57 protein-coding genes (2 of these 57 running past the window's edge) are annotated in these 55,688 nt (G+C 70.7%); 27 read left to right on the forward strand and 30 right to left on the reverse strand.

The annotated features are described in order from the left end of the window. The 5 genes from GXW74_RS08320 to GXW74_RS08340 all read right to left on the reverse strand — a co-directional run. On the reverse strand, positions 1–10 hold the 5' end (the start) of the coding sequence (locus tag GXW74_RS08320) for an ABC transporter ATP-binding protein (RefSeq protein WP_211846013.1). The gene continues 749 nt to the left of window position 1, outside the view; 10 of the gene's 759 nt are visible here — the first part of the coding sequence; it begins with the start codon at positions 8–10; the stop codon falls past the left edge of the window. Further along, positions 7–882 (reverse strand): branched-chain amino acid ABC transporter permease, encoded by an 876-nt coding sequence (locus tag GXW74_RS08325; RefSeq protein ID WP_211846014.1) that lies wholly within the window; start codon positions 880–882, stop codon positions 7–9. The genes GXW74_RS08320 and GXW74_RS08325 overlap by 4 nt, the downstream gene beginning before the upstream one ends. Continuing rightward, positions 879–1,748 (reverse strand): branched-chain amino acid ABC transporter permease, encoded by an 870-nt coding sequence (locus GXW74_RS08330; protein WP_211846015.1) that lies wholly within the window; start codon positions 1,746–1,748, stop codon positions 879–881. Before GXW74_RS08330 ends, GXW74_RS08325 begins: the two co-directional genes overlap by 4 nt. Before the next feature lie 7 nt (positions 1,749–1,755). Further along, on the reverse strand, positions 1,756–2,883 hold the full coding sequence (locus tag GXW74_RS08335) for an ABC transporter substrate-binding protein (protein WP_211846016.1): 1,128 nt from the start codon (positions 2,881–2,883) through the stop codon (positions 1,756–1,758). Between the two features lie 63 nt (positions 2,884–2,946). Then, the gene (locus GXW74_RS08340) at positions 2,947–3,885 is read right to left on the reverse strand and encodes an SMP-30/gluconolactonase/LRE family protein (RefSeq protein ID WP_211846017.1); all 939 of its coding nucleotides are present in this window, start codon (positions 3,883–3,885) and stop codon (positions 2,947–2,949) included. A gap of 98 nt (positions 3,886–3,983) precedes the next feature. On the opposite strand from GXW74_RS08340, the gene GXW74_RS08345 reads away from it, so the two are divergent. Genes GXW74_RS08345 through GXW74_RS08355 form a run of 3 tightly spaced genes read left to right on the forward strand, consistent with a single transcriptional unit; the run spans position 3,984 to position 8,347 of the window. Further along, complete coding sequence (locus GXW74_RS08345; protein ID WP_211846018.1) at positions 3,984–5,627, forward strand: hydantoinase B/oxoprolinase family protein; 1,644 nt, start codon at positions 3,984–3,986, stop codon at positions 5,625–5,627. Next, positions 5,624–7,681, forward strand: coding sequence for a hydantoinase/oxoprolinase family protein (locus tag GXW74_RS08350; RefSeq protein ID WP_338148184.1), 2,058 nt, complete (start codon positions 5,624–5,626; stop codon positions 7,679–7,681). The genes GXW74_RS08345 and GXW74_RS08350 overlap by 4 nt, the downstream gene beginning before the upstream one ends. Before the next feature lie 3 nt (positions 7,682–7,684). Next, the gene (locus GXW74_RS08355) at positions 7,685–8,347 is read left to right on the forward strand and encodes a hypothetical protein (RefSeq protein ID WP_211846020.1); all 663 of its coding nucleotides are present in this window, start codon (positions 7,685–7,687) and stop codon (positions 8,345–8,347) included. 245 nt (positions 8,348–8,592) lie between these two features. Here the strand turns inward: GXW74_RS08355 and GXW74_RS08360 are convergent, their stop codons facing one another. The 3 genes from GXW74_RS08360 to GXW74_RS08370 form a co-directional block, all read right to left on the reverse strand. After that, positions 8,593–9,246, reverse strand: coding sequence for an HD domain-containing protein (locus tag GXW74_RS08360; protein ID WP_211846021.1), 654 nt, complete (start codon positions 9,244–9,246; stop codon positions 8,593–8,595). A 4-nt stretch (positions 9,247–9,250) separates the two neighbouring features. Next, positions 9,251–9,643 carry a hypothetical protein gene (locus tag GXW74_RS08365; RefSeq protein WP_211846022.1) on the reverse strand — a complete coding sequence of 131 codons (393 nt, stop codon included), beginning with the start codon at positions 9,641–9,643 and terminating at the stop codon, positions 9,251–9,253. A gap of 71 nt (positions 9,644–9,714) precedes the next feature. Beyond that, positions 9,715–10,437 carry a maleate cis-trans isomerase family protein gene (locus GXW74_RS08370; RefSeq protein WP_211846023.1) on the reverse strand — a complete coding sequence of 241 codons (723 nt, stop codon included), beginning with the start codon at positions 10,435–10,437 and terminating at the stop codon, positions 9,715–9,717. 85 nt (positions 10,438–10,522) lie between these two features. Here GXW74_RS08370 and GXW74_RS08375 point away from each other — a divergent pair, with 85 nt between their 5' ends. Continuing rightward, positions 10,523–11,383 (forward strand): AraC family transcriptional regulator, encoded by an 861-nt coding sequence (locus GXW74_RS08375; protein WP_211846024.1) that lies wholly within the window; start codon positions 10,523–10,525, stop codon positions 11,381–11,383. A gap of 282 nt (positions 11,384–11,665) precedes the next feature. On the opposite strand, the gene GXW74_RS08380 is transcribed toward GXW74_RS08375, so the two are convergent. The 7 genes from GXW74_RS08380 to GXW74_RS08410 all read right to left on the reverse strand — a co-directional run bounded on the left by GXW74_RS08380 (position 11,666) and on the right by GXW74_RS08410 (position 19,849). Then, on the reverse strand, positions 11,666–11,857 hold the full coding sequence (locus GXW74_RS08380) for a hypothetical protein (protein ID WP_211846025.1): 192 nt from the start codon (positions 11,855–11,857) through the stop codon (positions 11,666–11,668). A gap of 195 nt (positions 11,858–12,052) precedes the next feature. Next, positions 12,053–13,276: a 2-oxoglutarate dehydrogenase complex dihydrolipoyllysine-residue succinyltransferase gene (gene odhB / locus GXW74_RS08385; RefSeq protein ID WP_211846026.1), complete on the reverse strand. Its 1,224-nt coding sequence runs from the start codon at positions 13,274–13,276 to the stop codon at positions 12,053–12,055. 31 nt (positions 13,277–13,307) lie between these two features. Beyond that, entirely contained in the window at positions 13,308–16,172 is a 2,865-nt protein-coding gene (locus GXW74_RS08390; protein ID WP_211846027.1) for a 2-oxoglutarate dehydrogenase E1 component, read from the reverse strand. A 156-nt stretch (positions 16,173–16,328) separates the two neighbouring features. Continuing rightward, entirely contained in the window at positions 16,329–17,225 is an 897-nt protein-coding gene (gene sucD / locus GXW74_RS08395; RefSeq protein ID WP_211846028.1) for a succinate--CoA ligase subunit alpha, read from the reverse strand. Positions 17,226–17,228: 3 nt separating this feature from the next. Then, positions 17,229–18,422 (reverse strand): ADP-forming succinate--CoA ligase subunit beta, encoded by a 1,194-nt coding sequence (sucC, locus tag GXW74_RS08400; RefSeq protein WP_211846029.1) that lies wholly within the window; start codon positions 18,420–18,422, stop codon positions 17,229–17,231. Between the two features lie 62 nt (positions 18,423–18,484). Beyond that, positions 18,485–19,438 (reverse strand): malate dehydrogenase, encoded by a 954-nt coding sequence (gene mdh / locus GXW74_RS08405; protein ID WP_211846030.1) that lies wholly within the window; start codon positions 19,436–19,438, stop codon positions 18,485–18,487. A 108-nt stretch (positions 19,439–19,546) separates the two neighbouring features. Next, entirely contained in the window at positions 19,547–19,849 is a 303-nt protein-coding gene (locus GXW74_RS08410) for a hypothetical protein (protein ID WP_211846031.1), read from the reverse strand. A gap of 346 nt (positions 19,850–20,195) precedes the next feature. Between GXW74_RS08410 and GXW74_RS08415 the strand changes: the two genes are divergently transcribed. Continuing rightward, the gene (locus tag GXW74_RS08415) at positions 20,196–20,549 is read left to right on the forward strand and encodes a carboxymuconolactone decarboxylase family protein (RefSeq protein ID WP_211846032.1); all 354 of its coding nucleotides are present in this window, start codon (positions 20,196–20,198) and stop codon (positions 20,547–20,549) included. Positions 20,550–20,705: 156 nt separating this feature from the next. On the opposite strand, the gene zapE is transcribed toward GXW74_RS08415, so the two are convergent. Next, the gene (zapE, locus tag GXW74_RS08420) at positions 20,706–21,902 is read right to left on the reverse strand and encodes a cell division protein ZapE (RefSeq protein ID WP_211846033.1); all 1,197 of its coding nucleotides are present in this window, start codon (positions 21,900–21,902) and stop codon (positions 20,706–20,708) included. Between the two features lie 113 nt (positions 21,903–22,015). Here zapE and GXW74_RS08425 point away from each other — a divergent pair, with 113 nt between their 5' ends. Together GXW74_RS08425 and GXW74_RS08430 are read left to right on the forward strand one after the other, a co-directional pair. Further along, positions 22,016–23,662 carry a glycosyltransferase family 4 protein gene (locus tag GXW74_RS08425; RefSeq protein ID WP_211846034.1) on the forward strand — a complete coding sequence of 549 codons (1,647 nt, stop codon included), beginning with the start codon at positions 22,016–22,018 and terminating at the stop codon, positions 23,660–23,662. 44 nt (positions 23,663–23,706) lie between these two features. Beyond that, the gene (locus tag GXW74_RS08430; protein ID WP_211846035.1) at positions 23,707–24,474 is read left to right on the forward strand and encodes a sulfite exporter TauE/SafE family protein; all 768 of its coding nucleotides are present in this window, start codon (positions 23,707–23,709) and stop codon (positions 24,472–24,474) included. Here the strand turns inward: GXW74_RS08430 and GXW74_RS08435 are convergent. From GXW74_RS08435 to GXW74_RS08445, 3 genes are all read right to left on the reverse strand, one after another. Beyond that, complete coding sequence (locus GXW74_RS08435; protein WP_211846036.1) at positions 24,461–25,147, reverse strand: RraA family protein; 687 nt, start codon at positions 25,145–25,147, stop codon at positions 24,461–24,463. The two genes, GXW74_RS08430 and GXW74_RS08435, sit on opposite strands and share 14 nt — an antisense overlap. A 60-nt stretch (positions 25,148–25,207) precedes the next feature. After that, entirely contained in the window at positions 25,208–26,401 is a 1,194-nt protein-coding gene (locus GXW74_RS08440) for an MFS transporter (protein ID WP_211846037.1), read from the reverse strand. 82 nt (positions 26,402–26,483) lie between these two features. Then, positions 26,484–27,674, reverse strand: a complete 1,191-nt coding sequence (locus GXW74_RS08445) for an MFS transporter (protein WP_211846038.1) — start codon at positions 27,672–27,674, stop codon at positions 26,484–26,486. 170 nt (positions 27,675–27,844) lie between these two features. Here GXW74_RS08445 and atpH point away from each other — a divergent pair, with 170 nt between their 5' ends. The 11 genes from atpH (at position 27,845) to GXW74_RS08500 (ending at position 39,085) form a co-directional block, all read left to right on the forward strand. Then, the gene (gene atpH / locus GXW74_RS08450) at positions 27,845–28,447 is read left to right on the forward strand and encodes an ATP synthase F1 subunit delta (protein WP_338148185.1); all 603 of its coding nucleotides are present in this window, start codon (positions 27,845–27,847) and stop codon (positions 28,445–28,447) included. Positions 28,448–28,449: 2 nt separating this feature from the next. Next, positions 28,450–29,982, forward strand: a complete 1,533-nt coding sequence (gene atpA, locus GXW74_RS08455; protein ID WP_211846040.1) for a F0F1 ATP synthase subunit alpha — start codon at positions 28,450–28,452, stop codon at positions 29,980–29,982. A gap of 25 nt (positions 29,983–30,007) precedes the next feature. Then, entirely contained in the window at positions 30,008–30,892 is an 885-nt protein-coding gene (locus GXW74_RS08460) for a F0F1 ATP synthase subunit gamma (protein WP_211846041.1), read from the forward strand. Between the two features lie 13 nt (positions 30,893–30,905). Next, positions 30,906–32,333 carry a F0F1 ATP synthase subunit beta gene (gene atpD, locus GXW74_RS08465; RefSeq protein WP_211846042.1) on the forward strand — a complete coding sequence of 476 codons (1,428 nt, stop codon included), beginning with the start codon at positions 30,906–30,908 and terminating at the stop codon, positions 32,331–32,333. 193 nt (positions 32,334–32,526) lie between these two features. Continuing rightward, positions 32,527–32,937, forward strand: a complete 411-nt coding sequence (locus GXW74_RS08470) for a F0F1 ATP synthase subunit epsilon (protein ID WP_211846043.1) — start codon at positions 32,527–32,529, stop codon at positions 32,935–32,937. A 232-nt stretch (positions 32,938–33,169) separates the two neighbouring features. Next, positions 33,170–34,030, forward strand: coding sequence for a ferritin-like domain-containing protein (locus GXW74_RS08475; protein WP_211846044.1), 861 nt, complete (start codon positions 33,170–33,172; stop codon positions 34,028–34,030). Positions 34,031–34,574: 544 nt separating this feature from the next. Then, positions 34,575–35,705, forward strand: coding sequence for a type III PLP-dependent enzyme (locus GXW74_RS08480; protein WP_211846045.1), 1,131 nt, complete (start codon positions 34,575–34,577; stop codon positions 35,703–35,705). Between the two features lie 342 nt (positions 35,706–36,047). Next, on the forward strand, positions 36,048–36,518 hold the full coding sequence (locus tag GXW74_RS08485) for an Lrp/AsnC family transcriptional regulator (RefSeq protein ID WP_211846046.1): 471 nt from the start codon (positions 36,048–36,050) through the stop codon (positions 36,516–36,518). Between the two features lie 32 nt (positions 36,519–36,550). After that, positions 36,551–37,222 (forward strand): leucyl/phenylalanyl-tRNA--protein transferase, encoded by a 672-nt coding sequence (aat, locus tag GXW74_RS08490; protein WP_211846047.1) that lies wholly within the window; start codon positions 36,551–36,553, stop codon positions 37,220–37,222. Positions 37,223–37,769: 547 nt separating this feature from the next. After that, positions 37,770–38,219 carry a carboxymuconolactone decarboxylase family protein gene (locus GXW74_RS08495; RefSeq protein ID WP_211846048.1) on the forward strand — a complete coding sequence of 150 codons (450 nt, stop codon included), beginning with the start codon at positions 37,770–37,772 and terminating at the stop codon, positions 38,217–38,219. Next, positions 38,219–39,085 (forward strand): sigma-70 family RNA polymerase sigma factor, encoded by an 867-nt coding sequence (locus GXW74_RS08500; RefSeq protein WP_211846049.1) that lies wholly within the window; start codon positions 38,219–38,221, stop codon positions 39,083–39,085. Before GXW74_RS08495 ends, GXW74_RS08500 begins: the two co-directional genes overlap by 1 nt. 160 nt (positions 39,086–39,245) lie before the next feature. Here the strand turns inward: GXW74_RS08500 and GXW74_RS08505 are convergent, their stop codons facing one another. The 3 genes from GXW74_RS08505 to thiS all read right to left on the reverse strand — a co-directional run bounded on the left by GXW74_RS08505 (position 39,246) and on the right by thiS (position 41,370). Then, complete coding sequence (locus GXW74_RS08505; RefSeq protein ID WP_211846050.1) at positions 39,246–40,229, reverse strand: glycosyltransferase family 2 protein; 984 nt, start codon at positions 40,227–40,229, stop codon at positions 39,246–39,248. A 73-nt stretch (positions 40,230–40,302) separates the two neighbouring features. Continuing rightward, positions 40,303–41,100, reverse strand: coding sequence for a HisA/HisF-related TIM barrel protein (locus tag GXW74_RS08510; RefSeq protein WP_246523065.1), 798 nt, complete (start codon positions 41,098–41,100; stop codon positions 40,303–40,305). 3 nt (positions 41,101–41,103) lie between these two features. Further along, the gene (gene thiS, locus GXW74_RS28595) at positions 41,104–41,370 is read right to left on the reverse strand and encodes a sulfur carrier protein ThiS (protein WP_246523066.1); all 267 of its coding nucleotides are present in this window, start codon (positions 41,368–41,370) and stop codon (positions 41,104–41,106) included. Positions 41,371–41,445: 75 nt separating this feature from the next. Here thiS and aroQ point away from each other — a divergent pair, with 75 nt between their 5' ends. The 9 genes from aroQ (at position 41,446) to GXW74_RS08555 (ending at position 50,646) form a co-directional block, all read left to right on the forward strand. Continuing rightward, positions 41,446–41,898, forward strand: a complete 453-nt coding sequence (aroQ, locus tag GXW74_RS08515) for a type II 3-dehydroquinate dehydratase (RefSeq protein WP_211846051.1) — start codon at positions 41,446–41,448, stop codon at positions 41,896–41,898. Then, positions 41,895–42,353 (forward strand): acetyl-CoA carboxylase biotin carboxyl carrier protein, encoded by a 459-nt coding sequence (accB, locus tag GXW74_RS08520; protein WP_211846052.1) that lies wholly within the window; start codon positions 41,895–41,897, stop codon positions 42,351–42,353. Before aroQ ends, accB begins: the two co-directional genes overlap by 4 nt. A gap of 85 nt (positions 42,354–42,438) precedes the next feature. Continuing rightward, positions 42,439–43,785, forward strand: a complete 1,347-nt coding sequence (accC, locus tag GXW74_RS08525; RefSeq protein WP_211846053.1) for an acetyl-CoA carboxylase biotin carboxylase subunit — start codon at positions 42,439–42,441, stop codon at positions 43,783–43,785. A 339-nt stretch (positions 43,786–44,124) separates the two neighbouring features. Then, complete coding sequence (locus GXW74_RS08530; protein WP_246523068.1) at positions 44,125–45,666, forward strand: ABC transporter substrate-binding protein; 1,542 nt, start codon at positions 44,125–44,127, stop codon at positions 45,664–45,666. 16 nt (positions 45,667–45,682) lie between these two features. Then, positions 45,683–46,690 (forward strand): ABC transporter permease, encoded by a 1,008-nt coding sequence (locus GXW74_RS08535; protein ID WP_211846055.1) that lies wholly within the window; start codon positions 45,683–45,685, stop codon positions 46,688–46,690. Then, on the forward strand, positions 46,687–47,613 hold the full coding sequence (locus GXW74_RS08540) for an ABC transporter permease (RefSeq protein ID WP_211846056.1): 927 nt from the start codon (positions 46,687–46,689) through the stop codon (positions 47,611–47,613). The genes GXW74_RS08535 and GXW74_RS08540 overlap by 4 nt, the downstream gene beginning before the upstream one ends. A gap of 124 nt (positions 47,614–47,737) precedes the next feature. Then, positions 47,738–48,727 (forward strand): ABC transporter ATP-binding protein, encoded by a 990-nt coding sequence (locus tag GXW74_RS08545; RefSeq protein WP_211846057.1) that lies wholly within the window; start codon positions 47,738–47,740, stop codon positions 48,725–48,727. After that, positions 48,724–49,761: an ABC transporter ATP-binding protein gene (locus GXW74_RS08550; protein ID WP_272877247.1), complete on the forward strand. Its 1,038-nt coding sequence runs from the start codon at positions 48,724–48,726 to the stop codon at positions 49,759–49,761. Before GXW74_RS08545 ends, GXW74_RS08550 begins: the two co-directional genes overlap by 4 nt. Before the next feature lie 144 nt (positions 49,762–49,905). After that, positions 49,906–50,646, forward strand: a complete 741-nt coding sequence (locus GXW74_RS08555; protein ID WP_211846058.1) for an FkbM family methyltransferase — start codon at positions 49,906–49,908, stop codon at positions 50,644–50,646. Here GXW74_RS08555 and GXW74_RS08560 read toward each other — a convergent pair. From GXW74_RS08560 to GXW74_RS08595, 8 genes are all read right to left on the reverse strand, one after another. Next, on the reverse strand, positions 50,583–50,798 hold the full coding sequence (locus GXW74_RS08560) for a hypothetical protein (RefSeq protein ID WP_211846059.1): 216 nt from the start codon (positions 50,796–50,798) through the stop codon (positions 50,583–50,585). The two genes, GXW74_RS08555 and GXW74_RS08560, sit on opposite strands and share 64 nt — an antisense overlap. A gap of 225 nt (positions 50,799–51,023) precedes the next feature. Next, positions 51,024–51,794, reverse strand: coding sequence for an NAD kinase (locus tag GXW74_RS08565; RefSeq protein WP_211846060.1), 771 nt, complete (start codon positions 51,792–51,794; stop codon positions 51,024–51,026). Next, the gene (locus GXW74_RS08570; protein ID WP_246523070.1) at positions 51,791–52,645 is read right to left on the reverse strand and encodes a carbon-nitrogen hydrolase family protein; all 855 of its coding nucleotides are present in this window, start codon (positions 52,643–52,645) and stop codon (positions 51,791–51,793) included. Before GXW74_RS08570 ends, GXW74_RS08565 begins: the two co-directional genes overlap by 4 nt. Before the next feature lie 75 nt (positions 52,646–52,720). Next, a complete protein-coding gene (locus tag GXW74_RS08575; protein ID WP_211846062.1) occupies positions 52,721–53,224 on the reverse strand; it encodes a hypothetical protein in 504 nt (167 codons plus the stop codon). A 102-nt stretch (positions 53,225–53,326) separates the two neighbouring features. Continuing rightward, the gene (locus GXW74_RS08580; RefSeq protein WP_211846063.1) at positions 53,327–53,725 is read right to left on the reverse strand and encodes a hypothetical protein; all 399 of its coding nucleotides are present in this window, start codon (positions 53,723–53,725) and stop codon (positions 53,327–53,329) included. After that, positions 53,718–54,710, reverse strand: coding sequence for a GTP 3',8-cyclase MoaA (gene moaA / locus GXW74_RS08585; protein WP_246523101.1), 993 nt, complete (start codon positions 54,708–54,710; stop codon positions 53,718–53,720). The genes GXW74_RS08580 and moaA overlap by 8 nt, the downstream gene beginning before the upstream one ends. Before the next feature lie 132 nt (positions 54,711–54,842). Next, the gene (locus GXW74_RS08590) at positions 54,843–55,175 is read right to left on the reverse strand and encodes a GYD domain-containing protein (protein ID WP_211846065.1); all 333 of its coding nucleotides are present in this window, start codon (positions 55,173–55,175) and stop codon (positions 54,843–54,845) included. 85 nt (positions 55,176–55,260) lie between these two features. Then, a protein-coding gene (locus GXW74_RS08595; RefSeq protein WP_338148186.1) for a sulfite exporter TauE/SafE family protein crosses the window boundary here: on the reverse strand, positions 55,261–55,688 show its 3' portion. The gene runs 328 nt beyond the window's last position; only the last 428 of its 756 coding nucleotides appear in the window; its start codon lies beyond the right edge, outside the window; the stop codon is at positions 55,261–55,263.

Consider the following 55,688-nt stretch of genomic DNA (forward strand, 5'->3'; position numbering starts at 1 on the left):
CCTCGTTCATGCCGTGGCCCTCCCCTTGGAGAGGTCGCCGACCAACCCGGCGGGGCGGAAGATCATCAGCAGTGTCATGGCGAGGCCGTAGATGATCTGCTGCACCGCGCCGACCTCGGTCGGCGGGATGAAGGGCAGGAAGGCGAGTCCGGCAGGCAGCGACAGCAGCAGGATGGCGCCGAGCAGCGGCCCCCACAGCGTGCCGGTGCCGCCGATGATGACCATCGCCATGACCAGCACGGACTGGTCCATGGTGAAGCTCTCGACATTCACGAAGGACAGGTGCAGCGCGAAGAGCGCGCCGCCGATCCCCGCCCCGGCGCAGGCGAAGGCCACGGCGAGGGTCTTGACCGCGGCGACGTTCTTGCCGAGCGCCTCGGCCGCACTCTCCGCGTCACGGATGGATTGCAGCGAGCGACCGAAGGCACCGCGCTGGAGGCGGGCGGTCAGGAACAGGATCAGCGCCAGCGCGACGAGGGCCAGCGGCAGCACATTGACCTCGATGCCGGCGACGGTGGGGCGCGGGATGGCGACCAAACCGCCGATGCCTCCCGTGAGCGGCTTGGCCTCGGAGAACAGCGTCGTCGCCATCATCTGCAGGCCGAGCGAGGCGGCGACGAAGTATTCCCCCCGCACGCGCAGCGCCGGCAGGGCGAGGCAGAGCGACAGCCCGCCCGCCACGATGGCGGCGACCAGGCAGGCCAGCAACGCATCGGGCACCAGCAGCAGCGCCACCTGCGCCCCGGCATAGGCGCCGAGGCCGAAGAACACCGCATGCGCGACGGAGAAGATCCCGGCGAAGCCGACCACGAAGTTGAGCGTCGCGGCGAGGATTCCGAAGATGGCGACCAGCGTCGCCAGGTTGGCGGCATATGCGATCATCGAGCCTGGGCCACCCCGAAGATGCCGCTCGGGCGGAAGATGATGAAGGCGAAGAGCACGAGGAAGGACACGCCTTCGGCCCATTGCGTATCGACGAATTGCAGCGCGACGGATTCCGCGACGCCGAGCATCAGCCCGGCCAGGGCCGCGCCACGCAGCGAGCCGACGCCGCCGACGATGGTCGCGGCCATCGAGATCAGCATGACGTGGTGCCCCACCGCCTCGTTCAGGCCGGAGGTCATCGCCGTCAGCACCGCCGCCGGCGCCGCCATGGCCGAGCCGAGTGCGAAGGCCAGCATCGACAGCCGATTGGAGGACAGCCCGTAGGCCCGCAGCAGATCGGGGTTCTGCGCCAGGGCGCGCAGCGCCACGCCCGCATGCGTGCGCGTGAGGAAGGTCGATAGTGCTGCGAACAGCGCCACCGCGACGCCGACGGCGATCCAGAAGATCGGGGCGAGGAAGACGTCCGGCAGCACCTCATCCGCACGCGACAGCGGCGTGTCCACCGAGGCGAAGCCGCGGCCCGCAACCATGCCGACCAGGTTCTGCACCACCACCGCGACGCCGAAGGCGGCGACGAAGACGGTGAAGAATGAGCCTTCGTGCCGCTGGATCGGTCGATAGACCAGCCGTTCCATGGCCAGGCCGAAGAGCACGGCGACCAGGATTCCGGCCAGCGACCCCGCCCACCACGGCAGGCCCCCGTTCCAGGCGAAGAGGAACACGTAGCCTGCGAGCGTGAAGGATGTCCCGTGCGCGAAGTGGAAGATGCGGGTGGCGCCGAATATCAGCGCGAAGCCCGCGGCGGTCAGCGCATACAGGGCGCCGGTCTGGACGCCCTGCAGCAGGAGCTGGAGGAAGAGCACGCCTGGCTCAGCCGATCGGAACCACGCGCCCGCCGCGGATCTCGTTCACCTGGATGTCGGCGGACATGTTGCCCTGGTCGTCGAAACGGCCCTTGCCGCCGACCAGGTCGAATTCCCGCACGCGCAGCAGCGTCGCGCGCAGCGTGTCCCCGTTCACCGGCGCGTTCTCGCGTTCCAGCTCGCGCGCGAGCAGCGCGAAGAGCCGGGTCGCGTTGTAGTAGTTGGCGTTGTAGGTGCCCGGGTCGGCGCCGTGGCGCGCCTTGAAGTCGGTGGCGAAGCGGCGCGTCACCTCGCTGCCGCCGGTGTAGTCGAACTTCTGGCTGGTGAAGATCACGCCCTCGGCCTCCGGCAGGGCCGTGACGGAGGCGATGGACAGGGCCGAGTAGCCGACCAGCGGCTGCCGGATGCCGTTGTCGCGCAGCCCCTTGATGATCTGCGCCTGCTGCGCGCCGAAGGAGGCGATGTAGACCGCATCCGGCCGCGACTGGCGCACGCGCGCCGCGATCGGGCCGAACTGCTGCGCCGTGCGCGGGATGGAGAAGGTGCCGACGAGCTCGCCGCCCGCCTTGGGCAGTTCCGTCCGCAGCAGGCCCAGGATGGCGTCGCCCAGCGGGTCGTCCACGTAGACCAGCGCGATGCGCTTGAGGTTCCGCCGCATCAGGAAGGGAAGGAAGGCCTGCGTCTCCAGATGCGCGAGCGGGATGACGTTCCAGAAATAGGGCGAGAGGCCCGAGAGGTCCGGACCCACCGCGCCGCCGTTCACGGTCACGGTCTTGGCACGGTCGGCGACCGGCGCGACCGCCTTCGAGACCGAGGTGAACCCGACCAGCACGTAATGCGCCTTGTCGACGTTCACGAGCTTGGTCATGCCGATGACGCCCTGCTGCGGCAGGGCCTGGGTGTCCTCGGCCTGGATGCGCATCGGCCGGCGCAGCATGTTGTCGGCGCGCGCATGCTCGATGGCGAGCGCCGCGCCGTCGGTGAAGAGCTTGCCGTATTCGCCGTTCGGGCCGCTCATCGGAAAGAGCGTGCCGATCACGTAGGGGTCGGAGCCCTGCGCGAAGGACGGGCGGACGAAAGGCGCGGCGAGCGCCGTGCCGAGCAGGGCGCGGCGCGCGATCTGCGGACCGGTCATGAACGATACTCCCCAGGAGAGCTTGCTTGTTGGCGCGGAGGTTCCGCTCCGCGCCGCGGCCTGTCAACCGTGGGGCAGGCGCAGGCCCGGCTCGTCCCATTCCATCGCGACCAGCTTCCCCGTGGTCGAGAGGGTGATGTAGGCGGTGCGCATGTCCGGCCCGCCGAAGCAGATGTTGGTCGGCATGCGCTCGGGCATCTTCACCACGCGCAGGATCTCGCCTGCGGGCGAGACGGTGGTGATCTCGCCCGAGACGAGAGTGGCGACGACGATGTTGCCGGATGCGGCGATGGCGAGGCTGTCGAGGCGCCGGTAGCCCGGGAACTGGCACAGCATCCGCCCGCCGCTGACCGACGGCCAGGGTTCCTTCTTCAGCCTGCCCGGGCCTTCCACATCCCAGGCCCAGAGGCGGCCGGTCTCGGTCTCCGCGACATAGAGCGTCCTGCCGTCGGGGCTGATGCCGATGCCGTTGGCGCCGCCGAAGACCGGGAAGGCGGCCTCGACCACCTTCGATCCGTCCTCCGCCGCCCAGTAGACGCCGCCATGGTCGCGGTCGCGCGCGCGCACCTTGCCGAGGTCGCTGAACCAGAAGCCGCCCCGGCCGTCGAACATCAGGTCGTTCGGGCCGCGCAGCGGGCGACCGTCGCAGGCGCGGTAGAGGGTCTCGACGCCGCCGGTCGCGGGGTCCACGCGCTCGATCCGGCCGCCGGAATAGTCGGGGGACTGGCCGCTCGGGCGCAGCAGCCCCGGCTCCTCATGCCAGGAGAAGCCGCCGTTGTTGCAGACATAGAGCGTGCCCTTCGGCCCGAGCGCCAGGCCGTTCGGCGCGCCGGTCACGGTCGCGATGGTGGTCCTGGTCCCGTTCGGCGCCACGCGGGTGATGCGGCGCGACTCGAGCTCGACCAGCGCCACGGAGCCGTCCGGCATCGCCACCGGGCCTTCGGGGAAGCGCAGCCCTTCGGTGACGATGCGCAGGTCCGGCGCGGCGACGGTGACGGTCATGGCGGTTCCTTCCCTTGGGTGTTGCCGCGGATCATGGCCTGCGCCGGCCGGGCTGCGAAGCCTTGACGCGAACCCCGCCACCGCTGAGCGTTCGCGGCATGACGACACCCGATCCCGTGACGCTCTCCGTCCTCGACAACCGCTTCCGCGCCATCGTGGAGGAAATGGGGGAGGCGATGCTGCGCACGACCTATTCCCAGATCCTCAACTCCTCCCGCGACTTCTCGATCGCGCTGTGTGACGCGCAGGCGCGTCTGGTCGCGCAGGCGGACCATATTCCGGTCCATGTCGGCGCCATGCCCTACGCCGTGCAGGCGGTGCGGGACGCCTTCGGCGAGACGGTGCGGGAGGGTGACGTCTATCTGCTGAACGACCCCTATCACGGCGGGTCGCATCTGCCGGACCTGACGGCGATCGTGCCGGTCTTCTGCCAAGGGCGGCTGGTCTTCTGGTCCGTCGTGCGCGCGCACCACACCGACATCGGCGGCGCGACGCATGGCGGCTACAATCCGGGGGCGACGGAGATCTGGCAGGAAGGGCTTCGCATCCCGCCCATCCTGCTGGGCCGGGACCGCACGCCGCGCGAGGACCTGGTGCGCATGATCGCCACCAACACCCGCCTGCCGCGGGAAGTGCGCGGCGACCTGATGGCGATGATCGGCGCGGCGCATCTGGGCGAACGGCGGCTGCTGACGGTGCTGGCGAAGCACGGCGCGGAGGGCACGGTCGCGGCGGTGGACGCCATCCTCGCGCTGTCGGAGGCCCATGCGCGCCGCATCGTCGCCGGCTGGGCGGATGGGGAATGGCTGGGCGAGGCCTTCCTCGACGATGACGGCTTCGGCGGCACCGACATCGCGATCCGCGCGCGGGTGACCAAGCGCGGCGATTCGCTGACGGTGGACCTGTCGGAAAGCGATCCGCAGACGCCGGGCTTCGTCAATTCCTCCTACCCCAACATGGCGAGCGCGGTGCGCATGGCCTTCGCCTTCCTGCTCGACCCGGAGGTGGCGAAGAACGACGGCTGCTTCCGCCCGGTGGACATCGTGGCGAAGGAAGGCACGGTGGTCTGGGCGCGGGAGGGCGCGCCGGTGACCATGTGCACCTCCCACTGCTCGAACGAGATCGTCGAGGCGGTGGTCAAGGCGCTGGCGAATGCCTGCCCGGAGCGCGCCATGGGCGGCTGGGGCCGGCGCTTCCGCGTCGCCATCAAGGGGCGCGACGCGCGTCGGCCGGACCGCCCCTTCGTCTGGCACCTGTTCCATGCGCGGCCGGGCGGCGGCGGGTCATCCAAGGGCGATGGCTGGTCCACGGCGGGCGAATGGCATTCCGCCGGCGGCCTGAAGTTCGGCAGCGTCGAGATGGCCGAGGCGCGCTTTCCGCTGTTCTTCGCGAAGCATGAGTTCCGCCCCGGCAGCGCGGGCGACGGCACCTATCGCGGCGGCCTCGGCGGCGAGCTGGAACTGCGGCTGGAGACGGACGGCCCGGCGGTGGCCAACACCGCGGGTGACGGCGTGCGCTACGGCGCGGCGGGGATGCTCGGCGGGCGCGACGGCGCGCCGCACCACTACACGCTGAACCGCGCCGACGGGACCTCGCGCGACCTGCGGACGAAGGAGGTCGGCATCCCGCTGGCGCCGGGCGATGTGCTGCATGTCCGCGCCGGCGGTGGCGGCGGATGGGGACCGCCCGACAAGCGCGACCCGGCCGCGCGTGCGCGCGACGCGGCGGAGGGCCTGCTGTGAGCAGCTTCCGTATCGGCGTCGATGTCGGCGGCACCTTCACCGACGTGGTCTGCGTGGCGGCGGACGGCACCACCACGCTCGCCAAGTCCTCCTCCACCCCGGCCGACCAGAGCGAAGGCGTGGTCAACGGCCTCGGCGTGCTGGCGGAGCGTCTCGGGCTGACGCTGCCGGACCTGCTGGCGCGCACGGAACGCATCGTCCACGGCACCACCGTCGCGACCAACGCGCTGCTGGAACGCAAGGGCGCGCGCGTCGCCATGCTCACGACGGAAGGCCATCGCGACGTCATCGAGATGCGCGAGGGGCTGAAGCCCGAGCGCTACGACCTGCGCCTGCCGGCCGCACCGGCGCTGGTGCCGCGCCGCCTGCGCCTGCCGGTGCGCGAGCGCATCCGGCCCGATGGCCGCGTCGAGGTGGCACTCGACCGAACCTCGCTCGACGCCGCCATCGCGACGCTGAAGGCCGAGCAGGTCGAGGCGGTTGCGATCTGCTTCCTGCATTCCTGGCGCGACGACGCCCATGAACGCGCTGCCGCCGAAGCGGTGCGCGCCGCCCTGCCGGGGGTCTTCGTGACGACCTCCGCCGAGGTGCTGCCGCAGATCAAGGAATTCGAGCGCTTCTCGACCGCCTGCGTGAACGCCTATGTCGGGCCGGTGGTGTCGCGGTATCTCGCGCGGCTGCGCGGGCGGCTCGCCGATGCGGGGTTCGGCGGGCCGGTCTTCGTCATCCTCTCCCATGGCGGCGTGGCGCCGGTCGAGGAAGCGGCGCGGCTCGCCGCCGGCACCGCGCTGTCCGGCCCCGCCGGCGGCGTCGCGGCCGGCGTCGCGCTGGCGCAGCGCGGGCTCGGCGACGACCTCATCACCTTCGATGTCGGCGGCACCTCCACCGACATCGCGCTGGTGCAGGGTGGAGAGGCGGCGCTCGGCCGCGGCCGTACCGTGGCGGGGGAACGCATCGCGCTGGAGAGCCTCGACATCGTCACGCTCGGCGCCGGCGGCGGGTCGATCGGCCATGTCGGCGCCGGCGGCACGCTGCAGGTCGGGCCGCGCAGCGCCGGGGCGGTGCCCGGCCCGGTCGCCTACGGCCAGGGCGGCACGGAGCCGGCGGTGACCGACGCCAACCTGGTGCTCGGCTACCTCGACCCGGACAACTTCCTCGGCGGGGCGCGGAAGCTCGACCGCGACGGCGCGCGCGCGGCCTTCGAGCGGCTCGGCGCCTCGCTCGGCCTCGATGCGCTGGCGGCCGCGGAGGGCGTGCATCGCCTGGCGAATGTCCGCATGGCGGACGGCATCCGGGTCGCTACCGTGCGCCGCGGGGTGGATCCGCGCGACTTCACCCTGCTGTCCTTCGGCGGCGCCGCGGGCCTGCACGCCAGCGCGGTGGCGCGGGAACTCGGCATGCGCCGCGTCGCCGTGCCGGTCTTCGCCGCGGGGCTCTCCGCCTGGGGCATGCTGCACACCGACCTGCGCTACGAAATGGCGCGCAGCGAGCTCGGCACCGGCGGCGTGCCCGACGATGCCACCCTGCGCGGCATCTGGGCCGGGCTGGAGCAGGAAGGCCGCGCCCGCGTCGCCACCTGGTTCGGCGGCGAGGTCGAGACGAAGCGTGCCGCCGACATGCGTTACGGCGAGCAGGTCTTCGAGATCGCCGTGCCGCTCGAGGAGGTGGACTGGCAGGCCTCCGGCCTCGCCCGGCGTGTCACCGAGGCATTCCACGGCCGCCACGAATCCCTCTTTACCTACGCCCTGCGCGGAGAGGAGGTGGTGCTGGTCAATGCCCGCCTCGCGGTGATCGGCCGCCTGCCGCCCATGCCGGCACGGGATGCCGCGTCCGGCGGCGCCGCGGCCGGGCCCTTCGCGCATCGCCGCGCGCGGCTCGCCGGTGCCGAGGCGGAGTTGCCCGTCTACGACTTCGCGGCGCTTGCCCCGGGGCAGCAAGTCGCCGGCCCGGCCATCATCGAGAGCGACACCACCACGGTCCTGCTGCTGCCTGGCGATGTTGCGCGCATGGACGGCCGCGGCTGGCTGGTCGTCGTCCTGCCCGAGGAGACGTAACGCATGGCCGAGTGGAAGCCGCCCGCGGGCACCGGCCCGCGATGGATCCTGGCCTGCGTGGCCGGGCTCGCCGTGGGGCTTCCGCTCGCCACGCTGTGGGGGGTGACGCTCCGGCCGGACATGCTGCCGGGGACAAGCCGCGTCGGCCTGCTGATCATGGCGTTGCGCGCGCTGTCCGGCGCGATCCTGGGCGGTTGCCTCGGTCTGGCGCAGGCCTGGGCGCTGAGGCGGGTCCATCCGGACCTGCCGCCGTTGCGCTGGATCGGCGCGACGGCGGCGGCCGGCTATCTTGCCGCACTGATCGGCATGTCGGTCTACGGCGTGCTGATCGCGCGCTTCGACGGCTTCCAGACCTCCGTCTTCCTGGTGGCGGCACCGTTGGCAACGGGCCTGCTCGGCGGGCTCATTCACGGCCTTGCGCAGGGCCTCGTGCTCGACGGTGTGGTGCGGCGGTGGGTGCCCTGGGTGTGGTTGAACGTCCTCGGCTGGGTGCTGGCCGCAGGGATCTCCGGCCTGCGCTCGGTGCTCGGTCTGGCCGGGACGGAGCCGCTCGCCCTGGTCGGGGGCTCCGTGATCGTTGGCGCGCTGGAGGGGCTGGCGATCGGCCTGGTGACGGCCGGCGCCATCCGCCTCATGCCGGCGGGCCGCCCGGCCGAAGCGGCATGAGGATCCCCGTTTCGCGGGCGGCCGCCGCACCGCCCCTGCGCACGATGGCTCCGCGCCTCGCCGCCGACGGATCGGCGACGGGGCGCGGCGGCATCATACCAGCGGCACGAGCTCCTGACTCGTGCCGAGGCCGCGAATGCGGCCCGCCGGTGGTTCGGCGAAGCCAAGCAAACCGGAGGTTTGCGCCCGGCGTCCGAGGGCAGGAAAGGGCGGCTACCAGCGGTCGCGAATAGCGGCCGTTGGTATCATGCCGCCACGGACAGCGCCGCCAGCTCCGCCTTGAGATTGGCGCGCGCCTCGGCCTCGTAGATGGCGGACAGCCGCGTCCGGAACAGTCGCTCCGCCGCCGCGAAGCGTGCCAGCACCTGCCTGCGGCCGGCGCGCCACGCGGTCTCGCTCACCGCCGCGTATTCCCGCCGCAGCAGCGCGGTATTGCGCGCGAAGACCTCCGGCGCCTCGGCGAGCGGCGTCAGATCGAGGTCGAGCAGCCGGAGAACGCGGCAGTCGCTGCCCGCGTAGGCCAGGTGGTCGGCGGTGGCGCGGATCGCCTCCTGCACCCAGCCGGTGTCGCCCGGCACCAGCGCGGCGAGCAGGGCGGCGGAGCGTGCCTCGTTGTCCTTCGCCAGCGGATCGTAGACCGCGTCATGGAACAGGATGGCGAGCGCCATGTCCCGATCGCCGGGATCGCCGCCATGCATCAGGTGGCGCAGCCAGAGCAGCCCGACATGCGACGCATCGTGGTAGGCGCGGTGCGGTTCCTCGTAGCGCCGCCGCAGCTCCGTCGCGGCAGCGGCAGGCAGATCCGCGCGGGCGAGCAGCGCGCCGAAGCCGGCGCGGCCCTGCTCGCGGTCGAAGGCGAGGGCGCGGGCCGCTTCCGCCTGTCCGGTGCAGCCGGTCATGGTGCTACCCCGCCCGCCGGAATTCGGTGCGCCCGCCCGTATCCTCGAGCAGCAGCCGGTCCTCGCCCTGCAGGATGTAGCGATAGGTTTCGCCGCGCGGCATGCGGATGTCCGTGCAGCCGATCAGGCCGCAGGCGCGGCGCGGAGCCCAGTCCTCGATGGTCAGGCGCAGCCAGGGGCCGGAACCGGCCAGGGTCCAGTGGCCGGTGATCGTCATGTCCGCACCATGCGGGCCGCGGTCGCGGCGGGCGAAGGCGCCATCGGCCGAGAGGGTGATCTCGACCGACTGCCCGCCCTGCGACGCGCGCCAGGTGCCGGCAAGCGGGTTTGCCGCGGCGCCGGCGAGCGGGGCGGCGAGCAGCATCAGCGCGACGGCAAGGCGTCCTGCGGTGGCCATGGCATCCTCCGTTGTCGGAAGGCCTACGGCCGGAAGGTGCCTCCGGATGCGGCACGACGCGCTGAAGTGCTTCAGACCATCCCGAAGATGCGGCCGAGTGGGGCGAGCGGCGCGGTGGCGACGTCCGCCGCGCGCAGAACCGCTGCGACGCCCAGCGCGGCACTGTCCAGCACCGGGATGCCGAGGGCCGCTTCGAGCGGCGCCATGCAGGGCAGGCCGTGCAGGTTGGTGCTCCAGATCAGCACGGCATCCGGCGTGGCCTCGGCTGTCAGCGCGCGGGCGGCGGCGATGATGTCCTCCGGCGGCACGGCGGCGGCGGAGAGATTGTCCGGGCAGCCGAGGCCACGCAGGGCCGCGGTGGCAATGCCCTCGGCGGCGAGGCCGGCCATGTGCGCCGCGCCTTCCGTCGCCGTGCCCGGCAGGATCAGGCCGACACGGCGTGCGCCGAGGCGCTGCAGCGCCTCGACCGCGAACAGGGAAGTCGTGGTCGCCGGGCAACCGGCCGCGGCCGTGAGCGTCGCCGCAAGGTCACGGTCCCGCGCCAGGCCGAGCGCCGCCCCGCGGGTCCCGTTCCAGCACAGCGCGGCCATGTCGGCGTGGGCGAGCAGCCGCGCCGCTTCGGTGTAGGAAGCGGCATCGTAGGCGCCCGGTGGCTGGCCGCTGCCGTCGCGGGCATAGGGGATCCGGGCGAAGCAGGCGTCGATCCCGGGAAGGTGATGCAGGATCGCCAGGGTGGTGCGCTCCACCACGCGGTTGGAGGAAGGAAGGATGGTGCCGATGGCGATGCGGGTCATGCGCCGATCCTGGCGGCCCCCCGCAACTGCGCAAGCGCGATCAAGCCGGATCGCGGCATAGCGACACGGCATCGGAGGAGCCGGCATGGCGGCACGCGACAGGACGGGACCGGACTACGCCTCGCGCATCGCGCGCGCGATGGCGCTGATCGCCGCACGGCCGGACGATCCGCCGGGGCTGGAGGACCTCGCCGCCGCGGCGGCCTTCTCGCCCTTCCATTTCCACCGGGTCTATCGCGCCATCACGGGCGAGACCCCGGTCGAGACGGCGGCGCGCGCCAGGCTTCAGGAGGCGGCGATCGCGCTGCTGAAGGGCGGCGAGAAGGTGGCGCTGGTGGCACGGCGGGCGGGCTATGGCAGCCAGGCCGCCTTCACCCGCGCCTTCCGGGCGGCCTACGGCATCCCGCCGGCGGCCTATCGCGCCCGTGGCGGGCTCGGCTTTCCGGTGCGCAGCGATGATGAGGAGGAGAGGGCGATGTTCGAGGTGACGATCCGGGAAACCACGCCTTTGCGCCTGGCGGTGATCCGGCACGAGGGGGAGTACAAGCGCATAGGCGACGCCTTCGGGCGCCTGCAGGCCTGGGCGGCAGGACGCGGGCTGCTCGGGGCGGGCACGCGCGCCGTGGCGCTCTACCACGACGACCCGAGCAGCGTGCCGGCGGCGAAGCTGCGGTCCGACGCCGGGGTGACGGTCGGGCCCGAGGTGAAAGGCGAGGGCGAGGTGCGGGTGCTGGAGGTGCCGGGCTTCGCGCGCGTCGCGGCGCTGCGCTTCAAGGGACCCTATGCGGAGCTGGAGCGGGCCTATGACTGGCTCTACCGGGCCTGGTTGCCGGGGAGCGGGGAGGAACCGGCGGATGCGCCGGTGATGGAGGAGTACCTGAACGACTGCAAGGCATTGCCGCCGTCGGAATGGCTGACGGAGATCCTGGTGCCGCTGCGGGGATGAGGGGGCGTGGAGGGGCGCCGCTCCGCAGGCGCGAAGATTGTCGGTGAGGGGCGGAGGGGCCTTGCCCCTCCGTACCACCCCACCAAAGGCCGAAGGGCCTTTGGGAACCGTCACTTGACGCCGGGTGCGGCAGGTATCCCGGCACGGCAGCGTCGCGCGCGAAAGCGGATTTCGGCACCGTTCCCGACCGCAACGCGTGGTGCCAGGTCACGGTTTCCAAAGGCCCTTCGGCCTTTGGCGGGGTGAGGTCCGGAGAGGGGCGGCGCCCCTCTCCGGCATGCCTCACTTGCGCTGCGCCCCGAGATCCGCCTCCAGTTCCCGGATGCGTGCCTGCAGCGTCGTGCGCATCGACGCCGCCGCGTGCGGCTTCAGCCCGGCGAGGGTTTCCTTCAGCTCGCGGAGCAGCTTCTCCTTTTCCGTGCGGCTGCGCTGGATCGGGCGCGCGTCGGAAAACTGGCCTTCACGGCTGCGCATGGTTGTCCTCCTGCGTGTGACTGTGGCGCGGCACGCGCGGCGCGTGCCGGTGGAAACGCGAAGGCCGGTCACGTCGCAACGACATGACGCGGCCTCCGCGCTCGGCGCCGCGGGATCGCCCGCGACGCCCGGATGAACGGTGTGTGCCGCCCGGTGGACCGGGGGCACGCCCCCGTCCACGAGGCGGATGGCGGCTCAGATGTCGAGCATCAGCCGGCGGGGATCCTCGATGCTCTCCTTCACGCGCACGAGGAAGGAGACGGCTTCCTTACCGTCCACGATGCGGTGGTCGTAGGACAGCGCGATGTACATCATCGGCCGGACCTCGATCTTGCCGCCGACCACCATCGGGCGTTCCTGGATCTTGTGCATGCCGAGGATGCCCGACTGCGGCGGATTCAGGATCGGCGTGGACATCAGCGAGCCGTAGATGCCGCCATTGGTGATGGTGAAGGAGCCGCCGGCGAGTTCATCGAGCTTCAGCGCGCCGTCGCGGGCCTTCTTGCCGAAGGCGCCGATGGTCTTCTCGATCTCGGCGAAGGAGAGGGTATCGGCGTTGCGCACCACCGGCACGACCAGGCCCGACGGTCCGCCCACCGCGATGCCCATGTGCACGAAGTTCTTGTAGACGATCTCGTCGCCGTCGATCTCCGCGTTGACGGCCGGGAATTCCTTCAGCGCGGCGACGCAGGCCTTCACGAAGAAAGACATGAAGCCGAGCTTCACGCCGTGCTTCTTCTCGAAGACGTCCTTGTACTCGGTGCGCAGCGCCATCGCCGCGCCCATGTCCACCTCGTTGAAGGTGGTGAGCATGGCGGCGGTGTTCTGCGCCTCCTTCAGGCGGCGGGCGATGGTGGCGCGCAGCCGCGTCATCTTCACGCGCTCCTCGCCGGCCTCGAGCGCGCGCGCGGCCTTCGGCGCGGCGGCGGCCGGCGCGGCGGCGGGGCGGGCGAGGAAGTCGATCACGTCGCCCTTGGTGATGCGCCCGTCCTTGCCGGTGCCGGCGCCGATGGCGGCAGCCGACGCACCGCTCTCGGCCATCAGCTTCGCCGCGGCGGGCAGCGGCGCATGGGCGCCGGGCACGGCGACGGGGCCGGTCACGGCGCGCGGCGTCTCGACATGCGGCGTGGCGGGCGCCGGGGCAACCGGCTGCGGCGCCGGGGCCGGCTTCGCGGCGGCCGCGGCGCCGGCGGCGATGGAGCCGAGCACGGCACCGGGCGCCACCTCGGCGCCCTCGGCAGCGGCGATCGCCTCCAGCACGCCGGCGGAAGGCGCGTTGACCTCCACAGTCACCTTGTCGGTCTCGAGCTCCACCAGCGGCTCGTCGGCCGCGACGGCCTCGCCGGCCTTCTTGAGCCAGCGGGCGACGGTGGCGGAGGAAACGCTCTCGCCGAGGGTGGGAACCAGGATGTCGGTCATGTCTGCCGTCCGTTGTCTGCCCGGCGCGCCGTCACAGCCCGAGGGCCGCGCGCACCAGGGCTTCCTGCTGCTGCTGGTGGATCCTGGCGAGGCCCGTGGCCGGGCTCGCCGCTTCTTCGCGGCCCACGTAGTCGGGCCGCTTCGCCTTGATGTCGAGAGCCTTCAGCACCTTCTCGATGCGCCGGTCCATGAAGGTCCAGGCGCCCATGTTCTCGGGTTCCTCCTGGCACCACACCACGTCGGCGTTCTTGTAGGGCGCCAGCGCCTTGGCCAGGCTGTTGGCCGGGAAGGGGTACATCTGCTCGACGCGCACGATGGCGACGTCGTCGATGCCCTTGTCGCGGCGTTCCTGCAGCAGGTCGTAGTAGACCTTGCCGGTGCACAGCACGACGCGCTTCACCTTCTCCTCCGGCGCGATCGCGTCGATCTCGGGGATCACGTAGCGGAAGGCGCTGCCGGGGCCGAAATCGGCCAGGCTGCTGACCGCGAGCTTGTGCCGCAGCAGCGACTTCGGCGTCATCAGCACCATCGGCTTGCGGTAGTTCGCCTTGATCTGGCGGCGCAGCGCATGGAAGTAGTTGGCCGGCGTCGTGAAGTTGCAGACCCGCATGTTGCGCTCGGCGCAGAGCTGCAGGTAGCGCTCGAGCCGGGCGGAGGAATGCTCCGGCCCCTGGCCCTCGTAGCCGTGCGGCAGCAGCATCACCAGGCCCGACATGCGCAGCCACTTGGTCTCACCCGAGGCGATGAACTGGTCGATGATGACCTGCGCGCCGTTCGCGAAGTCGCCGAACTGGGCTTCCCACAGCACCAGCGTATGAGGGTCCGCGAGCGAATAGCCGTAGTCGTAGCCGAGCACGCCGAATTCGGCGAGCAGCGAGTTGAACGCCTCGAACTTCGGCTGGCCCTCGCGGATGTTGTTCAGTGGCACGTATTCGGCCTGGGTGACCTGGTCGATCAGGTAGGCGTGGCGGTGGCTGAAGGTGCCGCGCTGCACGTCCTCGCCCGACAGGCGGACGCGATGGCCTTCGAGCAGCAGCGTGCCGAAGGCCAGCGCCTCGCCGGTCGCCCAGTCGATGCCTTCGCCGGAGTCGATGGACTGCTTCTTGGCCTCGAGCTGGCGGGCGATCTTGGGGTTCACGCCGAAGCCCTCGGGCACGCGGGCGAGGGCGTTGCCGACCTCGCGCAGCGTATCGAGCGCGACGGCGGTCTCGTGGAGCTTCTCCACTTCCTCGCCCGCGGTGGCGGTCTTGAGGCCGGTCCAGTGGCCTTCCAGCCAGTCGGCCTTGTTCGGCTTGAAGGACTGGGCGGCCTGGTAGGCGTCCTCGAGCTGCGCGTTGAAGGCGTCGAGCATCGCCTTCGATGCCTCCGCCGTGAGGCTGCCCTCCCGCGCGAGCTTCTCCGCATAGAGCGTGCGCGTGGTGCGCATCTCCTTGATGCGGTTGTACATGATCGGCTGGGTGAAGGCCGGCTCGTCGCCTTCGTTGTGGCCGTGGCGGCGGTAGCAGACGATGTCGAGCACGATGTCGGCGCCGAACTGCATGCGATATTCCGCCGCCATCCTGGCGCAGAATACGACGGCCTCGGGGTCGTCGCCGTTCACGTGCAGGATCGGCGCCTGGATGCTCTTCGCCACGTCAGTGCAGTAGAGGCCCGAATAGGCATGCACCGGCACGGTGGTGAAGCCGATCTGGTTGTTGGTGATGATGTGGATGGTGCCGCCGGTGCGGTAGCCGATGAGCTGGCTCATCGCCAGCGTCTCATAGACCACGCCCTGGCCGGCGAAGGCGGCATCGCCATGCAGCAGGATGCCCATGACCGAGCGGCGCGACTTGGTGTCGCCCGCCATGTCCTGGCGCGCGCGCACCTTGCCGGCGACCACCGGGTTGACCGCTTCCAGGTGCGAAGGGTTGGGCTGCAGGGAGAGGTGGACCATCCGCCCGGCGATCTCGACATCGACCGAGGTGCCGAGGTGATACTTCACGTCGCCCGAGCCCTGCACGTCGTCGGGGTTCGCGCCGACGCCCTTGAACTCGGAGAAGACCTGCACGAAGGGCTTCTTGACGACGTTCACCAGCACGTTCAGCCGGCCGCGATGGGCCATGCCGATCGCGATCTCCTGCACACCGCCCTTCGCCGCCGTCTCGATGACGGCTTCCAGCGCCGGGATGGTCGATTCGCCGCCCTCCAGGCCGAAGCGCTTGGTGCCGACATACTTGCGCGCGCAGAAGGATTCGAAGCCTTCGGCCTCGGTGAGCTCCTGCAGGATCTGCTTCTTCGCCGCGGGGTCGAAGGCGCCGAGCCAGGGCGCGCCTTCGATGCGGCGCTGGATCCAGGCCTTCTGCTCCGGATCCTGGATGTGCATGAACTCGACGCCGATCGACCCGCAGTAGGATGCGCGGCAGATCGCGATGATCTCGCGCAGAGTCGCCGTTTCCTTCCCGAGCACCATGTCGAGGAAGATCGGCCGGTCGAGGTCGGCGTCGGTGAATCCGTAGGTCTTGGGATCGAGCTCCGGGTGCGGCTTGGGCTTGGTCAGGCCGAGCGGGTCGAGCTGTGCCTCCAGGTGCCCGCGCACGCGGTAGGAGCGGATGAGCATCAGCGCGCGCAGGCTGTCGAGCACGGCGCGACGCGTCGCTTCCGGGTCGGCCGCTGCGGCGCCCTTGGCGGGGGCCGGCTTCTCGGGCTCCGGGCCGAAGGCGCCGCGGACCCGAGGGGCCCAGGAAGCGCCGGTCGCGTCGGTCAGCACGGCGCGCGCTTCGTCGTTCAGCGCGGCGAAGAGCTCGGCCATGGAGGGATCGACGCTGTCGGGCTTCTCTGCCCAGCGGGCGTAGAGGTCCGCGAGATACGCGGCATTCGCGCCGGTCATCGCGGTTGCGAGGACGTCAACTCCGGCCATCGGTTCTCTCCGTGCCGGCGGGCGGCGCCGCCGGGGGTCACGTTCGGTTGCTACTTGCTGCGGGTCGCCGCCGCCCCTGCCTCAAGGGTGCGGCGGCGCCGCTTAACATAGGGCGCATGGCCCATTTGTGGCAGGGTTTTCACCCTGCAAGGCTGCTCAGCCCTTGAGGGCCTTCACCATGGTCGAACCCAGCGCCGCCGGGCTGTCCGCGACATGGATGCCGGCCGCGGCCATGGCCTCCATCTTGGCTGCCGCCGTGTCCTTGCCGCCCGAGATCACCGCGCCGGCATGGCCCATGCGGCGGCCCGGAGGGGCGGTCGCGCCGGCGATGAAACCCACCACCGGCTTGTTCGGCTTGCCCGGGCCGAAATTCTCGGCCTTCAGGTATTCGGCCGCGAGGATCTCGGACTGACCGCCGATCTCGCCGATCATGACGATCGACTTGGTCTCGTCGTCCTTGAGGAAGAGCTCGAGGACGTCGATGAAGTCCATCCCCTTCACCGGGTCGCCGCCGATGCCGACGCAGGTGGACTGGCCGAGGCCGGCTGCCGTGGTCTGCGCCACCGCCTCATAGGTCAGGGTGCCCGACCGCGAGACGACGCCGACCGAACCACGCTTGTGGATGTGGCCCGGCATGATGCCGATCTTGCAGGCCTCCGGCGTGATCACGCCCGGGCAGTTCGGCCCGACCAGGATCGACTTCGATCCCGACAGCGCACGCTTCACCTTCACCATGTCGAGCACCGGAATGCCCTCGGTGATGCAGATGATCAGCGGCAGCTCGGCGTCGATCGCTTCCAGGATCGCATCCGCCGCGAAGGGCGCGGGGACGTAGATCACCGAGGCATTCGCCTGGGTCTTCGCGACGCACTCGGCGACCGTGTCGAAGACCGGCAGGTTCAGTTCCGGGTGCATCGTGCCGCCCTTGCCGGGCGTCGTGCCGCCGACATAGGTCGAGCCGTAGGCGATGCCCTGGCTGGCGTGGAAGGTGCCCTGGGCGCCGGTGAAGCCCTGGGTCATGACGCGGGTGTTGGTATCGACCAGAACGGCCATGGCTCAGGCTCCCTTCACCGCGGCCACCACCTTCTGGGCGGCGTCGGCCAGGTTGTCGGCGGGGATGATGGCAAGGCCGGACTCGGCCAGGATCTTCTTGCCGAGATCCACGTTCGTGCCCTCGAGCCGCACCACCAGCGGCACCTTGAGGTGCAGCGTCTTGGTTGCCGCCACGATGCCTTCCGCGATCATGTCGCACTTGGCGATGCCGCCGAAGATGTTGACCAGGATGGCCTTCACATTGGCGTCGGAGGTGATGATGCGGAACGCCTCGGTCACGCGCGCGGCATTCGCGGTGCCGCCGACATCGAGGAAGTTCGCCGGCGAGGAGCCGTAGAGCTTGATGATGTCCATCGTCGCCATGGCGAGGCCGGCGCCGTTCACCATGCAGCCGATCTCGCCGTCGAGCGCGACGTAGTTCAGGTCGTTCTTGACCGCGTCGAGTTCCTTCGGATCCATCTCGCTGTCGTCGCGCAGCTCTTCCAGGTCCTTGTGGCGGAACAGCGCGCTGTCGTCGAAGGACACCTTGGCGTCGAGCGCGACGATCTCGCCCGCGCCGGTGACCACCAGCGGGTTGATCTCGACGATGCCGCAGTCGAGCTCGTTGAAGGCGCCGTAGAGCGCCGTCACGAACTTGGTGAAGGAGGCCACCTGCTTGCCCTGCAGGCCGAGCCCGAAGGCCAGCTTGCGGCAATGGAAGCCGGAAATGCCCGAGGCCGGATCGACCGCGACCTTGAGGATCTTCTCGGGGTGGTGCTCGGCGACCTCCTCGATCTCCATGCCGCCTTCGGTCGAGGCCATGATGGTCAGGCGCGAGGTCGCGCGATCGACCAGAAGGCCGAGGTAGAGCTCGCGCTTGATGTCGCAGCCGTCCTCGACATAGACGCGGGAGACGACCTTGCCGTGCTCGCCGGTCTGCTTGGTGACCAGCGTCTTGCCGATCATCGCCTCGGCGGCGGCCTTCACGTCCTCGATCGACTTGACGACGCGCACGCCGCCCTTGCCGTTCGGGTCTTCCTTGAAGCGCCCGGCGCCGCGGCCGCCGGCATGGATCTGCGATTTCACGACATAGACGGGGCCGGGAAGCTGCTTCGCCGCGGCCACCGCCTCGTCGGCGGTCCAGGCCACATGGCCGTCGAGCACCGCAACGCCATAGCGGCGCAGCAGTTCCTTCGCCTGGTATTCGTGGATGTTCATCCCGGGGGATCCCCTTGGCCTGACAGGAAAAGGGCCCGGCGTCGCCGCCGGGCCCGGGTGGGTCAGCCCACCAGCTTCTTGGAGGCGTCGATCAGTTCGCGGACGGCGCCGCAGGACTTGTCGAAGGCCGCCTTTTCCGCCGCGTTGAGCTCGATCTCGACGATCCGCTCCACGCCGCCGGCGCCGATCACCACCGGCACGCCGACATAGAGGCCGTCGATGCCGTACTGGCCGTCGAGCCAGGCGGCGCAGGGCAGCACGCGCTTCTTGTCCTTGAGGTAGGCCTCGGCCATCGCGATCGCCGAGGCCGCCGGGGCATAGAAGGCGGAGCCCTTCTCGAGCAGCTTCACGATCTCGCCGCCGCCATTGGCGGTGCGGGTCACGATCGCGTCGATCTTCTCCTGCGTGGTCCAGCCCATCTTCACGAGATCCGGCACCGGGATGCCGGCGACGGTGGAATAGCGGGTCAGCGGCACCATGGTGTCGCCATGGCCGCCCAGCACGAAGGCCGTCACGTCCTCGACCGAGACGTTGAATTCCTGCGCGAGGAACAGGCGGAAGCGGCTGGAATCCAGCACGCCCGCCATGCCGACCACCTTGTTCGCCGGCAGGCCCGACTTCTCGCGGAACACCCACACCATCGCGTCGAGCGGGTTGGTGATGACGATGACGAAGGCATTGGGGCAATGCGTCTTCACGCCCTCGGCCACCTGCGCGATCACGCCGGCGTTCTTGGAGACGAGGTCGTCTCGGCTCATGCCCGGCATGCGCGGGAAGCCGGCGGTGATGATGACGACGTCCGAGCCCGCGATGGCGGAGTAGTCGCCCGTGCCGACCATGTGGCTGTCGAAGCCGTCGACCGGCCCGGACTGCATGATGTCGAGCGCCTTGCCGGCGGCCACACCCGGGAAGACGTCGAACATGACGACGTCGCCGAGTTCCTTCAGGCCGATCAGGTGGGCGAGGGTGCCGCCGATGTTGCCGGCGCCGATCAGCGCGATCTTCTTGCGGGCCATGATGCGTCCTTGGTGCAGGTGCAGTGCGGAAAGCCGCCGCTACCTACTCCGCAGCCCGCGCTGCGGCAAGGCGGCCCGCCGGAAGGCGGCGATCCGACAAGGGGAGGGTCAGAGCGGCAGGCAGCGCACCACGTCGGAATGCCCGCGCGCCAGCGTCGCCATGGTGCCCACGGGGCAGGATTGCGCCTGCATGTTGGTCGCCGGCGCGAGGCCCGCCTGCCAGGAGACGGCGCGCGGGGCGCAGCGTGCGCCGCGGGTGCAGTCGGCCGTGGCCTGCTGGGACCGGCCGCCGCTGCGGCCGGCAACCTGGCGGCCGCTGGTGCGGGCGGCGACCTGGCGGCTGCCGCGCGACCCGCCCCGCGCGGCGGCCTGCCGCGTCGGCTGGGCAGCGCGGGCCTGGCGCTGGGGCACTTCCGACCTCCGCGTGGCGGCGGCGCGCGTGGTTTGAGGGGCGGCTGCCGTGCGGGTCTGCGCCTGGGCCTGCTGCGTCCGGCTCCGCGCATCCACGGGCGCGGTCCACGCCAAGGTTGCAAGGGCGATCAGGGCCATGGCCAGGATCCGCATGAGCCTACCTCTCGTTTCGTTGCGCGATATTTCATTAACTCTAACCCAGCAAGCCCCGTGCCGGGAAGCCCCGGATCGCCGGGGGAACCCGCCGCGGCAGCGGCCGGTGCCTGCGTTGACCTCCCTCAAAGCCTGCCGGCCAGGGCTGCGCTGTTCTTCAGCGACAACGCATGGAATGGATCCGGAGATCGTGATGCATCAGGACTGGCCCGCCCTCGCCACCGGACTCTCGGGGCCGCTGAAGGAACTGCGCGGTGGCGCGGCCGATGTGATGAAGGGTTTTTCCGCGGTCGCCCGCGCGGCGCTGGAGGCCAGGGCGCTCGACACCAAGACCAAGGAGCTCATCGCTCTCGGCATCTCGGTCGCGACGCGCTGCGCGCCCTGCATCGCCTACCACGCCGAGGCCGCCGTAAAGCTCGGCGCGACGCGAGAGGAGGTGATGGAGACCATGGGCATGGCGATCTACATGGGCGCCGGCCCTTCGGTGATGTACGCGGCCCAGGCGGTCGAGGCCTTCGACCAGTTCCGGGCGAAGGCGAGCGCCTGAGTTCTCGCAGCTCCAATGGCGGCCCGATGACCTGCACCGGGCCGGGAGCGCACGGCGCGGCCGTGTCGAGACCGCCGGTTGCCGCCGACGCGCCCTTGTCCGCCGCGAAGCCGCGGGCCGCGGATGCGGCCCGGGGCAGCATTCTCAAACGCTCTCTCAGGTGAGATGCGCGAGCGCCAGATAGTCCTGGCTCTGCATCTCGACCAGGCGCGAGGCGGTGCGCTCGAACATCGCAGCGTTCTCGCCCCGCTCGTAGAGGCGATCCGGGTGGTCCTCGGCGCTCGCCACCAGCTTGCAGCGGTGCTCGTAGAGCGCGTCGACCAGGGTGATGAAGCGGCGCGCCTTGTCGAAGTTCTCGGGGCCGAGGCGCGGGATGCCGTCCAGCACGATCGTGTGGAAATGCGTCGCGACGGCCAGGTAGTCGGCCGGGCCGAGCGGCCTGCCGCAGATCTCGTCGAACCCGAAGCGCGCCACGCCGCGGGCGGCCTGCGGCACCTCCATCGCGCGGCCAAGCAGGGTCAGCTTCGTCGGCGCGGCCGGCGTGTCGCCGGTCAGCTCCGCGAAGGCCGCGTCCAGCGCGCGTTCGGCGCGGCCATCGGGCGGCACGTGCCAGGTCGGCAGGCCGCGGATGCGCTCGCGCCGGTAGTCGCGCGCCGATTCGAGGACCAGCACCTCGATCCGCTTCTTGATGAGCTGGATGAAGGGCAGGAAGGCGTCGCGCCCCGGCTTGCCCCGGAACAGGTCGTCGGGCGCGGTGTTCGAGGTCGCGACGATCACCACGCCGCGGGCGAACAGCGCCTCGAACAGCCGGCCGAGGATCATCGCATCGGCGATGTCGTGCACCTGGAACTCGTCGAAGCAGAGCAGCGCCGCCTCGGAGACGATCGAATCGGCGAGCGGCGGGATGGGGTCCGCGGTGTCGCCGTGCTGCTTCTTCCATTCATGGATGCGCCGGTGCGCCTGCTGCATGAACTGGTGGAAGTGCAGGCGTCGCTTCCGGGAGACGTCTGCGCTGGCGAAGAAGAGGTCCATGAGCATGGACTTCCCGCGCCCGACCTCGCCGACCAGGTAGAGGCCGAGCGGGGCGCCGTTCGGCGCCTCGTCCACCGGCTTGCGGCGGAAGAAGCGGCCGAGGAAGCCGCCGGTCTCGGGCGGTTCGGCCTTGGGGTCGTAGCCGCGGGTGCGGCGCCAGAGGTCCTGCAGCTTCTCCGCTGCCAGTTCCTGCGCCGGGTCGGGGGCGATGCTGCCCGCCGCGATGCGGGCCCGCAGCGCGGGGAGCGGTCCCTCGGCAAGGGGGGCGCTCGACGACACCGCCGGCGCTTCCGCGGGCGGGCGATTTGCGGCGGAGTGCATGATCGGCCCGCATAACCCGATCGCGCCGGGCGGACAACCGCTGCCCCGGCGCGCTTTACAGCCGCCGGCCGGCACGCCAGCTTCCTCCACCTACCCGCCCGACCCGGATCGCCATGCGCCGTGCTGCCCTGCTCTACCACCCGGATGGGTTCACCACGGCGGGCGGGCCGATGCTCGGCCGGCGCGTCGCCGGGGAGGAGTTCCTGCGCGGCCTCCTCCGCCATGGCGACATTGCCGAGCTGCGCGCCCTGGTGCAGTCGCCGGAACATGGGGCCGCCTTTGCCCGCCATGTCGCCGAGCTCGCGCCCGGTCTCGCGGCGAGCGCCCACGGCTTCGATGCGCCGGACCGCTTCGACGGCGCCGGCACCATCTTCCTGCCCGGCGCGGGCATGGCGTCCTACGCCTGGTGGCGGCGACGCCATCGGCAGAATGCCTTCAGCCTCTGCGGCGTGACGCACACCACGGCGACCGACCGCACCATGGATGCGATCGGCGATCTGCTGGTCGCGCCGCTGCAGCCCTGGGATGCGCTGGTCTGCACCTCCCGTGCCGTGCAGGGCATGGTCCGCCGCCTGCTGGAGGAGCACGCCGCCTATCTGGGGCAGCGATTCGGCGCGACGGAGGTCGTCGGCCCCGCCTTGCCGATCATCCCGCTCGGCGTGGACACCGCGGCCTACGATCAGTCGGAAGGCGCACGCGCGCGCTGGCGCGAATCGCTCGGCATCGGCGTGGAGGAGGTCGCGGTCCTGGTCATGGGGCGGCTGAGCCTGGCGACGAAGTTCACGCCCGGGCCGATGTACCTCGCGCTCGAGGAGGCGGCGCGGGGCGCCGCGCAACGCGTGCACCTCATCCTCGCCGGCTATTTCGAGGCCCCGCGCGACCGGACCATCTTCCTCGAAGGCGCGGCGGCGCTCTGCCCCTCGGTCACCGTGCATCACGTCGACGCCACGGCCGATCCGGCGCGGCGCGAGATCTGGGCCGCGGCCGACCTCTTCACCCTGCCGATCGACAACATCCAGGAAACCTTCGGCCTCGCCCCGGTGGAGGCGATGGCGGCGGGGCTGCCGGTCGTGGTGACCGACTGGGACGGTTTCCGCGACACGGTCGGCCATGGCGTGCATGGCTTCCGCGTGCCGACGGTGATGGGCGGCTCCGGCGCCGACCTCGCCCTGCGCTACGCCGCCGGCATGGACGGCTACGGCAACTACCTGGTGGGCGCCTCGCTCGGCGTCGCGATGGACGTCCGCGCCGCAGCCGAGGCCTTCGCCACCCTGATCGGCAATGCGGAGCGCCGCCGCGCGATGGGCGCGGCAGCCCGCGCCCATGCCCGCGCCACCTATGACTGGGCGGCGGTCATCCCGCAGTACCTCCGGCTGTTCGACGCCCTGGCGAAGGTGCGCGCGGAGGGCGCCGAGCAGGCGCCGCCCCGGCCGGGGCGGGAGCCGGTGCCGCTGCGGCCCGACCCGCTGCGCGCCTTCGCCGGCTACCCGACGGCCACTCTCACGCCGGAGACGCGCTTCGTCCTCGCGCCTGGGGCCGGGCCGCAGTTGCTGGCCGCGCGGGCCGGGGCTCCCGGCACGGTGAGCCGCGGCAGCCTGCTGCCAAGCATGCCGACGCTGACGGCCATGCTGGCGCGCCTCGCGCAGGGGTCGGCGACGGCCGCCGAACTCGCCGGCCCGGCGCCCGCGGCGGAGGCGGGACGAGCGGTGCGCGGCCTGATGTGGATGGCGAAATACGATCTGGTGCGGCGCCAGCCCTGAGGCTGGCCCGGATGCGCGTCCCGCCGGGGCGGAAGGTGGGGGTTATGGAGTTTCTGCTCGACGCGCTGCCGACCTGGGGTGCGATTCTCGGCATCGTCGCGGCGGCCTTGGCGGGCGGGCTGTCGCGCGGCTTTTCGGGCTTCGGCGCGGCGCTGGTCTTCGTGCCGCTCGCCTCGGCCGCGGTCGGCCCGCGCGCGGCGGTGCCGGTGCTCGCGCTGCTCGAATGCGTCTCCTGCCTGGTCTTCCTGCCCGGCGCGTTGCGGTACGCCGAACGGCGGGAGGTCGCGGTCATGGCCGTCGGCGCCATCTGCGCCGTGCCGTTCGGCGCGCTGATCCTCGCCAGCGCCGATCCGGTGGCGCTGCGCTGGGGGCTGACCGGGCTGGTATTGCTGGCGGTCGCGGTGCTCGCCTCGGGCTGGCGCTACCGGGGGGAAGGCTCGGTGCCGATGACGCTCGGCGTCGGCGCGGTCGGCGGGGTGATGAGCGGGACGGCGATGCTCGGCGGCGTCGCGCCGGCGGCCTGGTGGCTCGGGCGTGCCGCCCCGGCGGTGATGGTGCGGGCGAACATGAACCTGTACTTCGCCATCCTGACCGCGGCGGTGGCCGCGGCCTTCGCCTGGCGCGGCCTGTTCGGGTGGGACAGCGCCTGGCTCGCCCTCGCCGCCGGGCCCTCCTACGCGGCGGGGCTGTGGGGCGGGGCGGCGCTGTTCGGTCTGGCCAGCGAGACCACTTTCCGCCGCGCCGGCTATGCGCTCATCCTGGCCGCGGCGGTGCTCGGCATGCCGCTGTGGGACCCGCTCACGGGCCGATGATCCGGGCGGCGCTGACGAAGTGGCGGATGCGGTCGGTGGCAGTGCCGCCCGCTTCGACCTGGGCGACCGCCTTGGCCTCCGCCGCGCGCACGGCGGCAAGGCGTTCCAGCACCGCCTCCGCGCGGTCGAGGGGCACGACCACCACGCCATCGGCGTCGCCCACGATGATGTCCCCGGGGCGGACATGCTGCCCGCCGAGCGTGACCGGCGCGCCGACCACGCCCGGGCCGTTGGCGGCGGGAGAAGCCGGCATGATCCCGGCGGCGAAGACCGGCAGGCCGGCGGCGACGATGCCGGCCCTGTCGCGGGCCAGGCCATCGGTGACAAAGGCGGCGACGCCCTTGTTCTTCATCATGCCGGCGACGATGTCGCCGATCACGGCCGTGGTCGTGTAGGCGTCGTTGGCGACGATGATGACGTCGCCGGGCTCGGCTTCCGCCAGCGCCCCGTAGACGCCGACGATGTCGGCCGGATAGGCGAAGGCGGTCAGCGCCGGGCCGGCGAAGACCGCGTTCTCAGGGTCCATCGGCTTGATCCGGTAGTCGAGCGCCCCGCGCCCGTCCATGGCATCCGCGAGGTGGGAGGTCTGCGCGCCGCGGAAGGCCGCGACCAGCGCGGGGTCCGGCCGGGGGTGGCCGCGGTGGATCGTGAGCAGCGGCGGGTTGTCGAGCATGGCGCGTCCTCTCCGGGTGTCGCCGGATGCTCGCCCGGCTCCCGCAAGTCGTCCAGGCGTTCAGCCTCGGCGTGTCACCAGCAGGGCGGCGGCGAGTTGCAGCGCGAGGGCCAGCGCCGCCACCGCCCAGTCGCCGAGCGCGCCGCGCGCCAGGCCGAAAAGGCCGGAGGCGGCGGCGAAGAAGGTCTGGTAGACGGCGGCATTGGCCGCCACCACGGCGATGACCTGCGCCGGGGGCCATTCGGCCTGGACGATGAGCGGCGGGAGGGAGAGCAGGTTGCCGATGCCGAGGCCGAAGAGCAGGCAGCCGACGACGATGAGGATCGCGGAGCCTTCGTCCGACAGCAGGAGAGCCAGGCTGCCCCCCGCCTGGGCGGCGAGGTTCGCCTGGGCGACACGGCGCCGATCCATCCCCGGGGTGAGCAGCCATCCCACCGCGGTCCTGCTGAGGATGGCGCAGACCGTCGCGGCGCTGAGCGCGAGGCTCGCGCCTCGCGGTCCGAGCGTCGGGACCATGACCGAGAAGAGATGCGCGAAGAGGCCGACCTGCGCGCAGGTGCCGAGGCCGACGGCGCCGGACAGGCTGCGGAAGCGCGGCTGGCGCCACAGCGGCCCGGCCGGCTGCGGCGCGGGGCGCGGCGCCGGCGGGCCCGGCGCGCCATCGGGAAAGAGCCCGAGATCCCCGGGCGTCCGGCCGAAGTACCGGCCTGCCAGGGGCCAGAGCAGGACCAGGCCGGACACGCCGACGATCAGCGCCGCCTGCGCGAAGCCGAGCAGCCCGATCAGGCCTGCCCAGAGCGGGACGAAAACCATGCCGCCGACCGATGCGCCGTTATAGGCCATGGCGAGCGCTGCGGGACGGCGCCGGTCGAACCACGGTGCGATCAGCGCGTTGATCGCCGGTCCCCCGGTGACCGAGAGCGCCGCGCCGGTCACGAGGGCCGCCGCCAACAGCCGCCATGGCGCATCGGCGATGGCCCAGGCGGCGCAGCCGAGCGCCCAGGCGAGCAGGCCGGCCCTTGTCACCGCGGATTCGCCGAACCGGCCGTAAAGCCGCGGCAGATGGGAAACGATCGCGGCGCTGGTCAGGAAGTGCAGGGTGATGGCGGCCGAGACGAAGGCCGGCGACCAGCCGCGTTGATCGACGATCGCGTGCAGCCACACGCCGACGCCGTAGATGCCGGTGCCGTAGGCGAACATCGCCAGGCCGAAGCTCGCCGCCACGACGCGCCAGCCGAAGAAGCGTCCGGCCATGACCCTTCCCCGCGAAATCGTTCCTGATGTAGCACGAACGGGCGGCGATGCGGATGCAGGCGTGTCGGCCGCGCGTGGCCCGTCAGGTCCGGGTGCGCAGGATCAGGGCCGCGGCGAACTGCAGCGCGAGGGCGGCAGCGCCAACCGTCCAGTCTCCCGCGAGGTCCCGCAGCAACCCGAAGAGCGCCGGCGCGAAGGCGTAGAAGGCCTGGTTCACGGCGGTGATCAGGGCCACCACGGCGGCGAGTTCCTCCGGCGGCCATTCCGCCTGGGCGATCAGCGGCGGCAGGGACAGCAGGTTCCCGATCCCGAGGCCGAACAGTACGCAGGCCAGCAGGAGGAAGGGGGCGGAGCCGCCGGCGGCGAGCAGGACCAGGCTGCCCGCCGCCTGGACGAGGAAGTTCAGCACCGCGGCGCGCCGCCGGTCCGCGCCCGGCGGCAGCAGCCAGCCGACCGCGGTCCGCCCGAGCACGGCGCAGGCGGTCGCGAGGCTCAGCGCCCAGCCCGCGCCCTGCGCCCCGAGTTCCGGCGCGAGCAGGGAGAAGAGTTGCGACAGCAGCCCCATCTGGGCGACCAGCCCGAGCGCGAAGGCGAGTGACAGGCTGCGGAAGGCGGGCTGCGACCACAGCGGTCCGGCCGGACGGGCCACGGGCCGCGGCGCGGGTGGCGCCGCGGCGCCATCCGGGTGCAGGCCGAGCCTGGCCGGGTCGGGGCGGAAATAGCGGCCCGCGACGGGCCACAGCACCGCGATGCCGGCGAGCCCGATGGTGAGCGCAGCCGTCGCGAATCCGAGCCACCCGATGAGCGCTGCCCACAGCGGGATGACCAGGATCCCACCCACGGAGGCGCCGTTGTAGGCCATGGCGAGGGCCGCCGGCCTTCGCCGGTCGAACCACGGGGCGATCAGCGCGTTGATGGCCGCCCCGCTGGTGAAGGCCCAGCCCGCGGCGGTGAGCAGGGCGGGCGGGAGCAGCAACCAGGGCGTGGGGGCGCATGCCCAGCCGGCCGCCCCAGCGGCCGCGGCGACGATCCCGGCGCGCGTCACCACCACCGGTCCGAAGCGGGCATGCAGCGCCGGCAGCCGCGCCACGATCGCCGCGCTGGCGAGGAAATGCAGGGTGATGGCCGCGGAGACGATCGCAACCGACCAGCCGCGCCCGGTGGTCAGCGCATGCAGCCAGACCCCCGGCCCGTAGAAGCCGATTCCCCAGGCGAAGACCGCCAGCCCGAAGGCCGCCCCCACCACTCGCCAGCCGAAGAAGCCGCCCGTCATACGCCGATGCTGGCATGGTTCGCGGAAAGCGCCGAAAACCGCGGCGGGTCGGTTGCGGTGCGGCAGGCCCTATGTTAATCGCCCGCCGCCGCCAGGGGATTGCCTCTGCGCGGCCAAGTCCTTTGCCGTCGTTTCGTCGAGACCCAGCAAGAACAGGACCGGGACCGCCCGTGGCCGCTGCCGAGACCATCCAGACCGCCTCCTCCTCCACGCCGAACCCGGTCGGCGCGCCGGCGCGCTATGCCCTGGCGCTGCTCAGCCTGGCCGACGACAAGCGCGCCGACGAACCGGGCGCGCTGGACCGCATCGCCGCCGACCTCGAGGGCCTGCTCGGCCTTTGGCGTGACGATGCCGGCTTCCGCGACTTCATCGCCGATCCGCGGCTCGATGCCGTCAAGCAGCGCGCGGGGACCTTCGCGATCCTCGACCGTGCAGGCATCGGCACCGAGGTGAAGAACCTGGTCGGCGTCATGATCACCAACCGGCGGCTGTCGGCGCTGCCGGCGGTGGCGCAGGCCTTCGGCACGCTGCTCGCGGAACGCCGCGGCCAGCAGACCGCCGAGGTGACCACCGCCCATCCGCTGTCGGAGACGCAGCGCGCGCAGATCGTCGCGCGCCTGACCGAGGCCGGCCATTCCGGCGTCCGCCTCGCCGAGCACATTGATCCGTCCATCCTGGGCGGGCTGATCGTCCGGATCGGCTCCCGCCTTTATGACAACAGCATCAAGTCCAAGCTGCAGCGCCTGCAGTACGCGATGAAAGGGGCCGCCTGACCATGGATATCCGTCCCGCGGAAATCTCGGAGATCCTCAAGCAGCAGATCGCCGGGTTCGATGCCGAGGCGAACGTGGCCGAGGTCGGCACCGTCCTGACCGTGGGTGACGGCGTCGCCCGCGTCTACGGTCTGCAGAACGTGATGGCCGGCGAGCTGGTGGAATTCCCCTCCGCCGGCATCCGCGGCATGGCGCTGAACCTCGAGGCCGACAATGTCGGCGTCGTGATCTTCGGCGACGACAAGGGCATCCGCGAGGGCGACACCGTCTCCCGCACCGGCTCGATCGTCGACGTGCCGGTCGGCAAGGGGCTGCTCGGCCGCGTGGTCGACGCGCTCGGCAACCCGATCGACGGCAAGGGCCCGCTGGTCGACGTGACCCGTACCCGCGTCGAGGTGAAGGCGCCGGGCATCATTCCCCGCAAGTCGGTGCACGAGCCGATGCAGACGGGCATCAAGGCGATCGACAGCCTGATCCCGATCGGCCGCGGCCAGCGCGAGCTGATCATCGGCGACCGCCAGACCGGCAAGACGGCGGTGATCGTGGACACGATCATCAACCAGAAGCCGATCAACGCCTCGGGCGACGAATCCAAGAAGCTCTACACCATCTATGTCGCGGTCGGGCAGAAGCGCTCCACCGTCGCCCAGCTGGTGAAGACGCTCGAGGAGCAGGGCGCGCTGGAATACTCGATCATCGTGGCTGCCACGGCGTCCGATCCGGCGCCGATGCAGTTCCTCGCGCCCTATTCGGGCTGCGCGATGGGCGAGTTCTTCCGCGACAACGGCATGCACGCGGTCATCTTCTACGACGACCTGTCGAAGCAGGCCGTCGCCTACCGCCAGATGTCGCTGCTGCTGCGCCGTCCGCCGGGCCGCGAGGCCTATCCGGGCGACGTGTTCTATCTGCATTCGCGCCTGCTCGAGCGCGCGGCGAAGATGAACGACGATTTCGGCGCCGGCTCGCTGACCGCGCTGCCGGTCATCGAGACGCAGGCGGGCGACGTGTCGGCCTACATCCCGACCAACGTCATCTCGATCACCGACGGGCAGATCTTCCTCGAGACCGAGCTGTTCTATAAGGGCATCCGCCCCGCCGTGAACGTCGGGCTGTCGGTGTCGCGCGTGGGTTCCGCCGCGCAGGTCAAGGCGATGAAGCAGGTCGCGGGCAAGATCAAGCTCGAACTCGCGCAGTACCGCGAGATGGCGGCCTTCGCGCAGTTCGCCTCGGACCTCGATGCGACGACGCAGGCGCTGCTCGCCCGCGGCGCCCGCCTGACCGAGCTGCTGAAGCAGCCGCAGTACAAGCCGGTTCCGGTCGAGGAGCAGGTGATCTCGCTGTTCGCCGGCACCCGCGGCTATCTCGATCGCATCACGGTCGGTCAGGTGGGCGAGTTCGAGAGCCGCCTGCTCGCGGACATCAAGTCCCGCGCGCCGGAGATCGTGACGGCGATCCGCGACGACCGCGAGATCAAGAAGGAGACCGAGACGAAGCTGGTCGCCTTCCTGGACGCCTTCGCGAAGTCCTTCGGCTGAACAGGCAGGGCGCGGAGAGCCACCCATGGCGAGCCTGAAGGCCCTGCGCATGCGGATCAACAGCGTGAAGTCCACGCGGAAGATCACGCAGGCGATGAAGATGGTGGCGGCGGCCAAGCTTCGCCGCGCGCAGCAGCGCGCCGAGGCCGCGCGCCCCTATGCCGAGCGGATGGAGCGCATGCTCGGCTCCCTCGGCGCCGCGGTGGCGGGCCAGCCCGACGCGCCGCGCCTGCTGGTCGGCAGCGGCGGCGACCAGGTGCATCTGCTGGTCGTCGTGTCCGGCGACCGCGGTCTGGCCGGCGCCTTCAACACCAATGTCGGCCGCTTCGCCCGTGCCCGCGTGCGGGAGCTGGAGAGCGCCGGCAAGACGGTCAAGATCCTCGCCATCGGCCGCAAGGGCGCGACCTTCCTGCGGCGCGAGTTCGGCTCCCGCTTCGCCGGCGAGATCTCCTTCGCCGGCAAGAAGGCGGTGGGCTTCGAGGATGCGGCCGAGGTCGCGTCCAGGATCACCGCGATGCTGGAAGAGGGCGAGTTCGACGTCTGCTCGCTGATCTACAATCGCTTCCGCAACGTCATCACCCAGGTTCCGTCCGAGCAGCAGCTCATCCCGGCCGCGCTGCCCGAAGCCGGGAGCGATGCGCAGGAAGGCCCGCAGGCGCTCTACGAGTACGAGCCGACCGAGGAGGAGATCCTCGCTTCCCTGCTGCCGCAGAACCTCGCCGTGCAGATCTACCGTTCGCTGCTCGAGACCACCGCCGGCTTCTACGGAAGCCAGATGACGGCGATGGACAACGCGACGCGCAACGCGGGCGAGATGATCAACAAGCTCACCCTCAACTACAACCGCACACGCCAGGCCAACATCACCAAGGAGCTGATCGAGATCATCTCCGGTGCCGAGGCGGTCTGAGGAGCACGACACGATGAAGAACAACGTCGGCAAGGTCACGCAGGTGCTGGGCGCCGTCGTGGACGTGCAGTTCCCGCAGGACCTGCCCGCCATCCTGAACGCGCTGCACTGCAAGGTCGAGGACCGCACCCTCGTTCTCGAGGTCGCGCAGCACCTCGGCGAGCGCACCGTGCGCACCATCGCCATGGACACCACGGACGGCCTGGTCCGCGGCACCGAGGTGGTGGACACCGGCGCCGGCATCGCCGTGCCGGTCGGCCCGGCGACGCTCGGCCGCATCCTCAACGTCATCGGCGAGCCGATCGACGAGCGCGGCCCGGTGGTGGCGGAGAAGACCTACACCATCCACCGCGACGCCCCCTCCTTCGACGAGCAGGCCACCTCGGCCGAGATCCTCGTCACCGGCATCAAGGTCATCGACCTGCTGGCCCCGTACCTGAAGGGCGGCAAGATCGGCCTGTTCGGCGGCGCCGGCGTGGGCAAGACCGTGACCATCCAGGAGCTGATCAACAACGTCGCCAAGGCGCATGGCGGCGTCTCGGTCTTCGCCGGCGTGGGCGAGCGTACCCGCGAGGGCAACGACCTCTACCACGAGATGTGCGATGCCGGCGTCATCAAGCTCGGCGAGGGCACGACGGAAGGCTCCAAGGTGGCCCTGGTGTACGGCCAGATGAACGAGCCGCCGGGCGCGCGCGCGCGCGTGGCGCTGTCCGGCCTGTCGATCGCGGAATACTTCCGCGACGAGCAGGGCCAGGACGTGCTCTTCTTCATCGACAACATCTTCCGCTTCACCCAGGCGGGCGCCGAGGTGTCGGCGCTGCTCGGCCGCATCCCCTCCGCGGTGGGCTATCAGCCGACGCTCGCCACCGACATGGGCGCGCTGCAGGAACGCATCACCTCGACGAAGAAGGGGTCGATCACCTCGGTGCAGGCGATCTACGTGCCGGCCGACGACCTGACCGACCCGGCGCCGGCGACCTCCTTCGCCCACCTCGACGCCACGACGGTGCTCAACCGTTCGATCGCCGAGCTCGGCATCTTCCCGGCGGTGGACCCGCTGGACTCCACGTCGCGCGCGCTCGACCCGCGCATCGTGGGTGAGGAGCACTACAAGACGGCGCGCGAAGTGCAGCGCATCCTGCAGACCTACAAGTCGCTGCAGGACATCATCGCCATTCTCGGCATGGACGAGCTCTCGGAAGAGGACAAGCTGGTGGTGGCGCGCGCGCGCAAGATCCAGCGCTTCCTCTCCCAGCCCTTCCACGTCGCGGAAGTGTTCACCGGCACGCCGGGCGTGTTCGTGAAGCTCGAGGACACGATCCGGTCCTTCGCCGCGATCTGCGCCGGCGAGTACGACCACCTGCCGGAAGCCGCTTTCTACATGGTCGGCACGATCGAAGAGGCGGTGAAGAAGGCGGAAGGGCTGAAGGCCGCGGCGTAAAGCCGCCGCGTCTTTCTTTCGTCCCTCGGACGCCGGGCGGCGGCCATCCGGCCGCTTTGGCTTCGCCGCGTCGCGGCCGCGGCTGAGGGGTAAGTCGAGTGGGCGGCGCCGGCCGCTGTGCGGCCGGATCCTCCAGTGGCGGTGCGACGACTGCGCGGGCGCGCCGGTGTTGAAGTCGTAGGGGATTGCCCAGATGGCCACCTTCCAGCTCGAATTCGTCTCCCCCGAGAAGCTGCTGCTCTCGCGCCCGGTGGAGATGGCGGTGCTGCCCGCCGCCGAAGGCGAGATGGGCGTGCTGCCCGGCCACGCGCCGATGATCGTCGCGCTGCGCGGCGGCGTCATCACGGTGCGTGAAGGCGGGCAGGAGACCGAAAAGCTCTTCGTCGCCGGCGGCTTCGCCGAGGTCACGCCGACGCGCGTCACCATCCTGGCGGAGGAGGCGACGCCGGTTGCCAGCCTCTCCCGCGAGGATGCCGAGCGCCGGATCGCGGATTGCGAGAAGGCGCTTGCCGAGGCCGCCGACGCCACGCCGGAGAAGCGCGAGGCGGCGATGGCCCGCCTGCTCTCGGCGCGCGCCATGCTCGCCGCCGCGCAGGCGGCCTGAACGCCGGCGGCGCTGCCGGCGCCGATTGCTGGCCGCTACAACGCCTGCCGGCGGCGGTTCGACGCCGCCGCGCATCGTGCCTCCGCGTTGATTCAAGGCATGCCGGCGTCTTGGCGCGTGTGGCAACGTGCCTTGAATCCGCCATGCGGTGGGCGAAGATGTCAGGACAAGCACCGCGGCCCGTCCGGCCTTCCGGCCAGGCCCGCGTTCGACCGGGCTGACGAGGAACGGCATGAAGCACTGGCATATCGATGAGGTGGCCTGGGACCGGTTCGACCCGTCCAAGGTGCATCCGGATGTCGTGCCGCTGGTCAAGGCCGCCGCCATGGTCGAACGCAACGCGGCCGACTATGTCACCTATCTGACCCGCGTCTTCGAGGATGATCCGGACTTCCGCGCCGCGGCGGAGCATTGGGGCGTCGAGGAAACCCAGCACGGCGACGCTCTCGGGCGCTGGGGCGAGATCGCCGATCCGGGGTGGAACTTCCAGCAGGCCTTTGCCCGCTATCGCGCCGGCTACAAGATCCAGCTCGATGCCGATGCCTCGATTCGCGGCTCCCGCACCGGGGAGCTGATCGCGCGCTGCATGGTCGAGACCGGCACGTCCTCCTACTACACGGCGCTCGGCGATTCGACGGAGGAACCGGTGCTGCGGGAGGTCTGCCGGCTGATCGCGGCCGACGAGTACCGCCACTTCAAGCTCTTCTACGACCACATGAAGCGCTACCTGGCGCGGGAGAAGCTCTCCTTCCCCAAGCGGCTGCGCGTCGCGCTCGGCCGCATCGGGGAAAGCGAGGACGACGAACTTGCCTTCGCCTTCCACTGCGGCAACGAGCCGGAGGGCACGCCCTACGACCATGACCGCTGCATCAGTGGCTACATGGGGCGGGCGATGGGGTTCTATCGCTTCAACCACATCGAGCGCGGCATGGGCATGATCTTCAAGGCGATCGGGCTCGACCCGCGCGGCCGCATGTCCGACATCGCGGCGAAGGGCGCCTGGCGGCTGCTGCAGTGGCGGCGCGACCGCTACCAGCAGGCGCTGCGGCGGGCGGTGAACGAGAACGCGACGGAGCCGGCGCGGGCCGCGTGACGGTGGGGGCGCTGCCGCCCCCGACCGCTGCCCGGGCCATCGACGCCGACGCCTTGCCCCGGCGACGGGAGCCAAGGCCGAAAGGCTGTTGGAAACCAATACCTTAGATCTCCGCGAGTCCAGGGGACCGTGGCCCCTGGTGGGGGAGCGCAAGGGGGGCGACACCCCCTCGGCTGCAGTCCCGACAGGCAAGGTTCCTGCGATTCGTGGCCACCGCGGGGCGAATCACCCGGAACTCGCAGCGCCTCCGGGCCAGTTTCCGGGCATTTGCGCGACCTTGAGAAAAAACTTCGGCCCCTGCGCAATTTCCCCTTTGCGTGCGGTGCGGCCGGGCGTATAGCGCCGCTCAGACGCAGTACGCACGTGCCTCTGGCCCCCGGCCCAACCCGGCCAAAGGGTTTACGCAACGACGTCAAGCGTTCTGGCAACCCCGTCCGGCATTCGCCGGGCGGCCCTCTTTGGTCGCTGGTTCGTTCGACCGTTTCGTCAACCTTGGGCCGTCGCCTGGAAAGGCGGCCCGCTGGAGCCTGGAAGAGGTGCGGCGATGACCCCGAAGATCGCCCAGTATCTGCGCGACCACGCGCCCGCGACGCCGTGCCTCGTCCTCGACGTGGACCGTGTGGAGCAGAACTACCGCCGCCTGAAGGCCGCGTTGCCGCTGGCGCGCGTCTACTACGCGGTGAAGGCCAATCCCGCCGCGCCGATCCTGGCGCGCCTGACCGGGCTCGGGTCCTTCTTCGACGCCGCGTCGTGGGAGGAGATCGAAGCCTGCCTCGTCGCCGGCGCGCGGCCGGAGGCGATTTCCTTCGGCAACACGGTGAAGAAGGTCTCGGCGATCAAGGCCGCGCATGAGGCCGGCGTCACCATGTTCGCCTTCGACAGCGAGCCGGAGCTGCTGAAGCTCGCGAAGCACGCGCCGGGCGCGCGCGTCTACTGCCGCATCCTGGTCGAGAACAAGGGCGCGGAATGGCCACTCAGCCGCAAGTTCGGCTGCGAGCTGGAGATGGCGCGCGACCTGATGGTGCAGGCGGCCGAACTCGGCCTGGACCCCTATGGCATCTCCTTCCATGTCGGCAGCCAGCAGACCCGGACGGATACCTATGAGGGCGCGATCGCGCGGGTCGCCATGCTCTTCACCGACCTCAAGGAGGCAGGGGTGAAGCTACGCATGGTGAACCTCGGCGGCGGCTATCCGGTGCGCTATCGCCAGGAGGTGCCGGGCATCGACGATTTCGGCACCGCCATCATGGGCGCGATGACGAAGCATTTCGGCAACGACCTGCCGGAGATGGTGATCGAGCCCGGCCGCTTCATGGTCGGCGATGCCGGCGTCGTGTCGAGCGAAGTCGTGCTGGTCTCCCGCAAGGGGAAGGACGATCCGGTGCGCTGGGTCTACCTCGACATCGGGCGCTTCGGCGGCCTGGCAGAGACCGAGGGCGAGGCGATCAAGTACGCCTTCCACACACCGCATGACGGCGGCGCGGATGGCCCGGTGACGATTGCGGGACCGACCTGCGACAGCACGGACACGCTCTACGAGAAGTCCAACTACCGGCTGCCGCTGGCGCTCGGCTGCGGCGACCGCGTGGAACTGCTGTCCACCGGGGCCTATGTCACGAGCTATGCCGCGCAGTCCTTCAATGGCTTTCGGCCGCTGGCAGAGCACTACATCTGAGGGCACACCGGGAGGGGCGCTGCACCTTCCGGGCCACCGCGCCGAAGGCCCCGGGGCCTTTGGAAGCCGTGATCTGTCACCGGAGTGGCTGGCCGGAACCTTGCCGAGGCCTGCGGCCTTGCCGAGGCCTGCGGCGGCGGGCGGGCGCCGCGGGGATAGGGAATGCCTGCGGCGCCTGGCACCAGGTCCCGGGTTGCGATGGGCTTTCGACCGATGGGGTGCCACCGCCCGTTGTGCTGCACCGGCCATGAGGGCCGCAGCACGGAGGCGCGCCCAGGCCGTATCCCATCAGCCCCGCTTTCTTTCCTTCCCAGGCGCACATCTGCCGGATAGCATGCGGTCATGGACAGCATAGACCGGAACATCCTGGTCGCGCTGCAGCATGATGGGGCTGCCGGGCTCGCAGAACTCGCCAAGGTCGCGGGGCTTTCGGTGTCCGCCACCGCGGAGCGCGTCAAGCGTTTGGAGGAACGCGGCACCATTCGTGGCTGGCGGGCGGACCTCGACCCCGCGGCCGTGGGTTGCCCGCTGCTTGCCTGGGTCTTCGTCACGCTGCGCGCCGGCACCAACGAGGCCAAGTTCCGCGAAGCCCTGATGCCGATGGAGCAGGTGCTGGAATGCCACGCCGTCAGCGGGGCCTGGTCCTACATGGTGAAGCTGCGCGTCGCTGGGCTCGCCGAACTGGAAGCCTTCATCGCCTCGGAACTCCGCCGCAAGGCCGGGGCGGATCGCACCGAGTCGGTGCTGGCCCTCACGACCGTGAAGGAGACCGCGATCCTTCCCGTCGCACCGTCGGACGACGAGGAGGAGTGACGCGACGCGGCGGCATGGTGCAGGCTGGCAACATGAGCCGCCGCCAGGTTCAGGTGACGCCCGACCTGCTGATCCGCGCCTATGCCGCGGGCGTCTTCCCGATGGCGGAAGGCCGGCGGTCGGAACGGCTCTACTGGCTCGACCCGGCGCTGCGCGGGGTGCTGCCGATCGATGCGGGCTTCCACCTGCCACGGCGGCTGAAGCGCACGGCATTGTCGGACCGGTTCGAGGTCACGGCCGACCGGGATTTCGGGGGCGTCATCCGCGGCTGTGCCGAGCCCGCGCCGGGGCGGACCGACACCTGGATCAATGCCGAGATCGAACAGCTCTTCACCGAACTGCACCACCGCCGCGCCGCCCATTCCATCGAGGTGATGCAGGAGGGACGGCTCGTCGGAGGCCTCTATGGCGTCGCGCTGGGCGCGGCATTCTTCGGGGAGAGCATGTTCTCCCGCGTCACCGATGCCTCCAAGGTCGGGCTGGTGCATCTGGTGGCGCGGCTGCGGCTCTGTGGATTCGTGCTGCTGGATACGCAGTTCCTGACCACGCATCTGGCGCGCTTCGGCGCGGTCGAGATCCCGAAGGCCGAATACAAGCGGCGGCTGGCGGCGGCGCTGGAGGTGCCGGCGCGCTGGCAGGCCGACCTTCCGGCGGAGGCAATCGCCGAGGAGATCCGGCGGATGCGGGCGCCTTCTGAGGGCTGACGCCAAAGGGCGCTGATCGCAATTGCCAGCGTCAGCCCTCTTCATGCCTTCAGACGCCGGGCGCAAGCCTACGGTCTGCCCGGCTTCGCCGCATTTGCGGCGGCATCGATTCGGACGCGTGGCATCGGTCAGAGAGCCATGCCGCCAATATGACGCCCAATTCTCGCCTGAGGGCATGATGCGGATCGGTGATCGGCACGCGCGCTTCGCGCGGGACAGCGCTGCCGGGTCCCAGGGCGCCCGCGCTCGTCGGGCGTGACCCCCGCGCAGGCGCCTCCGCGGCAGGACGGGCCTGGCCCTGACCAATGGCTCGCCGATCACCTCCAGCGGCGAGGAGCGCGGTCCCCCTGCGCGGGGCCGGTGGGGCGATCCGAAGCGGGACCGGGTCGCCGGTCGTGCCGGCCCATTGGTCGGCCGGCAGGCAAGGCGCCGCCGCCGTGGGGAATCCTCCCATCGGAAAATTTCCCGGGCGCCGCCGTGCGGGGTGATGTCACACCGGGCGCGGCTCGCTCGTCCTGTGGGCATCAACCCTGGCCAAGGAGCCGAGATGCCCCGTCGTCTCAACTACTACGCCGCCAATCCAAAGGCCGTTCAGGCCATGCTCGGCATGGAGAAGGCCGTCCGCCAGTCCGGGCTGGAACCGAGCCTGCTCGAACTCGTGAAGACCCGCGCCTCGCAGGTCAACCATTGCGCCTATTGCATCGAGATGCACACGCGCGAGGCCCGCGCAGCGGGAGAGACCGAGGAGCGGCTGTACATGCTCGCCGCCTGGGAGGAGGCGGAATGCTACACGCCGCGCGAACGCGCCGCCCTCGCCTGGACCGATTCGCTGACCCGCCTGGCCGACACCGGCGCGCCCGATCCGGCCTATCATGTGATGGCCGAGGCCTTCACGCCGGAGGAGCAGGTGGCCCTGACCCTCGCCATCGTCACCATCAATGGCTGGAACCGCTTCGCTGTCGGCTTCCGGGCCATTCCCGGCGAGCCGCCGGGCTGATGGCGGGCCAGGCCCCCGCGGCCGAAGCCTTCGCCGCCGCCCGCCCGCGGCTGGCGGCGCTGGCCTACCGCTTCCTCGGCTCACGCGCCGATGCCGAGGACGTGGTGCAGGCCGCCTGGCTGCGCTGGCAGGCGGCGGCGCGGGAGGATGTCGCGGAACCGGAGGCCTTCCTGCGCCGCATCGTCGCACGGCTCTGCCTCGATGAGCTGAAGGCGGCGCGGCGCAAGCGGGAGACCTATGTCGGCCCCTGGCTGCCGGAGCCGGTGGTGGAGATCGACCCTCTGGCCGGGCGCGCGGCGGAGGAGGAGGTTTCGATCGCGCTGATGCTGGCGCTGGAGCGGCTGAGCCCGCTCGAGCGTGCGGCCTTCCTGCTGCACGACGTGTTCGGCGCGGGCTTCGAGGAAGTGGCGGCGACGCTGGACCGCTCGCCCGCGGCGGTGCGGCAGTTGGCGGCACGGGCGCGCAGCCATGTGCGGGACGCGCGTCCGCGCTTTCCGGTGACGCCGGAGGAAGGCAGGCGAATCGCCGGCGCCTTCCAGGCGGCGGTGGAGAGCGGCGACGCGGCGGCGCTCGGCCGCCTGCTGGCGGAAGATGCGGTGCTGCGCACCGATGGCGGCGGGGTGGTCCGGGCCGCCATCAATCCGATTCTCGGCGCGGGGCGGATCGCGCGCTTCTTCGCCGGGCTGGCGCGCAAGGCCGCGCTGGGGAACCGGCACGAACCCGCCTGGATCAACGGCCTGCCCGGCTATGTCACGCGCTTCGGCGATGGCAGCGCGCAGACCACGGCGCTGGAGATCGAAGCCGGGCTGGTGCGCGCGGTCTATGTGGTGCGGAACCCGGAGAAGCTGCGGGGCCTGCTCGCCTAGGGCAGATCCCGATCAGGTGGAAGCACCTGATCGGGTGAGGTTGGTCGCGCAAACAGCAGGCGAGAGTGGTTGCCGCGAGGCTGTGCGAACGGAAGCCGCTCCAAGCCGGCTTCCGGTCGAACCGGGCCGCGGGCGCCCGCTCCATCCTTCCCCGCACCCTTCAGCGCGGACTCGACATCCGCGGCATGGCGGCCAGCTCCCGCGGGTGGTGCCGGTCCACATAGGCCAGGGCCGCGCGGAGCAGCGCCTGCAGCCGTGTATCCTCGACCAGCGGGACACGAACCTCCGGCAGATCGAGAAAGCCGTCCGGGCTTGCGCTGTTGGCGGCCCAGGCGTCATCCAGCCGCCCCTCGGCCATGGCGTCGCCGAAGAACCGCGACTGCCAGTTCTCGCCGGGCTGCGAGACCTCGAGGATCCTCGAGGCCTGCACCGCACGCCGGCGCAGCGCACCGGCGGAGCGCAGAGGCAGGTGGAAGAGTTCGAGCCCCTCGGCCAGCACCTTCGAAGGCCCCCTCAGGAGGCCATGCTGTCCGAACATGATGTCCACCGGATCATCCGACCGGAAGCCGACCTTCGGCATCGTGTGGCAGATGAAGGCACGTTCGTAGCGGGCGACCGTCTCCGGTCCGGTCTCGTCGACGACCGGCGCACGGTAGCGTACCCGCAGCAGATCCTCGCGCCGGGACGCGCCGACGGCCCTGTCCTGCACGAACTGAACCCAGTGTCCGACGAAAATCCCGGGCATCGTGGCGGCGGCGCGGATCCGGCCCGCATCGACGTGCCAGAACTCGTCGGCATCGAAGGGGAAGACGATGTCAAAACCGTCCGCCAGCGCCGCATTCGCGATGCCGTTCATGATGCGGACCTGGCGGAAGACCGGATCGACCGAGCGCCGGACCGTGATCCGCCGATCGGCCTGCGCCATGGCGCGGAGCGCCTCGTAGGTGCCGTCGGTGGAACTGTCGTCGACGAAGACCAGGCGGTCGAACCCGATGCCGAGGTAGTGGCCGCAGAGCAGGGGAACGAGGTCGACCGCGTCCTTGATCATGCAGGTGCCGCAGATCCTCGGCCGCCCGACCAGGCGGCGGAGGATGCCGGCGAGGCGTGCCCGTCCGCGATGGCCCGGCCACGATCGGTGCAGCATCGGGAAAGCTCGTCCTTCGCCGGTCGGGAGCGGTGCGGGAAGGGCCCTGCGGCTGGCAGGGCGCCCCGGCGGCCTACCGGATCAGCCCGGTCATCGGGCTCGACGCATCCGCCTGGTAGTTCCACGGCATCCGCCCCGCCAGGAACGCGTCCCGCCCGGCTTCCACCGCCGCCTTCATCGCCCGCGCCATCCGGATCGGGTCCTTGGCGTGGGCGATGGCCGAATTCAGCAGCACCGCGTCGCAGCCGATCTCCATCGCCTTCGCCGCGTCGGACGCCGTGCCGATCCCGGCATCGACCAGCACCGGCACCTTCGCCTGCTGCTTGATGGAGTGGATCATGAAAGGGTTTGTCAGGCCGAGCCCCGAGCCGATCGGCGCGCCGAGCGGCATGATGGCGACGCAGCCGAGGTCTTCCAGCTTCTTCGCCGCGACCGGGTCGTCCGCGCAGTAGACCATCACCTCGAAGCCGTCCTGGATCAGCGCCTTCGCCGCTTCCAGCGTGCCTTCCATGTCCGGGTAGAGGTAGGGCGGCGGGCCGAGGACCTCGAGCTTCACGAGGTTCCAGCCGCCGGCCTCGCGGGCCAGGCGCAGGGTGCGCACGGCGTCGTTCGCGGTGTGGCAGCCGGCGGTGTTGGGCAGGTAGGTGTAGCGTTCGGGCGACACGAAATCCTGCAGCATCGGCGCCTTGGGGTCCGAGAGGTTCACCCGGCGCACCGCGACGGTGACGATCTCCGCCCCCGAGGCCTCGATCGCCGCGGCGGTTTCCTCCAGCGACTTGTAGCGCCCGGTGCCGACGATCAGGCGTGAGCGGAAGCGGCGGCCCGCGACCTCCCAGGTGTCGTCGCCGGTTGGGGCGGGATTGACGTCCATGCTTCAGCCTCCGCCGATGAAATGCACGATTTCGAGCCGGTCGCCGGGCGCGAGCGGCACCGTCGCATAGGTCGATCTCGGAACGATTTCCTCGTTCCGTTCGACCGCGACCTTGCGGGTGTCGAGGCCGATGGCGCGCAGCAGGGCCGCGACGGTGTCGCCGGGCGCCACGGTCTGCATTTCCCCGTTCACGGTGATGGCGATCGTGTCTGGCATGTCGGCGAGGAAGATGGCGAAGCGCAGGGGGCACCGCAAGCCGGGGCGGCGCATGACTGGCCAGCCCCGCTTGCCCCCCCGAAACCCGGCGTGCTAGCCCCTTCAGCCCCAGAAAATCGGGAAGCGCCCGTGACTCCGCCCCTGATCGTGGTCCTGAACGGACCGAACCTCAATATGCTTGGCGTCCGCGAGCCGGAGAAATACGGCAACGCCACGCTCGACGACGTCGAGGCGCTGTGCGCCGAGGCGGCGGAGGAGTTCGGCCTGGCGATCGACTTCCGGCAGACCAATTCCGAGGGCGAACTCGTCACCTGGGTGCAGGAATGCCGCGGCCGCGCCGCCGGCATCATCATCAACCCGGCGGGCTACACCACCACTTCGATCGCGCTGCTCGACGCGCTGCTGCTCGCCGAGCTGCCGGTGATCGAGGTCCACATCACGAACATCCACCGCCGGGAGGAATTCCGGCACCACAGCTACGTCTCCAAGGCGGCGACCGGCGTGATCTGCGGCCTCGGCGTCGCGGGCTACGCGCTGGCGATGCGCGCCATGGCCGAGCTGGTCGAGCAGGACGAGGAATGATGGGCAACTTCATCGAGTTCGACCCCGCCGCCATCCGTGAGCTCGCGCAGATCCTGCGCGAGACCGACCTCACGGAAATCGAGCTGGTGGACGGGGAATCCCGGCTGCGCGTCGTGCGCCAGTCGATCGTCGCCGCGCCGGCGGCGGTGACGGTCGCCGCGCCGGTGGCCGCCACCGCGCCGGCCGTGGCGCCGGTCGTGGAGCCGGCGGATGCCGACCACCCGGGCGCGGTGACCAGCCCGATGGTGGGCGTCGCCTACCTGGCACCGGAGCCCGGCGCGGCGCCCTACGTGACGGTCGGTTCCAAGGTGGCGCAGGGCCAGACCCTGCTGCTGATCGAGGCGATGAAGACCTTCAACCAGATCAAGGCGACGCGCGCCGGAACGGTGACGCGCATCCTCGTCGAGAGCGGCATGCCGGTCGAATACGGCGAGCCGCTGATGATCATCGAGTGAGCCGCCCGATGACGGGTGGGCCAAAGGCCCCGAGGTCCGGCTCGGCCGGCCGGCGAGCGGCGCGCAGCGACGCGAGGCAATTCTGATGTTCGGCAAGGTCCTGATCGCGAACCGGGGCGAGATCGCGCTCCGCGTCCATCGCGCCTGCCAGGAGATGGGCATCCGCACCGTCGCCGTCCATTCCACGGCGGACGCGACGGCGATGCATGTCCGCCTCGCGGACGAGAGCGTGTGCATCGGGCCGCCCAATGCGCGCGACTCCTACCTCAATGTCGCGGCGATCCTGTCGGCGGCGACCATCACCGGCGCCGACGCGGTGCATCCGGGCTACGGCTTCCTGTCCGAGAACGCCCGCTTCGCCGAGATGGTGGAGGCGCACGGGCTGAAGTTCATCGGTCCCTCGCCGGACCACATCCGCATGATGGGCGACAAGATCGCGGCCAAGGACGCGATGCGGCGGCTCGACGTGCCGCTGGTGCCGGGCTCGCCCGGTGCGCTGGACTCCTACGAGGATGCGCGCGCGATCGCCGAGCAGATCAGGTACCCGGTGCTGATCAAGGCGGCGGCCGGCGGCGGCGGGCGCGGCATGAAGGTGGCGCGCAGCGCCGAGGAGCTGGAGGAAGCCTGGCGCGTCGCCCGCGCCGAGGCGAAGGCCGCCTTCGGCGACGAGAGCGTCTACATGGAGAAGTACCTCGACCGCCCGCGGCACATCGAGCTGCAGGTGCTGGCCGACACCCATGGCAACGTCGTGCATTTCGGCGAGCGCGACTGTTCGCTGCAGCGCCGCCACCAGAAGCTGGTGGAGGAAGCGGGCAGCCCGGTGCTGACCGCGGCGGATCGCGAGGCGCTAGGCGCGCGCGTCACCGCCGGCCTCGCGAAGCTCGGCTACCGCAATGCGGGCACGCTGGAATTCCTCTGGCAGGACGGCCACTTCGCCTTCATCGAGATGAACACCCGCCTGCAGGTGGAACATCCGGTGACCGAGATGGTCTGCGGCGTCGATCTCGTGAAGGAACAGATCCGCATCGCCGCGGGCGAGCCACTGGGCTACACGCAGAAGGACATCCATTTCGGCGGCCATGCGATCGAATGCCGCATCACCGCGGAGGATCCGGAAACCTTCGCGCCGAGTCCCGGTCGGGTGAACACCTATCATGCGCCGGGCGGCCTGGGCGTGCGCGTCGATAGCGCGCTCTATTCCGGCTACACGGTGCCTCCGAACTACGACAGCCTGGTGGCGAAGCTGGTGGTGCATGCGCCGACGCGGGCCGAGGCGATCGGCCGCATGCGCCGCGCGTTGAGCGAGATGGTGGTGGCCGGCATCCGCACCACGCTGCCGCTGCACCAGGCGGTCATGGACGACCCCGAATTCCAGTCCGGCGACTACACGATCCACTGGCTGGAACGCTTCGTCGCGTCGCGCCAGGCCTGATATCCCGACGATCCGGTTCGACCGGTCGGGCGCGGATGTGCCGCGTCAGGCTGACGTGGGGCGAGGCGGCGCGGAAGAGCGATTCGGGCAGGGCCGGCGGCCCGCCGGTCGCCGTCGCGAGCTGCCGTGCGACCGCGCCGCCGGCTCTGCAGAGCGGCAGGCGGCGCCCGGTCGGGCAGGACTTCCGGTCCTTTCCGGCACGTTGCGGGACCCGTCCGCAGCCTAGCGGCGCCTAGGGCAGGCTGCTACAAAGGGCGTTCAACGCGTTCCGGGGGGCGGAAGATGGAGCGAAACGTGCAGCGGCGGAGGCGTGCCTTCGCGACCTTGGCTGCGGTGGGCATGGCTGTCGCGGCCGGGCAGGTTCATGCGCAGACGGCGACGATCGCCGTGGGCGCGCCGGTCACCTCGATCGACCCGCACTACCATCAGCTGTCGCCGAACAATGCGGTGTCGGACAGCATCTTCGACAAGCTGGTGAACACCGACGCGCAGGCGCGCAACATCCCCGGCCTGGCGACGGAATGGCGCGTGGTGGAACCCACCGTGTGGGAGTTCCGCCTGCGGCCGAATGTCCGCTTCCACAACGGCAACGCCTTCACCGCCGAGGACGTGGCCTTCACGCTGCAGCGGCTGCCGAACGTGCCGAACAGCCCGTCCTCCTACGCGGTCTATGCGCGGCCGATCACGCGCATCGAGGTGGTGGACCCGCTGACCATCCGCTTCCACACGGCGCAGCCCTATCCGCTGCTGCCGCTCGACATGACGAATGTCCGCATCATCGACCGCGAGTCGTCGGAGAACGTGACGACCGAGGACTTCAACTCGCTGCGCGCGGCCGCCGGCACCGGGCCGTACCGTGCCGTCACCCACCGCAACGGCGACCGCATCGAGTTCGAGCGCTGGGACGGCTACTGGGGCGATCGCGCGCCGTTCGAGCGCGTCAGCTACCGCATGATCACCAACGACGCGGCGCGCACCGCGGCGCTGCTCGCCGGCGACGTGGACCTGATCGACCAGGTGCCGACCTCCGACATCGCGAAGCTGCGGCGGGACAACCGCGTGCAGCTTTCGGAGACGGTCGGGCTGCGGCTGATCTTCCTCGGCATCGACCATCTGCGGGCGGCGAACGAGAATTCCCCCTTCATCACCGGCAATGATGGCCAGCCGCTGGGGCGCAACCCTCTGCGGGACGTGCGCGTGCGCCGGGCGCTGTCGATGGCGATCGACCGCCGCGCGATCGTGGAGCGCGTCATGGAAGGCGCGGCGGTGCCGGCGAACCAGTTCCTGCCGGAAGGCGTCTTCGGCCATGTCGACGACCTGCCGGCGCCCGCCTACGATCCGGACGGCGCGCGGCGGCTGCTGGCGGAAGCAGGCTATCCCCAGGGCTTCCGCATCCAGCTCAACGGCCCGAACGACCGCTACATGAACGACGGCCGCATCGTGCAGGCGATCGGCCAGATGTGGACGCGCATCGGCGTGCGCACGGCGGTCGAGGCGCAGCCCTGGACCACCTTCATCGGACGGGCCGGGCGGCAGGAATATTCGAGCTTCCTGATCGGCTGGGGCTCCAACCCCGACGGCTCGCATCCGCTGCGCAACATCCTCGCCACCTATTCGCGCGAGCGCGGCTGGGGTGCGTCGAACCGCGGCCGCTACTCCAACCCGCAGGTGGACGACCTGCTGGAGCAGTCGCTGTCGGAGATGGACGAGGCGAAGCGCGAGCGGCTGGTGGTTGATGCCATGCGCATCGCCATGCAGGACGTCGGCGTGGTGCCGCTGCACATCCAGACCAATATCTGGGCGGCCCGGCGCGGCTTCGAGCATACCGCGCGCCGCGACGAACTGACCCGGGCGCAGGATCTGCGCCCCGCCGCACGCTGACGGCGGAGGAAGGACGATGACCGTCTATCTCGTGCGGCGCCTGATCCAGGCGCTGTTCGTCGTGCTTGCAATGTCGGTCATCGTCTTCGTCGGCGTCTTCGCGATCGGCGACCCGGTCGAGATCCTGATCAGCCCCGACGCCGACCAGCTCGAGCGCGAGCGCGCGGTCGCGGCGCTCGGCCTCGACCTGCCGCTGTGGCACCAGTACCTGGTCTTCCTGGGCAATGCGCTACAGGGCGACCTCGGCCGGTCCTTCGTGTTCAACGAGCCGGCGCTCAAGCTGATCCTGCAGCGCATGCCGGCGACGCTGGAACTCGCCTTCGGGGCGATGTTCATCTCCATCCTGGTCGGCCTGCCGCTCGGGCTCTATGCGGGGCTGCGGCCGAACTCGCCGGCCAGCAAGACCATCATGGCGGGGTCGATCCTCGGCTTCTCGCTGCCGACCTTCTGGGTCGGGCTGATGCTGATCATGGTCTTCGCGGTGCAGCTCGGCTGGCTGCCGTCGACGGGGCGGGGGGAGACCTGCTCGGTGCTCGGCTTCCTCGGCGTGCAGCCCTGCGGCGCCGGCCTGCAATGGTCCTTCCTGACGGTCGACGGGCTTGCGCACATGGCGATGCCGGCGCTCAACCTGGCGCTGTTCAAGATCAGCCTGGTCATCCGCCTGACCCGTGCCGGCGTGCGCGAGACCATGCTGATGGACTACGTGAAGTTCGCCCGCGCCAAGGGGCTTTCGCCCGCGCGCGTGACCTTCGTGCACGTCTTCAAGAACATCCTCATCCCCGTCGTCACGGTGGTCGGCCTGGAACTGGGCTCGACCATCGCCTTCAGCGTGGTGACCGAGAGCGTCTTCGCCTGGCCCGGCATGGGCAAGCTGATCATCGACAGCATCAACGTGCTCGACCGGCCGGTGATCGTCGCCTACCTGATGATCATCGTGCTGATGTTCATCACCATCAACCTCATCGTGGATCTGACCTATTCCATGCTCGATCCGCGGGTGCGGCTGGAGACCAAGGGCGCATGAGCCAGGCCGTGATGAACGGGGCGGCCCCCGCCGCCCCGCGCAAGGACAAGGTGGAGACGCCGTTCCGGCGCTTCGTCTCCGAATTCGCGGAATCGAAGGTCGCGCTCGGCGGGCTGGTGGTGTTCACGGCCATCGCGCTGGTGGCGATCTTCGCCTCGGTGATCGCCCCGCAGAACCCCTACGACCTGGCGCAGCTCGACATCATGGACGGGCGCATGGAGCCCGGCACGGTGGGCGGCGCCGGCTTCACCTACTGGCTCGGCACCGACGACCAGGGGCGCGACATGCTCTCGGGCATCATGTACGGGCTGCGCATCTCGCTGATGGTCGGCGCCGGCTCGGCTTTCATCGCCTGCGTGGTGGGCGCCTCGCTCGGACTGCTCGCGGCCTATGCCGGCAAGAGGACCGACACGGTCATCATGCGGCTGGTCGACCTGCAGCTCTCCTTCCCGTCCATCCTGGTCGCGCTGATGATCCTCGCCTTCCTGGGCAAGGGCATCATGAACGTGGTCATCGCGCTGGTGATCGTGGAATGGGCCTACTACGCGCGCACCGTCCGCGGCACCGCGCTGGTCGAGCGCCGGCGCGAATACATCGAGGCGGCGCAGTGCCTCGCGCTGCCGACGCACCGCATCCTGTTCCGCCACCTGCTGCCAAACTGCCTGCCGCCGCTGATCGTGGTCGCCACCATGCAGGTGGCCCGCGCCATCGCGCTCGAAGCCACGCTGTCCTTCCTCGGCCTCGGCGTGCCGATCACCGAGCCCTCGCTCGGCCTGCTGATCGCCAACGGCTACGAGTACATGCTGTCCGGCAAGTACTGGATCTCCTTCTATCCCGGCATCGCGCTGCTGATCACGATCGTCTCCATCAACCTGGTGGGCGACCAGCTTCGCGACGTGCTCAACCCGCGGCTCAAGAAGTGAGTTCTCAATCGCCGGTCGCCGGCTCCGCCGGCTTGGTTTTCGCGCCAACGCCCCGTCGCGCGGGTGCGGCGGTCATCCTGTGCGCGCCGGCCGCGATGCGGCCGGATTTCCGGAATTCCTGCCCGTGACCAATGCACCGACCCTGGAGGTCCGCAACCTGCGGACGCACTTCTTCACCCGCGCCGGCGTGGTGAAGGCCGTGGACGACGTCTCCTTCAGCGTGGAGCGGGGCAAGGTCCTCGGCCTGGTGGGGGAATCCGGCTCGGGCAAGACCGTGACGGGTTTCTCGATCCTCGGCCTGGTGGACCCGCCCGGCCGCGTCACCGGCGGGCAGATCCTCTTCCAGGGGCGGGATCTCGCGAAGATCAGCGAGGAGGAGATGCGCGACCTGCGGGGCAACCGCATCGCGATGATCTTCCAGGACCCGATGATGACGCTCAACCCGGTCCTGCGCATCGACACGCAGATGATCGAGACGGTGCTGGCGCACAAGAAGGTCAGCCGCGAGGAAGCCCGCCAGCGCGCGCGCGACACGCTCGGCATGGTCGGCATCCCGTCCCCGGACGAGCGGCTGAAATCCTACCCCCACCAGTTCTCCGGCGGCATGCGCCAGCGCGTGGCGATCGCCATCGCCCTGCTGCACGAACCCGAGCTGATCGTGGCGGACGAGCCGACCACCGCGCTCGACGTCACCATCCAGGGGCAGATCCTGGCCGAGGTGCAGAAGCTCGCGCAGACCACCGGCACCTCGCTGATCTGGATCACGCACGACCTTTCGGTCGTCGCCGGCCTCGCCGACGACGTCGCGGTGATGTACGCCGGGCGCATCGTCGAGAAGGGCGCGGTCTCCGATGTGCTCGACCATCCGCTGCATCCCTATACCGCCGGGCTGATCGGCTCGGTGCCGTCGCGCAACAAGCGCGGCGAGCCGCTGCGGCAGATCCCGGGCATGACGCCCTCCCTCCTCAACCTGCCGCCCGGCTGCGCCTTCCGCTCGCGCTGCCCGCGCGCCGCGGAGGCCTGCATGGCCGAACCCGAGATCCGCGAGATCCTGCCGGGGCGGGAGGCGCGCTGCTTCCTGCCGCTCACCGCCGCAGCGGAGCAGGCGGCATGAGCGCGGCCGTGAGCATGCCGATGCGCGCCATCGACGCCGGCGAGCCGATGATGGAACTGCGCGGCGTCTCCCGCCGCTTCGAGAAGAAGCTCGACTTCGCGGGACGGATCGCGAGGCGCCTCGGCGCCCCGGTGCGGGAGGAGGTGGTCCACGCGGTGGACAACGTCGACCTCACCATCCGCAAGGGCGAAGTCGTCGGCCTGGTGGGCGAGAGCGGCTGCGGCAAGTCCACCCTCGGCCGCATGGTCGCCGGCATCCTGCCGCCGTCGGATGGAACCATCCTGCGCAACGGCCAGGACATCCTCTCCCTGTCCAGCGCGGCGGCGCGGGAGATGAAGCTGCGCACGCAGATGATCTTCCAGGACCCCTATGCGTCGCTGAACCCGCGCATGCGGGTGGCCGACATCGTCGGCGAGGCACCGCTGGTCCATGGCATCGTCACGCGCAGCGGCTACGACGCCTATGTCGACGAGCAGATGCGCCGCGCCGGGCTCGACCCGGCCTTCAAGCGACGCTACCCGCACCAGTTCTCGGGCGGGCAGCGGCAGCGCATCGGCATCGCGCGCGCGCTCGCGGTGAAGCCCGACTTCATCGTCTGCGACGAGGCGGTCGCCGCGCTCGACGTGTCGATCCAGGCGCAGATCCTCAACCTCTTCATGCGCCTGCGGACCGAGCTCGACCTCACCTATCTCTTCATCAGCCACGACCTCGGCGTGGTGGAGCACCTCTCCGACCGCGTGGTGATCATGTATCTCGGGCGGGTGGTGGAGGAAGCGCCCGCGGAGACGGTCTTCGCCCACCCGAACCACCCCTACACCCAGTCGCTGCTCGCCTCCGTGCCGCGGATCGAAAGCCGCAAGCGCGCCTTCTCGGTGGTGAAGGGGGAGATCCCGTCACCGCTGAACCCGCCCTCCGGCTGCCATTTCCACCCGCGCTGCCCGCATGCGATGGAGCGCTGCAAGGTCGAGAAGCCGGTGTTGAAGGAAGTGGCGCCGGGGCAGCGGAGCGCCTGCCATCTGAACGACGCGGCCTGATGTGCGATCACGGTCCGGCCCTCGGGGCCTGCCGTCGCAGGCCACGACCGGGGCGGCCTGCGCGCGCCCCATCGTGGCGGTGACGCCGGACCTGGGCGCTTCTCGCCTTGACGACGAAAATCCTGGGGACATCGTTCGACCCACATGAGCATCTTCCAGCACATCCGGGCGGCTGATCAGGGCTTCGCTCCGCGCTGCATCTTCGACATCGGCGCCAATGTGGGCCAGACGACGCGGCAGATCCGCGCAGTCTGGCCCGAGGTGCAGGTCCACGCCTTCGAGCCCGTGAGCAGCACCTTCGCGCGGCTGCAGGAGAATCTTCGCGACGATCGCGCCGTGACGCTGCACCGCCTCGCCTTCGGCAGCCGCCCGGGGCGGGCCCGCATGCTCGCCATGCCGGGCGGCGTGATGAACCGCATCGTCGATCGTCCGGTCGGCAACGCCATGGTCGAGGAGGTCGAGGTCGTCGTGGGCGATGCCTTCTGCGCGGCGCAGGGCATCGATCGGATCGACATCCTCAAGGTCGACACCGAGGGCCACGACCTCGAGGTGCTCGCCGGCTTCCGCAACATGCTGGCGGAGCGGCGCATCGCCTATGTCGAGGTGGAATGCGGCATCGCCCCGGACAACCGGATGCATGTCCCGTTCGGGCGGCTGGCCGACTTCCTCTTCGCCTTCGGCTACGGGCTGTTCAACCTCTATGCCGGCGGGCGGGCGAACCTGACCGCGCGCCGCCGCGATCGCGGCATCTGGTACGGCAACGCTGTCTTCGTCGCCGAGGACTGGCCGGAGGATGCCGTCGGGATCGATGGCGCCGCCGCTCAGCCCCTTCCCGCCGTCGCGACCAGCGCGACCGCCGTCGGCAGCCACGGCACCGGCCCGTAGCCCGCACCGCCTTCCCACACCAGGGCCAGCAGCAGCAGCGGTGTGCGGATGCGCGACAGCACCGCGGCAATGCCGGGCGTGAGCAGGCCTGCAGGAGAGGCCCCGTTGAGCGGCAGGCGGGGCCAGCCGGGTTCGGTCTCGATCGGCGCCACGTCAGCGGGAAGGGCATGTGGAGCATGCTCCAGCCGATGCGCTGCGTCGCGGCGGTGCCCCGGAACAGGGTGCCGCCGGGAATCCCGGCGCGGCCGCTCATGCCGGCCAGCCTGTCGGCTGATCCGGCGTGCGGATCCTGGTCTGGCGCGCAGCGGCCACACCAACCCTGCGCGCGATGCCGTTCGCCCTCCCGATGACGACGTCATCGACAAGGCTCGGCGGCATCACACCGTGAACTGTTCCGCGATGATGCGTTCCGACAACCCGTGGTCGGGGTCGAAGAGCAGCGTCAGGCAGACGTCGCGCGCTTCCCGCACCTCGACCCGGCGCACGTCGCGCACCTCCGTGTAGTCGGCGACGGCGGCGACGGGGCGCTTGTCGCGTTCCAGGATGTCGAACACCACCTCGACATCCGCCGGCAGCAGCGCGCCGCGCCAGCGCCGCGGGCGGAAGGCGGAGATCGGCGTCAGCGGCAGCAGGTTGGCGCCGAGCGGCACGATCGGCCCGTGCGCCGAGAGGTTGTAGGCGGTGCTGCCGGCCGGCGTGCTGATCAGGATGCCGTCGCAGATCAGCTCCGCCAGGCGTTCCTTGCCATCCACCAGGATGCGGATCTTCGCCGCCTGGCGGCTTTCGCGCAGCAGGGAAACCTCGTTGATGGCCAGCGCCTCGACCGGTTCCTGCCCGTTCGCGAGCGCCCGCATGCGCAGGGGATGCAGCGTCGCGGCCTGTGCGGCGGCGATGCGCGCGGGCAGGTCCTCCTCCCGGTAGTCGTTCATCAGGAAGCCGACCGAGCCGCGGTTCATGCCATAGACCGGGACGCCGCGGCCGAGGAAGCGGTGCAGCGTCTCGAGCATGAAGCCGTCGCCGCCGAGCGCGACGACGACATCGGCCTTCTCCGGCGGAGCGGCGCCGTACCGTGCCGCGAGCGCCTCCTGCGCCACGCGCGCCGCCTCGTTCTGCGCCGCGAGGATCGCGAGGCGCGGGGCAGCGCTCACGTGGCGGCCTTCGCGACCCAGGCGCGCGCGGCGTCGCGGTGTTCGAGCAGCGGCATCCCCGCGCGCACCCGGGCCGTCACCTTCGGGTCGATGCGGGCCGTCGCCCAGCCGGTGCCGTCGCTGCACTTGGCGACGACATGGCCCCAGGGGTCGGCGACCAGGGAATGGCCGTAGACGCTGCGCGTCGCGCCGCGCTCCTCATAGGTGCCGTAGGAGGCGGCGGCGAGGATCCAGCACTGGCTGTCGATGGCGCGTGCGCGCAGCAGGACCTCCCAATGGTCCTTGCCGGTCTGCAGGGTGAAGTTGGAGGGCACCAGGATCGCCTCCGCGCCCATCCGCCGCAGCGCGACGTAGAGTTCCGGGAAGCGCATGTCGTAGCAGATGGTGCAGCCGAAGCGGATGCCGCCGGCCTCGAACAGCGCGAGGTCGGTGCCGCCGCCGTAGAGCGCGCTCTCGCGATAGCCGGTGCCGTCCGGGGCGGTGATGTCGAACAGGTGGATCTTGCGGTATCGCGCGATTTCCGCACCGTCGGGCCCGAAGACGAGCGTCGTGTTGAACAGCTTCTCGCCGCCGTCCTCGATGATCGATCCGCCATGGACGGTGATGCCATGGGTGCGCGCGAGGCCGCGCAGCATCTCGTAGGCCGGACCGCCGGTGCCGCCTGGCGCTGGCAGGATTTCCGCCGCGGCGCGGCGCGAATCGCGGCCGCCGCCGAGATTGGTCCAGGTCTCGGGCAGGCTCACCAGGCCGGGGCGGTCCGCGGCGATGGCGGCCTCGATCAGGCGCTGCGCGTGGTCGAGATTGGCTGCCTTGTCGCTGCCCTGGTTCATCTGGATCACGCTGACGCGCAAGGCTGCCTCCTGCATCCCGACGCGCCCATCAATCCGCGCAACCGGGGTGGCGGGCAAGGGGGCACGCGCCCGATCTCAGGGGTTGGGCACCTCGTCGTTGTAGAAATCGCCCTGGCCCTGTCCGCCGAGGACGAAGAAGTTCACCTGGGTCGCGCGCAGCGGGTGCAGCGCGTTGCCGAAGCTGAAACGGAACCAGAGATGCGCCGCGCCCTGGGTGGCGACGAGGGAATTGATCAGCCGCTCCACGTTCTGGGCGTAGGTGCCGCGGTTGATGTTCGGGCTCTGCGGGAAGATGTTCCACCAGACATGGCCGAGGCCGCCCTGGTTGCCGCCGACGACGTGGCCGGCATCGTCGTCGTTCCGGCCGATGCTTCGCGCGTAGTCGCGCGTGGCCTGGGTCGTAGCCGTGCCTCGTCCGAGATGTTGCGGGCTCACCACTGCATAGAGCCAGCCGATCGCGGTTGGCCCGGCATTCGGGTCGCCGAGGGTGATCAGCTCCACCACCGGCTGCGTGGCGTCGTTCGGCTGCAGCCCATGGACCCGAGGGCACCAGGCGAGCCAGTCGAGCCCGAGCGGCACGTTGTTCGATGGGAACGGGATCGGGATCAGCGGCGTGCCTCCCTGCCTATGGCCGCGCTCGGCGCAGGTGCCTCCAAAAAATGCCTTATCCGAAACGAGGCGTCAGCCTCCCTTGGTCCCCGGCCAGTCGAGGCGCGGCTCGGACCGCGCCGCGCGCGCCGGCCGCGCCGCGGGCGGCGGCACGGGGGGCGTCAGCCGGGGTTCGACCTCCGGCGCGCGATAGCCGCCGCGCGGCGGCGGGGCGACCCAGTCGTCATCGACCGCTGCGCGCGGCGGCAAGGCGGAGCCGGGCTGGCGGATCAGGGCGCGGATCTCGGTCCGCAGGTCGGCGAGTTCGGCTTCCACCGCCTCCAGCCGCGACTTCACGCCGAAGACCGAGAAGGGCATCGCCAGGAAGGCGAGGACGGAAACGGCGATCGCGACCAGCAGCACCAGCGCCACCCAGCCGGGCAGGCCGGGGATGGTGAGCTTGTCGACCAGGCCCTGCAGAACCTCAGCCACCGGTCATGCTCATGTGCCGGGCGACGGCCGGGCGGTTGTGGCGGCGGTCGATCACGAAGTCATGCCCCTTCGGCTTGCGCGCGATGGCGTCGCGGATGGCCTGCGCCAGCGCCGCGTCGTCGACCGACGGGTCGCGCAGCTTGTCACGGAACTCGGCCGCATCGTCCTGGCCGAGGCACATGAACAGCGTGCCCGTGCAGGTCAGCCGCACGCGGTTGCAGCTCTCGCAGAAATTGTGGGTCATCGGCGTGATGAAGCCGATGCGCCGGCCGGTCTCCTTCACCGTCACGTAGCGGGCGGGGCCGCCGGTGCGGTAGTCGGTTTCCTCCAGCGTCCAGGTCTGCCGCAGCCGGGACCGCACGAGGGAGAGCGGCAGGTACTGTTCGGTGCGGTCGCCGGAGATATCGCCCATCGGCATGGTCTCGATCAGGCAGAGGTCGAAGCCGTGTTCGCCGCACCAGGCGACCATGCGGTCGAACTCCTGCTCGTTCACCCCCTTCAGCGCGACGGCGTTGATCTTGATGGCGAGGCCGGCCGCCTTGGCGGCGAAGATGCCGTCGAGCGTCTGCTCGATCCTGCCCCAGCGCGTCACCGCCGCGAAGACCGCCGGGTCCAGCGTGTCGAGCGAGACGTTGATGCGCCGCACCCCCGCCGCGTACAGGTCGCCGGCCATCTTCGTGAGCTGCGTGCCGTTGGTGGTGACGGTCAGCTCCCGCAGCCCGCCCGCGCCGATTCGCGCGCCGAGCGCCTGCACCAGCGTCATCACCCCCTTGCGCACCAACGGCTCCCCGCCGGTCAGCCGGATCTTGTCGGTGCCGAGCGCGATGAAGGCGCCGCAGAGGCGGTCGATCTCCTCGAGCGTCAGGATGTCCTTCTTCGGCAGGAAGGTCATGTCCTCCGCCATGCAGTAGACGCAGCGGAGGTCGCAACGATCCGTGACGGAGACCCGGAGATAGGTCACGGCCCGTCCGAAGGGGTCGGTCAGCCCGGCCGGCGGGGGATCAAGTGCCTGCATGGTCAGGGATTTGGGGCCGGAGGGGCGGGGGCTGCAAGCCCCATTCGGTGCCCCGGTGGCGGCGCCGGGCTTCCTGCGTCGCCCTCGGGGCCCCGGGCGGCGTCAGCCGGAAGGCGGGCGGTAGGCGACCCCCGCCGATTTCACCTTCTGCATGGCCCGCTGGGCCTCGGCCGAGGTCAGCAGCGCATGGGTCTCGAAGGCGGCGAAGGCACCGCTCGAGCCGACGCGCATGCTGCAGGCGACGGCGCTCTCATTGTCGGGAAACTCGACGATCGCGACGCCGTCCCGCTCGCCGAGCATGAAGAAGTAGCAGACCAGCCGGCCGCCGAAGCCCTCGATCACCTGGCGCGCCGGGCCCTCGCGGTCCTGCGGGTTCTCGGTCATCGCCTTGGCCTGGGCCGGGGTGAAGGACCATTGCAACATGTAGTGCGGCATGACGTCCTCCCTTGCTGCGGCCGGCCGAGCGCCGGCCGCGGGGGAGGAGGCTACGCTCTTCCGGAGCGAATACGAAACAATTGCGTTATCCTAACAATGCCAGCCCGCCCGCCGCCATCAGCACCCCCATGGCGAAGGGGCGGTAGAGCTTCTCCGGCACGACATGGAACAGCCGCGCGCCGATCGGCACCGAGGCCGCCATGACCGGCAGCAGCACCGCGAGCCGCACCCAGACCGCGCCGTCCACCAGCCCGCCGAGAAAGGGCGGGACCACCGAGATGATGGCGATGGTCGAGAAGAACATGATCAGGTTGGCGCGGTGCCGCTTCGCGTCCTCGAGACCCGCCAGCAGGTACAGGATGACGGGCGGGCCGCTCATGCCCGTCGAGCCCTTGAGCAGCCCTGCCATGGTTCCGACGGCCAGGTTGAGCGGCAGTGGCCGCGACCCGTGGTAGCGCCAGCCCGTCATCAGCAGCAGGCCGAACACCAGCACGAAGCCGCCGATGAACCGGC

Origin of the sequence: Neoroseomonas eburnea (genome assembly GCF_018129005.1) — a bacterium.
GTDB lineage: Bacteria > Pseudomonadota > Alphaproteobacteria > Acetobacterales > Acetobacteraceae > Neoroseomonas > Neoroseomonas eburnea.

Coding starts and splice junctions, on each gene's coding strand:
- odhB (WP_211846026.1), bottom strand. CDS start 13,276: ATGACCGACATCCTGGTTCCCACCCTCGGCGAGAGCGTTTCCTCCGCC.
- GXW74_RS08435 (WP_211846036.1), bottom strand. CDS start 25,147: ATGCTCGACAACCCGCCGCTGCTCACGATCCACCGCGGCCACCCCCGG.
- atpA (WP_211846040.1), top strand. CDS start 28,450: ATGGATATCCGTCCCGCGGAAATCTCGGAGATCCTCAAGCAGCAGATC.
- zapE (WP_211846033.1), bottom strand. CDS start 21,902: ATGCACTCCGCCGCAAATCGCCCGCCCGCGGAAGCGCCGGCGGTGTCG.
- GXW74_RS08430 (WP_211846035.1), top strand. CDS start 23,707: ATGGAGTTTCTGCTCGACGCGCTGCCGACCTGGGGTGCGATTCTCGGC.
- GXW74_RS08380 (WP_211846025.1), bottom strand. CDS start 11,857: ATGCGCAGCCGTGAAGGCCAGTTTTCCGACGCGCGCCCGATCCAGCGC.
- GXW74_RS08325 (WP_211846014.1), bottom strand. CDS start 882: ATGATCGCATATGCCGCCAACCTGGCGACGCTGGTCGCCATCTTCGGA.
- GXW74_RS08480 (WP_211846045.1), top strand. CDS start 34,575: ATGACCCCGAAGATCGCCCAGTATCTGCGCGACCACGCGCCCGCGACG.
- sucC (WP_211846029.1), bottom strand. CDS start 18,422: ATGAACATCCACGAATACCAGGCGAAGGAACTGCTGCGCCGCTATGGC.
- GXW74_RS08360 (WP_211846021.1), bottom strand. CDS start 9,246: ATGACCGGCTGCACCGGACAGGCGGAAGCGGCCCGCGCCCTCGCCTTC.
- GXW74_RS08340 (WP_211846017.1), bottom strand. CDS start 3,885: ATGACCGTCACCGTCGCCGCGCCGGACCTGCGCATCGTCACCGAAGGG.
- aat (WP_211846047.1), top strand. CDS start 36,551: ATGAGCCGCCGCCAGGTTCAGGTGACGCCCGACCTGCTGATCCGCGCC.
- GXW74_RS08555 (WP_211846058.1), top strand. CDS start 49,906: ATGAGCATCTTCCAGCACATCCGGGCGGCTGATCAGGGCTTCGCTCCG.
- GXW74_RS08365 (WP_211846022.1), bottom strand. CDS start 9,643: ATGGCCACCGCAGGACGCCTTGCCGTCGCGCTGATGCTGCTCGCCGCC.
- GXW74_RS08345 (WP_211846018.1), top strand. CDS start 3,984: ATGACGACACCCGATCCCGTGACGCTCTCCGTCCTCGACAACCGCTTC.
- GXW74_RS08485 (WP_211846046.1), top strand. CDS start 36,048: ATGGACAGCATAGACCGGAACATCCTGGTCGCGCTGCAGCATGATGGG.
- GXW74_RS08495 (WP_211846048.1), top strand. CDS start 37,770: ATGCCCCGTCGTCTCAACTACTACGCCGCCAATCCAAAGGCCGTTCAG.
- GXW74_RS08540 (WP_211846056.1), top strand. CDS start 46,687: ATGAGCCAGGCCGTGATGAACGGGGCGGCCCCCGCCGCCCCGCGCAAG.
- GXW74_RS08590 (WP_211846065.1), bottom strand. CDS start 55,175: ATGCCGCACTACATGTTGCAATGGTCCTTCACCCCGGCCCAGGCCAAG.
- accB (WP_211846052.1), top strand. CDS start 41,895: ATGATGGGCAACTTCATCGAGTTCGACCCCGCCGCCATCCGTGAGCTC.
- GXW74_RS08440 (WP_211846037.1), bottom strand. CDS start 26,401: ATGGCCGGACGCTTCTTCGGCTGGCGCGTCGTGGCGGCGAGCTTCGGC.
- thiS (WP_246523066.1), bottom strand. CDS start 41,370: ATGCGCCGCCCCGGCTTGCGGTGCCCCCTGCGCTTCGCCATCTTCCTC.
- GXW74_RS08510 (WP_246523065.1), bottom strand. CDS start 41,100: ATGGACGTCAATCCCGCCCCAACCGGCGACGACACCTGGGAGGTCGCG.
- GXW74_RS08425 (WP_211846034.1), top strand. CDS start 22,016: ATGCGCCGTGCTGCCCTGCTCTACCACCCGGATGGGTTCACCACGGCG.
- atpD (WP_211846042.1), top strand. CDS start 30,906: ATGAAGAACAACGTCGGCAAGGTCACGCAGGTGCTGGGCGCCGTCGTG.
- GXW74_RS08460 (WP_211846041.1), top strand. CDS start 30,008: ATGGCGAGCCTGAAGGCCCTGCGCATGCGGATCAACAGCGTGAAGTCC.
- GXW74_RS08475 (WP_211846044.1), top strand. CDS start 33,170: ATGAAGCACTGGCATATCGATGAGGTGGCCTGGGACCGGTTCGACCCG.
- GXW74_RS08375 (WP_211846024.1), top strand. CDS start 10,523: ATGGCGGCACGCGACAGGACGGGACCGGACTACGCCTCGCGCATCGCG.
- GXW74_RS08355 (WP_211846020.1), top strand. CDS start 7,685: ATGGCCGAGTGGAAGCCGCCCGCGGGCACCGGCCCGCGATGGATCCTG.
- GXW74_RS08445 (WP_211846038.1), bottom strand. CDS start 27,674: ATGACGGGCGGCTTCTTCGGCTGGCGAGTGGTGGGGGCGGCCTTCGGG.
- GXW74_RS08390 (WP_211846027.1), bottom strand. CDS start 16,172: ATGGCCGGAGTTGACGTCCTCGCAACCGCGATGACCGGCGCGAATGCC.
- GXW74_RS08335 (WP_211846016.1), bottom strand. CDS start 2,883: ATGACCGGTCCGCAGATCGCGCGCCGCGCCCTGCTCGGCACGGCGCTC.
- GXW74_RS08500 (WP_211846049.1), top strand. CDS start 38,219: ATGGCGGGCCAGGCCCCCGCGGCCGAAGCCTTCGCCGCCGCCCGCCCG.
- GXW74_RS08550 (WP_272877247.1), top strand. CDS start 48,724: ATGAGCGCGGCCGTGAGCATGCCGATGCGCGCCATCGACGCCGGCGAG.
- GXW74_RS08535 (WP_211846055.1), top strand. CDS start 45,683: ATGACCGTCTATCTCGTGCGGCGCCTGATCCAGGCGCTGTTCGTCGTG.
- GXW74_RS08415 (WP_211846032.1), top strand. CDS start 20,196: ATGCATCAGGACTGGCCCGCCCTCGCCACCGGACTCTCGGGGCCGCTG.
- GXW74_RS08470 (WP_211846043.1), top strand. CDS start 32,527: ATGGCCACCTTCCAGCTCGAATTCGTCTCCCCCGAGAAGCTGCTGCTC.
- GXW74_RS08530 (WP_246523068.1), top strand. CDS start 44,125: ATGGCTGTCGCGGCCGGGCAGGTTCATGCGCAGACGGCGACGATCGCC.
- GXW74_RS08505 (WP_211846050.1), bottom strand. CDS start 40,229: ATGCTGCACCGATCGTGGCCGGGCCATCGCGGACGGGCACGCCTCGCC.
- mdh (WP_211846030.1), bottom strand. CDS start 19,438: ATGGCCCGCAAGAAGATCGCGCTGATCGGCGCCGGCAACATCGGCGGC.
- accC (WP_211846053.1), top strand. CDS start 42,439: ATGTTCGGCAAGGTCCTGATCGCGAACCGGGGCGAGATCGCGCTCCGC.
- sucD (WP_211846028.1), bottom strand. CDS start 17,225: ATGGCCGTTCTGGTCGATACCAACACCCGCGTCATGACCCAGGGCTTC.
- GXW74_RS08370 (WP_211846023.1), bottom strand. CDS start 10,437: ATGACCCGCATCGCCATCGGCACCATCCTTCCTTCCTCCAACCGCGTG.